General features: G+C 71.1%; 45 protein-coding genes, 1 other RNA gene and 1 pseudogene. 37 read left to right on the forward strand and 10 right to left on the reverse strand.

What is annotated here, in order from left to right; genetic code table 11:
- Positions 1 to 553: 553 nt before the first annotated feature.
- From MKK60_RS22070 to MKK60_RS22080, 3 genes and pseudogenes are all read left to right on the forward strand, one after another.
- Positions 554 to 2,776 carry an AAA family ATPase gene (locus tag MKK60_RS22070; protein WP_243988588.1) on the forward strand — a complete coding sequence of 741 codons (2,223 nt, stop codon included), beginning with the start codon at positions 554 to 556 and terminating at the stop codon, positions 2,774 to 2,776.
- A 2-nt stretch (positions 2,777 to 2,778) separates the two neighbouring features.
- Positions 2,779 to 3,873: a 5-methylcytosine-specific restriction endonuclease system specificity protein McrC gene (mcrC, locus tag MKK60_RS22075; protein ID WP_313901145.1), complete on the forward strand. Its 1,095-nt coding sequence runs from the start codon at positions 2,779 to 2,781 to the stop codon at positions 3,871 to 3,873.
- 149 nt (positions 3,874 to 4,022) lie between these two features.
- Positions 4,023 to 5,510 (forward strand): annotated as a pseudogene (locus MKK60_RS22080) (ComEC/Rec2 family competence protein); the annotation flags it as partial.
- Here the strand turns inward: MKK60_RS22080 and lexA are convergent.
- Positions 5,504 to 6,244, reverse strand: a complete 741-nt coding sequence (lexA, locus tag MKK60_RS22085; protein ID WP_243933128.1) for a transcriptional repressor LexA — start codon at positions 6,242 to 6,244, stop codon at positions 5,504 to 5,506. The pseudogene MKK60_RS22080 and the gene lexA overlap by 7 nt on opposite strands.
- 170 nt (positions 6,245 to 6,414) lie before the next feature.
- On the reverse strand, positions 6,415 to 7,353 hold the full coding sequence (locus MKK60_RS22090; RefSeq protein ID WP_243988590.1) for an NAD(P)-dependent oxidoreductase: 939 nt from the start codon (positions 7,351 to 7,353) through the stop codon (positions 6,415 to 6,417).
- A 297-nt stretch (positions 7,354 to 7,650) separates the two neighbouring features.
- On the opposite strand from MKK60_RS22090, the gene MKK60_RS22095 reads away from it, so the two are divergent.
- The 3 genes from MKK60_RS22095 (at position 7,651) to MKK60_RS22105 (ending at position 9,449) form a co-directional block, all read left to right on the forward strand.
- On the forward strand, positions 7,651 to 8,034 hold the full coding sequence (locus MKK60_RS22095; RefSeq protein ID WP_147729619.1) for a response regulator: 384 nt from the start codon (positions 7,651 to 7,653) through the stop codon (positions 8,032 to 8,034).
- Positions 8,035 to 8,072: 38 nt separating this feature from the next.
- Positions 8,073 to 8,597 carry a protein phosphatase CheZ gene (locus MKK60_RS22100; protein WP_243933132.1) on the forward strand — a complete coding sequence of 175 codons (525 nt, stop codon included), beginning with the start codon at positions 8,073 to 8,075 and terminating at the stop codon, positions 8,595 to 8,597.
- Between the two features lie 66 nt (positions 8,598 to 8,663).
- A complete protein-coding gene (locus MKK60_RS22105) occupies positions 8,664 to 9,449 on the forward strand; it encodes a creatininase family protein (RefSeq protein WP_243933133.1) in 786 nt (261 codons plus the stop codon).
- 53 nt (positions 9,450 to 9,502) lie between these two features.
- On the opposite strand, the gene MKK60_RS22110 is transcribed toward MKK60_RS22105, so the two are convergent.
- From MKK60_RS22110 to MKK60_RS22140, 6 genes are all read right to left on the reverse strand, one after another.
- Positions 9,503 to 11,875, reverse strand: coding sequence for a PAS domain-containing sensor histidine kinase (locus MKK60_RS22110; RefSeq protein WP_243988591.1), 2,373 nt, complete (start codon positions 11,873 to 11,875; stop codon positions 9,503 to 9,505).
- Between the two features lie 172 nt (positions 11,876 to 12,047).
- Positions 12,048 to 14,663 carry an aminopeptidase N gene (gene pepN, locus MKK60_RS22115; RefSeq protein ID WP_243988592.1) on the reverse strand — a complete coding sequence of 872 codons (2,616 nt, stop codon included), beginning with the start codon at positions 14,661 to 14,663 and terminating at the stop codon, positions 12,048 to 12,050.
- A gap of 160 nt (positions 14,664 to 14,823) precedes the next feature.
- A complete protein-coding gene (locus MKK60_RS22120; RefSeq protein WP_243988593.1) occupies positions 14,824 to 16,914 on the reverse strand; it encodes a family 2A encapsulin nanocompartment cargo protein cysteine desulfurase in 2,091 nt (696 codons plus the stop codon).
- On the reverse strand, positions 16,901 to 18,292 hold the full coding sequence (locus MKK60_RS28530; RefSeq protein ID WP_279604214.1) for a family 2B encapsulin nanocompartment shell protein: 1,392 nt from the start codon (positions 18,290 to 18,292) through the stop codon (positions 16,901 to 16,903). Before MKK60_RS28530 ends, MKK60_RS22120 begins: the two co-directional genes overlap by 14 nt.
- 463 nt (positions 18,293 to 18,755) lie before the next feature.
- Positions 18,756 to 19,616, reverse strand: a complete 861-nt coding sequence (gene cysE, locus MKK60_RS22135; protein WP_243988594.1) for a serine O-acetyltransferase — start codon at positions 19,614 to 19,616, stop codon at positions 18,756 to 18,758.
- A gap of 28 nt (positions 19,617 to 19,644) precedes the next feature.
- On the reverse strand, positions 19,645 to 19,842 hold the full coding sequence (locus MKK60_RS22140) for a hypothetical protein (RefSeq protein ID WP_147727347.1): 198 nt from the start codon (positions 19,840 to 19,842) through the stop codon (positions 19,645 to 19,647).
- 257 nt (positions 19,843 to 20,099) lie between these two features.
- Between MKK60_RS22140 and MKK60_RS22145 the strand changes: the two genes are divergently transcribed.
- The 11 genes from MKK60_RS22145 (at position 20,100) to murD (ending at position 32,025) form a co-directional block, all read left to right on the forward strand.
- Positions 20,100 to 20,525 (forward strand): YeeE/YedE family protein, encoded by a 426-nt coding sequence (locus MKK60_RS22145; RefSeq protein WP_243988595.1) that lies wholly within the window; start codon positions 20,100 to 20,102, stop codon positions 20,523 to 20,525.
- A complete protein-coding gene (locus MKK60_RS22150) occupies positions 20,522 to 20,974 on the forward strand; it encodes a DUF6691 family protein (protein ID WP_409567441.1) in 453 nt (150 codons plus the stop codon). The genes MKK60_RS22145 and MKK60_RS22150 overlap by 4 nt, the downstream gene beginning before the upstream one ends.
- Before the next feature lie 362 nt (positions 20,975 to 21,336).
- Entirely contained in the window at positions 21,337 to 21,777 is a 441-nt protein-coding gene (locus MKK60_RS22155; RefSeq protein WP_243988596.1) for a VOC family protein, read from the forward strand.
- A 44-nt stretch (positions 21,778 to 21,821) separates the two neighbouring features.
- An RNA gene (gene rnpB / locus MKK60_RS22160) (RNase P RNA component class A) lies at positions 21,822 to 22,230 on the forward strand.
- Positions 22,231 to 22,752: 522 nt separating this feature from the next.
- Positions 22,753 to 23,799 (forward strand): 16S rRNA (cytosine(1402)-N(4))-methyltransferase RsmH, encoded by a 1,047-nt coding sequence (gene rsmH / locus MKK60_RS22165; RefSeq protein ID WP_243988597.1) that lies wholly within the window; start codon positions 22,753 to 22,755, stop codon positions 23,797 to 23,799.
- A complete protein-coding gene (locus tag MKK60_RS22170; RefSeq protein WP_147727345.1) occupies positions 23,796 to 24,212 on the forward strand; it encodes a hypothetical protein in 417 nt (138 codons plus the stop codon). Before rsmH ends, MKK60_RS22170 begins: the two co-directional genes overlap by 4 nt.
- 5 nt (positions 24,213 to 24,217) lie before the next feature.
- Positions 24,218 to 26,134, forward strand: a complete 1,917-nt coding sequence (locus MKK60_RS22175) for a peptidoglycan D,D-transpeptidase FtsI family protein (protein ID WP_409567291.1) — start codon at positions 24,218 to 24,220, stop codon at positions 26,132 to 26,134.
- Positions 26,131 to 27,594: a UDP-N-acetylmuramoyl-L-alanyl-D-glutamate--2,6-diaminopimelate ligase gene (locus MKK60_RS22180; protein WP_243988598.1), complete on the forward strand. Its 1,464-nt coding sequence runs from the start codon at positions 26,131 to 26,133 to the stop codon at positions 27,592 to 27,594. Before MKK60_RS22175 ends, MKK60_RS22180 begins: the two co-directional genes overlap by 4 nt.
- A gap of 208 nt (positions 27,595 to 27,802) precedes the next feature.
- The gene (locus MKK60_RS22185; RefSeq protein ID WP_243988599.1) at positions 27,803 to 29,269 is read left to right on the forward strand and encodes a UDP-N-acetylmuramoylalanyl-D-glutamyl-2,6-diaminopimelate--D-alanyl-D-alanine ligase; all 1,467 of its coding nucleotides are present in this window, start codon (positions 27,803 to 27,805) and stop codon (positions 29,267 to 29,269) included.
- A gap of 89 nt (positions 29,270 to 29,358) precedes the next feature.
- The gene (gene mraY, locus MKK60_RS22190; RefSeq protein WP_147729392.1) at positions 29,359 to 30,444 is read left to right on the forward strand and encodes a phospho-N-acetylmuramoyl-pentapeptide-transferase; all 1,086 of its coding nucleotides are present in this window, start codon (positions 29,359 to 29,361) and stop codon (positions 30,442 to 30,444) included.
- 204 nt (positions 30,445 to 30,648) lie between these two features.
- Complete coding sequence (gene murD, locus MKK60_RS22195; protein ID WP_243988600.1) at positions 30,649 to 32,025, forward strand: UDP-N-acetylmuramoyl-L-alanine--D-glutamate ligase; 1,377 nt, start codon at positions 30,649 to 30,651, stop codon at positions 32,023 to 32,025.
- Between the two features lie 48 nt (positions 32,026 to 32,073).
- Here the strand turns inward: murD and MKK60_RS22200 are convergent, their stop codons facing one another.
- Positions 32,074 to 33,549 (reverse strand): PAS domain S-box protein, encoded by a 1,476-nt coding sequence (locus tag MKK60_RS22200; RefSeq protein ID WP_243988601.1) that lies wholly within the window; start codon positions 33,547 to 33,549, stop codon positions 32,074 to 32,076.
- A 254-nt stretch (positions 33,550 to 33,803) separates the two neighbouring features.
- Between MKK60_RS22200 and MKK60_RS22205 the strand changes: the two genes are divergently transcribed.
- The 15 genes from MKK60_RS22205 (at position 33,804) to MKK60_RS22275 (ending at position 49,441) form a co-directional block, all read left to right on the forward strand.
- Positions 33,804 to 34,970: an FtsW/RodA/SpoVE family cell cycle protein gene (locus MKK60_RS22205; RefSeq protein WP_147727664.1), complete on the forward strand. Its 1,167-nt coding sequence runs from the start codon at positions 33,804 to 33,806 to the stop codon at positions 34,968 to 34,970.
- The gene (gene murG / locus MKK60_RS22210) at positions 34,967 to 36,076 is read left to right on the forward strand and encodes an undecaprenyldiphospho-muramoylpentapeptide beta-N-acetylglucosaminyltransferase (RefSeq protein ID WP_243988602.1); all 1,110 of its coding nucleotides are present in this window, start codon (positions 34,967 to 34,969) and stop codon (positions 36,074 to 36,076) included. The genes MKK60_RS22205 and murG overlap by 4 nt, the downstream gene beginning before the upstream one ends.
- A gap of 52 nt (positions 36,077 to 36,128) precedes the next feature.
- Complete coding sequence (gene murC, locus MKK60_RS22215) at positions 36,129 to 37,535, forward strand: UDP-N-acetylmuramate--L-alanine ligase (RefSeq protein ID WP_147727666.1); 1,407 nt, start codon at positions 36,129 to 36,131, stop codon at positions 37,533 to 37,535.
- 6 nt (positions 37,536 to 37,541) lie between these two features.
- On the forward strand, positions 37,542 to 38,081 hold the full coding sequence (locus tag MKK60_RS22220) for an endonuclease domain-containing protein (protein ID WP_243988603.1): 540 nt from the start codon (positions 37,542 to 37,544) through the stop codon (positions 38,079 to 38,081).
- Entirely contained in the window at positions 38,078 to 39,016 is a 939-nt protein-coding gene (gene murB / locus MKK60_RS22225; RefSeq protein ID WP_243988604.1) for a UDP-N-acetylmuramate dehydrogenase, read from the forward strand. Before MKK60_RS22220 ends, murB begins: the two co-directional genes overlap by 4 nt.
- Positions 39,017 to 39,044: 28 nt before the next feature.
- On the forward strand, positions 39,045 to 39,269 hold the full coding sequence (locus tag MKK60_RS22230) for an AbrB/MazE/SpoVT family DNA-binding domain-containing protein (protein ID WP_243988605.1): 225 nt from the start codon (positions 39,045 to 39,047) through the stop codon (positions 39,267 to 39,269).
- A complete protein-coding gene (locus MKK60_RS22235; RefSeq protein ID WP_243988606.1) occupies positions 39,256 to 39,621 on the forward strand; it encodes a type II toxin-antitoxin system PemK/MazF family toxin in 366 nt (121 codons plus the stop codon). The genes MKK60_RS22230 and MKK60_RS22235 overlap by 14 nt, the downstream gene beginning before the upstream one ends.
- Before the next feature lie 20 nt (positions 39,622 to 39,641).
- On the forward strand, positions 39,642 to 40,565 hold the full coding sequence (locus tag MKK60_RS22240) for a D-alanine--D-alanine ligase (RefSeq protein WP_147843728.1): 924 nt from the start codon (positions 39,642 to 39,644) through the stop codon (positions 40,563 to 40,565).
- Positions 40,532 to 41,488, forward strand: a complete 957-nt coding sequence (locus tag MKK60_RS22245) for a cell division protein FtsQ/DivIB (RefSeq protein ID WP_243988607.1) — start codon at positions 40,532 to 40,534, stop codon at positions 41,486 to 41,488. Before MKK60_RS22240 ends, MKK60_RS22245 begins: the two co-directional genes overlap by 34 nt.
- 58 nt (positions 41,489 to 41,546) lie before the next feature.
- Positions 41,547 to 42,869, forward strand: coding sequence for a cell division protein FtsA (gene ftsA / locus MKK60_RS22250; RefSeq protein WP_147729212.1), 1,323 nt, complete (start codon positions 41,547 to 41,549; stop codon positions 42,867 to 42,869).
- 103 nt (positions 42,870 to 42,972) lie between these two features.
- Positions 42,973 to 44,691, forward strand: a complete 1,719-nt coding sequence (gene ftsZ, locus MKK60_RS22255) for a cell division protein FtsZ (protein WP_243988608.1) — start codon at positions 42,973 to 42,975, stop codon at positions 44,689 to 44,691.
- 489 nt (positions 44,692 to 45,180) lie between these two features.
- Positions 45,181 to 46,128, forward strand: coding sequence for a UDP-3-O-acyl-N-acetylglucosamine deacetylase (gene lpxC, locus MKK60_RS22260; protein WP_147728110.1), 948 nt, complete (start codon positions 45,181 to 45,183; stop codon positions 46,126 to 46,128).
- A 256-nt stretch (positions 46,129 to 46,384) separates the two neighbouring features.
- Positions 46,385 to 47,263, forward strand: coding sequence for an outer membrane protein assembly factor BamD (locus MKK60_RS22265; protein WP_147728111.1), 879 nt, complete (start codon positions 46,385 to 46,387; stop codon positions 47,261 to 47,263).
- Between the two features lie 176 nt (positions 47,264 to 47,439).
- Positions 47,440 to 49,113 (forward strand): DNA repair protein RecN, encoded by a 1,674-nt coding sequence (gene recN, locus MKK60_RS22270; protein ID WP_147843379.1) that lies wholly within the window; start codon positions 47,440 to 47,442, stop codon positions 49,111 to 49,113.
- Positions 49,114 to 49,246: 133 nt separating this feature from the next.
- Positions 49,247 to 49,441 carry a hypothetical protein gene (locus MKK60_RS22275; RefSeq protein WP_147728113.1) on the forward strand — a complete coding sequence of 65 codons (195 nt, stop codon included), beginning with the start codon at positions 49,247 to 49,249 and terminating at the stop codon, positions 49,439 to 49,441.
- A gap of 112 nt (positions 49,442 to 49,553) precedes the next feature.
- On the opposite strand, the gene MKK60_RS22280 is transcribed toward MKK60_RS22275, so the two are convergent.
- Positions 49,554 to 49,811, reverse strand: a complete 258-nt coding sequence (locus tag MKK60_RS22280) for a hypothetical protein (RefSeq protein ID WP_147728114.1) — start codon at positions 49,809 to 49,811, stop codon at positions 49,554 to 49,556.
- Positions 49,812 to 50,102: 291 nt separating this feature from the next.
- On the opposite strand from MKK60_RS22280, the gene pstS reads away from it, so the two are divergent.
- The 5 genes from pstS (at position 50,103) to phoU (ending at position 54,812) form a co-directional block, all read left to right on the forward strand.
- The gene (gene pstS / locus MKK60_RS22285; protein WP_147728115.1) at positions 50,103 to 51,143 is read left to right on the forward strand and encodes a phosphate ABC transporter substrate-binding protein PstS; all 1,041 of its coding nucleotides are present in this window, start codon (positions 50,103 to 50,105) and stop codon (positions 51,141 to 51,143) included.
- A 191-nt stretch (positions 51,144 to 51,334) separates the two neighbouring features.
- Complete coding sequence (pstC, locus tag MKK60_RS22290) at positions 51,335 to 52,315, forward strand: phosphate ABC transporter permease subunit PstC (protein WP_147728564.1); 981 nt, start codon at positions 51,335 to 51,337, stop codon at positions 52,313 to 52,315.
- 10 nt (positions 52,316 to 52,325) lie between these two features.
- On the forward strand, positions 52,326 to 53,216 hold the full coding sequence (pstA, locus tag MKK60_RS22295; RefSeq protein ID WP_147843377.1) for a phosphate ABC transporter permease PstA: 891 nt from the start codon (positions 52,326 to 52,328) through the stop codon (positions 53,214 to 53,216).
- 31 nt (positions 53,217 to 53,247) lie between these two features.
- Entirely contained in the window at positions 53,248 to 54,066 is an 819-nt protein-coding gene (gene pstB / locus MKK60_RS22300; RefSeq protein WP_147728562.1) for a phosphate ABC transporter ATP-binding protein PstB, read from the forward strand.
- A gap of 32 nt (positions 54,067 to 54,098) precedes the next feature.
- Complete coding sequence (phoU, locus tag MKK60_RS22305) at positions 54,099 to 54,812, forward strand: phosphate signaling complex protein PhoU (protein WP_147728561.1); 714 nt, start codon at positions 54,099 to 54,101, stop codon at positions 54,810 to 54,812.
- Positions 54,813 to 55,013: the final 201 nt, after the last annotated feature.

Genomic DNA, 55,013 nt, shown 5'->3' on the forward strand with positions numbered 1-55,013 from the left:
CCCGCCCGCGGATGGGCCGCCCGGGGACAGGTCAGAACCCCGCCAATGACATGCTGGTGGTCGGACCGCACCTGCGTACGGGCTAGACATCCCGCTGCCTGGCCCTGGGGGAGGCGGAGACGCACGCCTTGGCAAACGACAAAGGGGACGGGGCCGACATTGATAAGAGGGCCCGCCAGGCTCGTTCCTGGGCGGGCCAGACGGTCCTCCCCCCCCCCCCCCCCCGCGGCGAACCGACCGTTGCGTCGAAGTGCTCGGCTATATCTCTGCTACGCCGACCTTCGAGTACCCCCTCTTGATCCGAAAACCCCTGAGCCAGAAGGGTCCAGCCTACCGACAGCAGCCGGAGGCGACCGCTACGATGCCGATCAACCCTACACATAAGGGTCCAATATTATCACTCGGCAGCGACATCGCCCGTCTCTTGCGGTTGACGGCGGGTGCACCTCGGTCATGCGCCCGCATATGCCCGGTCGATGGACTGCGGGCCGCCATATCCTGAACCTTGGCCGTCGCAACTGCCTGCGGTAGGGATGTGGAAAAGGGAGCCGAAATGCATAGCCTCGGTGCAGACGAACTTCGTGGCCTCTTCGAAGACGAGTTCGCCGCGTACAGGGACGAGGACTGGGCCAGGGACTGGCGCCGCAACTACGCGGATCAGGTCCGCAAGGTGCGCGATGCCGATCGTGCGGCGTGGCAGGCGCCGGAGTTCCAGAAGATGCTCTGGGACGCCTCTGACGTCTCCGGCATCGGGCCGGGCCAAGCCGTCACGGTCGTCGGCGCCTACCCGGACACGCAGCTGGCGGACCTCTTATTCGACGCGCGCGGCTCGCTGGAGGGTCTTGGGGTTGAGGATCGCGGAAAGCGCCTGCAGGCGCTCTTCGATGATGTGCTGACCTGGGTCCGTCCCCGCTACGCCAAGCGTAGGCCCAAGGCCCGGTTGGTGCGGCTGCTCGCCGCCATGTTCCCTTACGACATGACCTGCTTGATGGACGCGGGACGTGTATTCGGGGTCCAACGTGCGCTGGGGGCCCTGCGCCTGCCGGGGGGCTACGTCGCCCAACATGCGGGCCTGCGGGAGCGGGTGCGCGAGGCGGTCGGCACGGCCAAGACAATCGAGGAGACCGTGGACCAGTCGATCTTCTGCTGGTTCCTGTGGCAGACCAAGGTGGAGCGTGCGGACGATGGTGCCGTGACGCTACCGTCGCCACTGCGGGAGGCCAACGACCTCCCGGCCCTCTCCCTCCTCCCGGCCAACGCGCAACGCAGGGCGCTGGCGGCGGTGAAGGACAACGTCAGCCTGCTCGTCGCGATGGTGCGCGAGGCCGAGCAGGGCATTGCCCGCGAGGACCTGATCGACGTCATCCTCGCCGAGGCATCCCAACTCAACGCCAGCTCAGCACCCAACATGATCTCCCAAGCCATGGGCGGCCTCGGCCTGATCCGGCTTGAGGGTGGCAGCTATCGTCCGACCGAGCGCGGCCAGGAGCTTCTCATCGCGAGCGACCCCGTCCAAGTGCTACAGGCACCCCTGGTGGGACGGGTCTTCGGGATGGGGCACCTTCTGCTCATGGTCGGCCGCGAGCCAGGCGCGCTGCGGCACAGCGAGGCCGCCAAGCGCCTGCAGGACCTCGTCCCGACGTGGAAGACCACGCTCCCCGGCTCGCATATCGTCTCCTGGGCGAGGTTGGTCGGCCTAGTCCAGCTCGATAATTCGACGGGGGGCGGCCGACTGATCCTGACGGACGACGGCGAGGACTACGCCGCAGCGCTGCCGCCGGACTTCGAGCGGCTGTGGCAGCTCGCCCCCGAGCAGGACGTCGAGGTCGACGCGGTTACCAGCGAGGGGGCGGTCGCCATCCCGGAAGGGCCGGCGACGCTTGCACCGCCCTACGACGCACAGTCCATCGTCGACGAGGGCTGCTTCCTCGGGAAGGACCGCGTCGAGGCCGCCGTGGAGCTCCTGCGACGCAAGAAGAACCTCATCCTCCAGGGACCGCCAGGAACGGGCAAGACCTGGCTCGCGAAGCGGCTGGGTTACGCGCTGATCGGCGCCAAGGACACTGAGCGGCTACTCGCCCTACAGTTCCAGCCGTCGCTGTCGTACGAGGATTTCGTGCGCGGATGGCGCCCGGACGGGCGAGGCGGCTTGCGGCTCGCCGACGGTGCCTTCCTGGAGGCGGTGCAGGCGGCGGCTGCCGAGCCGGGACGGCCCTTCGTCCTCGTGATCGAGGAGGTCAATCGCGGGAACCCAGCGCAGATCCTCGGGGAGCTGTTGACCCTGGTCGAAGCTACGAAGCGCGGCCCCGAGGAGGCGCTCCGCCTCGCCTACCCTAGGTCTCTCGACGAGCGCGTGTACGTGCCCGAGAACCTGTACATTGTCGGGACCATGAATCTGGCCGACCGCTCGCTGGCCTTGGTCGACCTCGCTTTGCGCCGACGCTTCGCCTTCCTCACGCTGATGCCGGAGCTCGGTCCGCCATGGCGGGCGTGGTGCGTCGACCATGGGGTCCCGCCGGCGTTGGTCTCCGAGATCGGGACGCGCATGGATGCGCTCAACGCCGTCATCGCCGAGGACCGGGCGCTCGGCCCCCAGTTCCAGGTCGGCCACAGTTTCGTGACCCCGGTCGGCGACGACGCCATGTCGGAGGAAGGATGGCGGCGATGGTACTCCGAGACCATCGACACCGAGGTCGCGCCGCTGCTCGCGGAATACTGGTTTGACGATGCGACGAAGGCGCGCGAGCGGACCGCCGCGCTCCGACTGCAGGTTTGAGGGTGGGCGTCGCCCCGACTGTTGACGGAGGCACGACGTGGCGCAGCCACGGCGGCATTCCCGTCCGTAACCTCTGGATGCTGCTGGTCTATGCCGCAGACCTTGCCGGCTTCCTGGACCGAGCGGAGGGGGACGTCGACGAGGAGACCGAGTTGCCCGAGCTTCTGGCGATCCTGCTCGCGACCGTGGTCGAGCGGCGCCTGCGACGCAGCCTCTCGCGCGGCTACCGGATGACCGGAGCAGAGCTACCGAGGGTGCGCGGCCGGATCGATTGGTTGAAGACGGAGAGCGGCTCGTTGCTCCGACGCGGGCTCGTCGCCTGCCGCTTCGAGGAACTGACGAACAACACGCCGCGCAATAGGTTGGTGCGGGCCGCCCTCGAACGCATGGCGACCGTCGTCGCGAAGCCGGACCTGTCCCGGCGCTGCGGGGGTCTCGCGCGCACTCTTGCTGTGCAGGGCGTGAGTGGCATGCGCCCAACCCGCGCGGAGACCTCCACCGACCAAGTCGCGCGGCACGAGACCGAGGACCACTTGATGGTAGCGGTCTCGACGATGGCGCTCGACCTTTTGATCCCCGCGGAGACGGCGGGCGACGTCCACCTGACGCGCCTTGATCGCGACGAGCGGTTGCTCCGCAGGATCTTCGAGAAGGCCGTCGCGGGCTTCTATCGGCACGAGCTCGGCGGCTCGCAGCGCGTGCGTGTGCAACTGGGTCTCGGCTGGGACACGGCCACGCCGACACCCGGGTTGACCGCGCTTTTGCCCGGCATGCAAGCCGACGTCGTGCTGGACCACAAGGAGCGCCGGACGGTGATCGACACCAAGTTCACGGGTATCCTTACGGCCCGTCCCTACGGGGGCGAGTCTTTCAAAAGTGCGCACCTGTACCAGATGTACGCCTACCTCCGGTCCCAGGCTGGGAGGGGCGATGCGCGGGCAGACGTCGCCGGGGGGGTGCTGCTCCACCCGTCCCTAGACCGCCACATCGACGAGGGCGTGACCATACAAGGGCATCACGTCCGATTCGCGACGGTGGATCTCGCTCGCCCAGGCGCAGACGTTCGCTCCAGGCTGCTCGAAATTGCGGGTGCATAACCATGCAGCGGTGGGGTGGGATACGCCGCATATCGAACGAGAGCCATGGCTTTCCAAGCCGGGCGTACGGCTGAGCTTCATACCGTACTGCCGTTTTAGCCCCGCTGGCGCTCGTACCCGAGTCACCCACTGATCCAGCGAGATTGCAGGCCAACCTTCCCAACAGGGTCTCGATCTCAGGGCTCCACATGGTGCTGGCCGCCGGGGTCGTGTTCTGGCTCGTCCGCGCCGGCCTCGCCCTGGTGCCGTTCCTGGCGCTGGCCTGGCCGATCAAGAAGATCGCCGCGGCGCTGGCGATGGTCGGGGTCACCGCCTACTGCGTCTTCTCCGGCTGGGACATCGCGGCCGAGCGTTCCCTCGTGATGACCCTGATCATGCTCGGGGCGATCCTGGTCGATCGCCCGGCGCTCAGCATGCGCAACCTCGCTCTCGCCGCGCTCATCGCGCTCTCGCACGAGCCGGAAGGCTTGCTCGGCCCGAGCTTCCAGATGTCGTTCGGGGCGGTGGCCGGCCTCATCGCCTGCGCCCGCCTGATCGATGGAGGGATGTTCCGCCGCGACGGGGCCGGGCGGATCGGCCGGCTGATCGCGCTGTCGCTGACGACGGTGGTCGGCACCCTCGGCACGACGCTCGTGGCGCAGGTCGCGACCGCGCCCTTCGCCACCTACCACTTCCAGACCGTCCAACCCTTCGGGCTGATCGGCAACGCGCTCACCCTACCGCTGGTCTCGCTCGCGGTGATGCCGGCGGCGGTGCTGGGCATCGTCGCCTACCCGTTCGCCCTCGACCAGCCGGTCTGGTGGCTGATGGGACTGGCGGTGCGCGGCATGCTGACCATCTCCGGCTGGATCCAGGGGCTCGGGCGCGCCAACGTCGTGGTCCCGGCCTTCGGCACCGCCGCGCTCGGGTGCCTCGCCGCGGGGCTGCTGCTCGCGACGCTCCCGGTCTCGCGCCTGCGCTGGCTCGCCCTGCCGCCGGCGCTGCTCGGGCTCGGCCTGGCGACGATGCCGGCCCGCTACGACATCTACGTCGACCGCCAGGGCAGCGGAGCGGCGGTGCGCCGCGCCGACGGCAGCCTCGTCGCCCTCGGGCGGCCGTCGAACTTCGTGCTGGAGCAGTGGCTGAAGGCCGACGGCGACGGCAGGCCGGGCGCGCAGGCGACGGGCGGTTCCGTTTGCGACCGGATCGGATGCACGCTTCGGTTGGCCGACGGGCGCGCGGTGGCGCTTCTGAAGGATCGCCGCGGCTTCGCGCAGGATTGCGCCAAGGCCTCGGTGCTGATCACGGCGCTCGCCGCACCGCCCGGCTGCGCCGCCGCCCTCGTCATCGATCGCGCCTACCTCGCCAGCCACGGCGCCGTGGCGATCCGCGTCGAGCCGAATGGCTTCATTCTGGCCGACACGCATGAGCCGGGACGGACGCTGCCGTGGCGCCCCGCGATGGTCCGTCCCCCGCCCCAGGGAACGGATGACGCGGCAGCGGGCGGATCGTCGCCCGCGGCCGAGCCCAAGCCGAAGGACGTCCCGTTCCAGGGCATGGCCGTACCGCCCCCCCGGGCGGAGGACGCCGACCCGGCACCCGACGATCCGGCCGCGGACGGCCCGAACCCGGAGATGCCGGGCGAGACCCTTCAGTAACGGCGCACGAGGCTGACCAGGCGGCCCTGGATCTGCACCCGATCCGGCCCGAGCACGCGGGTCTCGTAGGCCGGGTTCGCGGCTTCGAGCGCGATCGAGGAGCCGCGACGGCGCAGCCGCTTCAGCGTCGCCTCCTCGTCGTCGATCAGCGCCACGATGATGTCGCCGGTGTTGGCGGTGTCCTGCTTGCGGATGACCACGAGGTCGCCGTCGAGGATGCCCGCCTCGACCATCGAGTCGCCGCGGACCTCCAGGGCGTAGTGCTCGCCGCCGGCCAGGAAGTCCGGCGACATGGTGATCGCGTGGCTCTGGTTCTGGATCGCCGAGATCGGCGTGCCGGCCGCGATCCGGCCCATCACCGGGATCGACACCGCGCGCCCGCTGTCGTCGACCATCTGCGTCGTGGAAGGACGCGGCGGCACGGCCTTCGAGCGCCCGCCCTCGACCACGCTCGGGGTGAACCGGCGCGGCGCGGCGGGAGCTGCCGGCACCGGGGCGGGCGCGCTGGAGCGGCCGGCGCCGTCGGGCATGCGCAGCACCTCGATCGCCCGAGCCCGATTCGGAAGCCGGCGCAGGAAGCCGCGCTCCTCTAGGGCGGTGATCAGCCGGTGGATGCCGGATTTCGACTTGAGATCGAGGGCGTCCTTCATCTCGTCGAACGACGGCGGAACCCCGTCCTCGCGCATCCGCTCGTCGATGAATCGCAGGAGATCCAGCTGTTTACGGGTCAGCATCGGCGCGGCTCGCAGGAATGCGCGGCCACACGAAGGTGGAGCCGCAGAAACAAAACACGAACACGTTAAACGTTCGTCAAGTGTTCCGCAAGGGTTCTCATCGGCCGATCCGACCGTTGCATCGAATTTCGTCGCGCGCCGAGCCCTTTTCGATCGCTGTGCTGCGGGGCTCAGCCCTCGAGGCTGCGGCGCACGGCGCGGGCGGTGACCGCCGAGACGCGCACGTTCGATTCCCGCGTCACGCCGGCGATGTGCGGGGTCAGGATGAGGTTCGGCACGTCGATCAGCGCCGCGCCGCCCGCGGCGTCCACGGGCTCCTGGGCGAACACGTCGAGCGCCGCCCCGCCGAGGTGCCCGGACCGAAGCGCCGCGGCGACGGCGGCCTCGTCCACGACGCCCCCGCGGGCGGCGTTGATCAGGATCGCGCCCGGCCGCATCCGGGCGATCGCCGCCGGCCCGATCATGTCGCGCGTCGCCTCGGTCAGCGGCACGTGCAGCGAGAGCACGTCGCTCGTTGCGACCAGCGCGTCAAGGGTCAGGCTCGCCACCGCGCCGTGCGCCGGGCGCCACGCGGCGTCGTCGGGCGCAAGGTGCGGGTCGAAGGCGGCGACGGTCATGTCGAGGGCCGCCGCACGGCGGGCGGTCTGGCGGGCGATCGCGCCGAAGCCGACGAGGCCGAGGCGCTTGCCGGCGATCTCGCGTCCCATCAGCGCGTTGCGCGGCCACGCGCCCGCGGCGACCTGCGCGCTCGCGCCGTAGGCGCCGCGCAGCAGCAGCAACGCGGTGCCGATCACGTACTCGGCCACCGCGCCGTCGTTGGCGCCGGTCGCGGGATGGACCGCGATCCCGCGGGCGGCGCAGGCGGCCAGATCGATGTTGTCGAGCCCGACGCCGAGGCGGCCCACCACCCTGAGGTCGGATGCCGCCGCGAGCAGGCCCGCGCGCACCTGCGTGCGGTTGCGGACGATCAGCCCGGACGCGCCCGCGAGCGCCGCGCGCAGGGCGTCCGGCCGGTCGACCAGGGTCGGATCGTAGAGCGTCTCGAACCCCGCGAGCTCCGCCGCGATCGCGGCCTCGTCCATGAACTCGCTGATGACGACCTTGCGCATGGGGCGGCGATCCTTCTCCGCGGCCGGGCCGGTGCCGGCGGGCTGCCCGCTCTGCCGCGGCGTCCGGGCGACGTCGCAGCTGGGGGCATCGTCATCACGCAGCCGAGCGCGTCGGTAAAGGCGGCCGCGCCGCCTATCCGAGTGGGTGCGCCGATCGCAGCGCGATTAACCGCTTCGCAATGCCGCCCGGCGTAAGGTCCCGGGCATGAGGTGCGACCAGCGACAGCGCCTCCCGACATTGCGTGACCGACGCCGACGGCCGAGCCGGCGATTCGGAGACACCGGAGCAGTTTGACCATGGCCCTCGATCTCAGCATGCCGATCCTGGTCGTCGACGACTACCAGACGATGGTTCGCATCATCCGCAACCTGCTCAAGCAGCTCGGCTTCGAGGAGGTCGACGACGCCTCCGACGGCACGGCCGCGCTGGCGCGCCTCAAGGGCCGCAAGTACGGCCTCGTGATCTCCGACTGGAACATGGAGCCGATGACCGGCTACGAGCTGCTTCGCCACGTCCGCGCCGACGAGGGCCTGCGCACCACGCCGTTCATCATGGTCACCGCCGAGTCGAAGACCGAGAACGTCATCGCCGCCAAGAAGGCCGGCGTGAACAACTACATCGTCAAGCCGTTCAACGCCGCGACCCTGAAGAGCAAGATCGAGGCGGTCTGCGGCGCCTGACCGACCTTTCGGGGCCGACACGCGGAGGAATGCTGACGATGGGTTTGCAAAGACCGCTCGGCGCGACGATCAACCCGGCGACCATGGTGTCCGAGTTAATCGAGATCGCGGACTACATCGCCCACGTGCGCGACGAGATCGCGGCCCTGCGCGCCAACGAGCTGACGCACGACCGCATCCCGATGGCGCACGAGGAGCTCGGCAACGTCCTCGCCGCGACCGCCGGCGCCACCAACACCATCATGGAGGCGGCCGAGTCGATGCTGGCGCTCCCGGACGGGCCGGAATACCGCGCCGCGGTCGAGAGCGGCATCGGCACGATCTTCGAGGCCTGCGCCTTCCAGGACATCACCGGCCAGCGCATCGGCAAGGTGGTCGCCGCCCTGCAGCAGTTCGAGCTGCGGCTCGCGCGCTTCGCCAGCGCGGTGCGGGCGCGGGACGCCGCCGGACAGGACCCGGCCGAGGCCGAGCGCAACGAGCGCGCCCAGCGCCTGCTCCTCAACGGCCCGCAGCCGAACGGCCCGGCGACGGCACAGGACGACATCGACGCCCTGTTCGCCTGAACCTCGACGGGAAGGGGCCGGCTCCGCTAGAGCGTTGCGCCTGACGTCGGGGCATCGGGGGACAGCATGGCGGCACGGCTCTGGTCCGACCTGACCACGCGCGAGGTCTCCGGGCGCGGCATGGGCCGCACGGTCGCGGTGCTGCCGGTGGCCGCGATCGAGCAGCACGGCCCGCACCTGCCGCTCTGCACCGACGTGGCGATCATGGAGGGCTACCTCGCGCGCGCCCGCGCCCTGGTGCCAGCCGATCTCGACGTGCTGGTGCTGCCGGTGCAGTCGGTCGGCAAGTCCGACGAGCACGACGCCTTTCCCGGTACCCTCTCGCTCACCACCGCGACCGCGCTCGCCGCCTGGACCGAGATCGGTGCCGGCGTGCACCGGGCCGGCTGCAACCGGCTGGTGATCGTCACCTCGCACGGCGGCAACAGCGCGCTGATCGACCTCGTGGCCGGCGATCTGCGCGCCCGCTTCGGCATGGTCGCGGTGACGACCGCTTGGGCGCGGTTCGGCTATCCGAAGGGATGCTTTCCCGACGACGAGATCGTCCACGGCATCCATGCCGGCGGGATCGAGACGGCGCTGATGCTGGCGCTTCGGCCCGACCTGGTTCGGCGCGAGGCGATCGCCGACTTTCCCTCGCGCACCCGTGCGATGGCGGGCGCCTTCACGCACCTGCGCGCCGGGCGTCCCGCCGCCTTCGCCTGGAAGGCCGGCGACCTCCATCCGTCGGGCGCGATCGGCGATGCCCGGCTCGGCACCGCCGAGGCGGGCGAGGCCGCCCTCGACCACGGCGCGCGGGCGTTCGTGGCGCTCCTGCACGACGTGGCGCGCTTCGACCTTTCGGGCGGGTAGCCTCGACGTCGCATCGATTCGGGAGCGGAGCCGGGCTTCGCCCCGGCTCCCTGTCAGGCGCCGGCCGGCTGCGGCTGCCGCGCGCTCGCCCCGGACGCCTCGCGGAGCGCCGCGACGGTCTGCTGCCCGGCATCCTCCGCGGCCACCGTCGCGAGGTGCTCGGTGGTCGGGCGGGGCAGGCGCACCAGGACGATGGTGCCGACGGTCTCCTCCGAGCGGATGCGCAGGGAGCCGCCGTGCAGCTCGGCCATGGAGCGGGCGATGGCGAGGCCGAGGCCGGAGCCCTTGTGGCTGCGGGTGAGGTTGGTCTCGACCTGCGAGAACGGCGCGCCGAGCCTGGCGAGCGCCGCCTTCGGGATACCGATCCCGGTATCCTCAATGAACAGGTGGGCGTGGTCGCCGGCTGGGCGGGCGCGCACCGCGATCCGGCCGTTGGCGGGCGTGAACTTCACGGCGTTCTGCAGCAGGTTGACCAGGATCTGCTGCAGGGCGCGCTCGTCGGCGAGCAGCGCGAGGCCGGGATACAGGTCGACGGCGACGTGGAGGTTCTTCTGCCGGGCCGGCTCAGACACGAGCTTGAGCGCGTTGGAGACCGCCGCCGCGACGGCGATCTCGCGGCGCGCGAGCCGGACGCGGTGCGACTCGATCCGCGACATGTGGAGGATGTCGTCGATCATCGAGAGCAGGTAGTCGCCGCTGGCGCGGATGTCGGCGCAATACTCGCCGTAGCGCGCCGAGCCGAGGGGGCCGTAGAGCTCGCTCGCCATCAGCTCGGCGAAGCCGATGATCGCGTTGAGCGGCGTGCGCAGCTCGTGGCTCATGTTGGCCAGGAACTCGGATTTCGCCTGGTTGGCCGATTCCGCCGCCGCCTTCTGGTCGAGGTAGCGCTCGGCGAGGTCGGCGAGCTGCTGCGTCTGCAATTCCAGCGTGCGGCGCGACCGCTTGAGATCCTTGACCGTCTCGATCAGCTCGCGTTCCGAGGCGACGAGCTGCTCCTGGTGCCGCTTCAGGTTGGTGATGTCGGTGCCGACCGAGACGTAGCCGCCGTCCTTGGTCCGCCGCTCGCTGATCTGCAGCCAGCGGCCGTCGGTGAGCTCCGCCTCGAAGGTGCGGGCGGTCGCGCTCGCGGTGTCGGTCTCGGGCATCTCGCGCCGGATCTGCGGAAGCACGCCGCGGCCCATCACCTCGTCGTAGCGGCGGCCGACCTGCGCGTCCTCGGGGCTCAGCGCGTGGAGGTGGCGGAACTTGGAATTGCACAGGACGAGGCGGTTGCTCGTGTCCCAGATCACGAACGCCTCGGAGATCGCCTCGACGGCGTCGCGCAGGCGCATGTCGTTGGTGGCGCTGGCCTCGGCGAGGTGCTGCTGCTCGGTGACGTCGACGGCGATGCCGACGAGGTGGCGGCCGCCGTCGGTCACGTCCGGCACCACCTCGGCACGGGTGCGCAGCCAGATGTAGGCGCCGTTCGCGCCGCGCATGCGGAACGCGTGGTCCACCGCGGTCTGGCTCGCGGCGAGCCCGCGGGCGAGGCTGTAGAGGTCGCCGTCATCCGGGTGGACCAGGGCGTTGACGTCGCCGAACGACAGGAACTCGCGCTCGCGGCGGTAGCCGAGCAGCGCGTACATCGAATCCGACCAGTAGATCTGCCCGCGCGGGATGTCCCAGTCCCACAGGCCGCAGGCGCCGCGGCCGAGGGCGGTGTCGAGGCGCTGGCGGATCTGCTCGCAGACCTTGTCGATCGCCTTCGCCCGGCGGCTCTGGAGCCCGTAGGCGAGGCCGACCCCGACGATGACGAGGGCGGCCGCCGCGACGAGGATGGCCTGGTGCCGGGCGCGGCCCGTCCAGGTCGCGGTCAGCGCCTCGACCGACTGCATCACCGCGATCCGGTCCTGGCCGTCGGGCAGGCGCCGCATCGCCGCGAACACCGTGTCGCCGCCGGCCAGCGCCAGGCGCATCACGCCGGCGCGCTCGCCCAGCGTCGAGAGCGCCTCCGCCTCGCCGAGCACGGTCTGGAGCGTCTCGGCGCCCGCGGGCAGCGGCGGGCGGGCCGCGACGATGCGCTCGCCGCGCGCCACGATCAGCACCCGGCGCCCGGCCGGGAGCGCGCCGGCGGGGAACAGGTCGGCGAGGCTCGCCTGGGCCGCCTCGTCGCTGCCGACGCGGCCGGCCAGCGCCCCCGCCGAGAGGCGGGTGAAGGTCTCGAGGTCGGCGCTCGCGGCGGCGAGCAGCTCGTCGCGCTGGTTCTGGAGGTGGAGCGCGGTCAGCCCCGCCAGGCAGGCGAGGAAGGTCGCCAGCAGGGCCGGCACCGCGTAGCGCAGCCACGCCTCGGCCTGGACGAAACGCGCGGCCGGAGCCCGCGTCGGCCAGTGGATGCCGAGAATCGTATCCGCACGCGCGGAGAAGGAAGCGGAATCCGCCTCCGGCATGGTCGACCTCGTGACATGAAAGCGTCCGGGCCGTGCTGCGCCGGCCTCGAATCTGAATTCAGTTCATCACTTTCCCGGGTGATTTGTCCACGGCTTTTTTCCGGCCGAGCTTGACTCCCGGCAGCATCTACCGACTCGGATTCGGCGGAGAATCGTCAATGTTAAGCGATGGTTAACCGGCTTCGAGGGTGCGGGCGGCGATGTCGGCCACGTCCCGCGAAAGCGCGGGGATCGCCTTGATCCGGTTGAGGATTTCGGCGGCCTTTTCCCGCCGCGAAATTTCCCATCGGCGCCACGGGGAAAAGGCGGTGAGGAGGCGCGCGGCGAGCTGCGGATTGATCCGGTCGAGCGCTTCGATGCGCTCGGCCACCAGGGCGAACCCGGTTCCGTCGGCCCGCGCGAACTGGGTCGGGTTTCCGAGCGCGAAGCTGGCGATCAGCGCCCGTACCCGATTCGGGTTGGTCATGGCGAAGGCCGGGTGCTCGGCGAGCCCGGCGATCCGCGCCCGCGTGCCGTCCTCGGGGATCATCGCCTGGATCGCGAACCACTTGTCGAGGACGAGCGGCTCGTCGGCATAGGTGCTGCCGAAGGCGGCGAGCGCCGCCTCGCGGGCGTCCCCCGGGATCGCCGCGATCACGCCGAGGGCGGCGAGGCGGTCGGTCATGTTGCGGGCCTCGCGCAGCTGGGCGAGGGCGCCCTCGGTCCCCGCCGCGGGATCGGCCGCCGCGATCAGGTCGAGGCAGGCGTTGGCGAGAGACCGGCGGCCGGCCGAGGCCGCATCCGGGCTGTAGGCGGTCTCGTGCGACGGCCGCAGCGCCGACATCAGCCCGTCGAGGCGCGTGCGCAGCCGCGTTCCGAGGACCGCCCGAAGGGCGGTGCGGGCGGCGTGGATCGCATCCGGGTCGATGTCGGCGGCCATCTCGCTGGCGGCCTCGCCCTCGCCGGGAAGCGCCAGGACCAGGGCGGCGAAGGCCGGGTCGGCCAGGGCCTCGCCGTCGAGGAAGGCCCCGAGCGCGTCGGCGAAGGCCTCGGCCGCCCCCGGCGCCGCCGGTCCGAGGATCAGGCGCATCGCGATGCCCTGCGCCGCCTGCCAGCGGTTGAACGGGTCGGTGTCGTGGCGGAGCAGGGTGAGTCGCTCGGCGTCGGTCAGGTCGAGGTCGAGCCGCACCGGGGCCGAGAAGCCGCGCAGCAGCGAGGGGACGGGCGGCTCGGCGACGTTCTCGAACGCCACCGTCGCGGTCTCGGCGTCGAGGACGAAGACGCCGCCGGCGACCGCGGCCGACGTCGCCCCGGCGAGCGGGCCGGCCGTGCCGACGAGGCCGAGCGCCACCGGGATCACCAGCGGCGGCCCGGCCGCCTCCAGGCTCTGGCGGAGACCGAGCGTGCAGCGCCGGGACGCCGCGTCGTAGGCGCGGGTCACGGCGAGCGTCGGCGTGCCGGGGCGCTCGTACCAGCGCGCGAAGGCCGTGAGGTCGCGTCCCGTCACCGCGGCGAAGGCCGCCAGGAAGTCCTCGACGGTGGCCGCCGTGCCGTCGTTGTCGGCGAAGTACCGGTCCATGCCGGCCCGGAAGGCGTCGGCCCCGATCAGCGTGCGCAGCATCCGCACGATCTCGGCGCCCTTGTCGTAGACGGTCGCCGTGTAGAAGTTGTTGATCTCGGCGTAGGCCCCCGGCCGGACCGGGTGCCGGAGCGGGCCGGCATCCTCGGGGAACTGCCGCGCGCGCAGATTGCGGACCTCGCCGATGCGGTGGACGGCGCGCGAGCGCATGTCCGCGCAGAATTCCTGGTCGCGGAAGACCGTCAGGCCCTCCTTCAGGCAGAGCTGGAACCAATCGCGGCAGGTGACGCGGTTGCCCGACCAGTTGTGGAAGTACTCGTGCGCGATGATGCGCTCGATCGCGGCGTAGTCGCCGTCGGTCGCGGTCTCGGGCGAGGCCAGGACGTACTTGTCGTTGAACAGGTTGAGGCCCTTGTTCTCCATCGCGCCCATGTTGAAGTCCGACACGGCGACGACGTTGAACACGTCGAGGTCGTAGGCGCGCCCAAAGGTCGCCTCGTCCCAGGCCATCGAGCGGATCACCGCGTCGAGGGCGTAGGCGGCGCGCGGCGCCTTGCCGGGCTCGACGTAGACCGCGACCGCGACGGCCCGGCCCTCCATCGTGGTGAAGTCCTGCGCGACCCGGTCGAGGGCGCCCCCGACGAGGGCGAACAGGTAGGCGGGCTTCGGGTGCGGGTCGTGCCACACGGAAAAGTGCCGTCCGGTGCCGGGCACGTCGCCGGCCTCCACCGGGTTGCCGTTGCCGAGCAGCACCGGGGCCTCCGCGCGCTCGGCCTCGATCCGGGTGGTGTAGACCGCCATCACGTCGGGCCGGTCGAGGAAGTAGGTGATCCGGCGGAAGCCGTCGGCCTCGCACTGGGTGCAGTAGACGCCGTTCGAGCGGTAGAGCCCCATCAGCTTGGTGTTGGCGGTCGGGTCCACCCGCGTCGCGATCGTCAGCTCGAACGGCCCTTGCGGCGGCGCGTGCAACGTCAGCCCGGCCGGGCTCGCCGCGTAGGCGTCGGCGGCGAGCGGCACGCCGTCGAGCTCCAGCCCCTCCAGGACGAGGTCGTCGCCGTCGAGCACCAGGGGGACGCCGGTGCGGCCGGCCGGGTTCGGGCGCAGCGCGAGCCTCGCCGTGATCCGCGTGTCGTGCGGCGCCAGCCGCACGTCGAGGTCGACGCGGTCGATCAGGAAGTCGCTCGGTCGGTAGTCCTGAAGCCGGATCTGGACGGGCGTATCGGTTCGCATGCGGGGCCTCGCTCGGCTGGCCGGAAGTCGGGACCGTTCTGGTCCCGCCGCCGCCGCGGTGCAACGGCGATGCCCGCCGGCCGATCGACAAACGGGAAGGCCCGATGCCGCGGCGACGGCATCGGGCCTTCGTTCGTGCCGGCGATCCTGCCGAACGCCGCTACCGCGGCAGGCGGTGCAGGGCCTTGAGGAACACGTCCACGTCCGCACGGGTGTTGTAGAAGGCGAGCGAGGCGCGGATCGACTGGTCGACGCCGAAGCGGCGCAGGGCCGGCAGGGCGCAATGGTGCCCGGAGCGCACGGCGACGCCGTGGCGGTCGAGGTGGTGGGCCACCGCCTCGTTCGTCTGTCCCTCGATCACGAAGGACATCACGCTCGCCTTCTCGCGGGCGGTGCCGATCAGGCGCAGGCCCCTGATGTCGGCGAGGCCGGCCTGCGCATAGTCCAGCAGGTCGTGCTCGTAGGCCGCGATCGCCGGCAGGCCGACGCTCTCGAGATAGTCGAGCGCCGCGCCGAGGCCCACGGCGCCGGCGATGTCCGGCGTGCCCGCCTCGAACTTTTCCGGCGCGCCCTTGTAGACGGTCTTCGTGAAGGTGACGTCCTCGATCATGTGGCCGCCGCCCTGCCACGGCGGCATCGCCGCGAGGAGGTGCGTCTTGCCGTAGAGCGCGCCGATGCCGGTCGGCCCGAAGACCTTGTGGCCCGAGAACACCACGAAGTCGGCGTCGAGCGACTGCACGTCGATCGGGATGTGCGGGGTCGACTGGGCCGCATCGACCAGCACCGGCACGCCGTAGGCGTGGGCGAGGGCGATGATCTCGCGGACCGGGTTCACCGTGCCGAGCGCGTTGGCGACATGGGTCACCGAGACGATCTTGGTCCGGCCCGACAGCAGGGCCGCGTACTGCTCGAAGATGATCTCGCCGCGATCGTTGACCGGGATCACCCGCAGGGTCGCGCCGGTGGCCTGGCTGAGCAGCTGCCAGGGCACGATGTTGGCGTGGTGCTCGATCGTCGAGACGATGATCTCGTCGCCCGGGCCGATATTGGCCCGGCCGTACGAGTTCGCGACGAGGTTGATCGCCTCCGTCGTGCCGCGCAGGAAGACGATGTCGTCCTTCGAGGGCGCGTTGAGGAAGCGGCGCACCTTCTCGCGGCCGCCCTCGAACAGGTCGGTGGAGCGCGCGGCCAGCGTGTGCGCGGCCCGGTGGATGTTCGAGTTGTGGCGGGCGTAGAACTCGGAGGTCGCGTCGATGACCGATTGCGGCTTGTGCGTGGTCGCCGCGTTGTCGAGCCAGACCAGGGGGTGCCCGTTCACGCTCTGGTGCAAGGCCGGGAAGTCCTTGCGGATGTGCTCGACGTCGAAGGGCGCGCCCGCCGGGCTCGATCGGGTCGAGGTCGCGCGCGGGGCCGGCCCGTCGTGGCGCGCGGGCTCGACGCGGGGCGTGGCGTGCGGCCTCGACGCGCGCGAGCCCCCGGTCAGGAAGTAGTAGTCGCCCGACGAGAACGGCTCGTCGGGGCCGGGCTCGACCGTGCGCACGGGATCGCCCGAGAGCCGGCCGGTGCGCCGGAAGTTCTCCTGGGCGACGTCGACGCCGCGCTTCGACGGGTCCGCCGGAACGAGGGACGGCGCGATCACGTGGGCGAAGGCGTTGGCCCGCGGATGATCCTTCGCGACGGTCCGGTGCAGGTCGCCGCCGCCGGGGAGGAAGGCGGCGACGTCGGCCACGCTCGGCACGAAGAATTCCGGCAGGCCGTGCCGCGTGGACGGAACGCCGCGCTGCGCCGCGCGCGGGTCGGCGAGTGGGTGGACCGAGGGGATCGTCGTGACGTCGAGGAGGCCGGCGCTCGTCGGCGCGGGCGTCCCGCCGAACGGGTTGGCGGCCGACGGCCCGGTCAGGCCGGGAAGCCCGACGCTCGGGCCGCCGACGTTGCGCGCGCCGAAGGCGGCGGCGTCGGGCTGGACGCCCGACGAGGGGCCCGACGGCACCGAGGGGGTGCCGATCGCGGCACCCGGGAGCGACGGCTGCCCGGGGCCCTGGGGAAGGGTCTCCAGGCCTTGGGGACGCTGCGGCGACGCCGGCACGGCGGGGGCGAGCGGGGCGGAGGCCGCGTTGCCCTGGCCGTAGATCTCGCGGGCGAGGCGCCCGACGAGATCGGCATGGGCGAGGGAGCCGGCGGCATCGCCCGTCGCGCCCGTGGGGATGCCGATGGCGGAGATGCCCAAGACGCCGGCCTCAGGCGTAGTCATGGTAGTTGCCGAGCAGCACGTTATCGAGGCGGGCGATCGCGTCCTCGACCAGCACCGCGGCCGAGAAGTAGCGGGTGACGAGGTGCGAGGCGATCGAGTGGTCGTTGGTGCCCATGTAGCGCACCGACAGGCCCGGCTCGATCTCGCCGGTGACGCCCGACTTCTGCAGGCCGACGACGCCCTGCTCGCCCTCGCCGACGCGCAAGAGCAGGATCGAGGTGGTCTGGGCGCCGGTCGCCGGGTCGGTGTCGATCGGCAGCTTGTCGCTCGGCACCAGCGGCACGCCGCGCCAGGTCAGGAAGGGCGCGCCGAACAGGTGCACCACGACCGGCGGCACGCCGCGGCGGGTGGCCTCGCGGCCGAAGGCGGCGATGGCGCGGGGATGCGCCACGAAGAAGGCGGGCTTCTTCCAGACCAGGGTCAGAAGCTCGTCGAGATCGTCGGGCGTCGGCGGGCCGGAGCGCGTCGGGATGCGCTGGCGGCCGCCGACCTCGTTGAGCAGGCCGAACTCGGAGTTGTTGAGCAGCTCCCACTCCTCGCGCTCCTTCACGGCATCCACCGTCAGGCGGATCTGCTCGCGGAGCTGATCGATCTCGTTCGAGTAGAGATCGGTGACGCGGGTGTGGGTGTTGAGGATCGTCTGGATCGTCGAGAGGTGATACTCGCGCGGATCGATCTCGTAGTCGACGAAGGTCGTCGGCAGGCGCGGGGCGCCGGTGTGGACGGCCAGCAGCTCGATGCCCTGCTCGCCGTGGCTGTTGGTGTGCCCCTTCAGGCGGTCGCGCTCCTCGACGTACTGCGCGATGCGGTTCTTGACCGCGTCGTCGTCGAGGGCCGCGCGGTCGAGGGTGAGCAGGGTCACCGCCGAGAGCGCCTTGACGGCGGGCGCGGGCTGGCTGCCGCCGACCAGGGTCTCGTCGCCGAAGAAGTCGCCGCGGGTGGCGAGACCCGAGCGCAGCCGGTTCTTGTAGGGACCGGACAGCGAGAGCTCGACGGTGCCGTCGGCGACGATCGTCAGGCTGCGGTCGCCCGCGCCGCCCTCCGAGATCGTCTCGCCGGCATTGTGCCGGCTCTCGGTGAACCGGTCCGCCAGCGCGGCCAGCTCGGCATCGCCGAGGCGGCTGAACGGCGGCACCGCGCGCAGCGAGGCGGGGCTGATCGCGCGGCCCTTGCCGTCCGAGGCGAGGTCGATGCGGCCGGGCTTGGCCAGCACCACGGCGCGACGGTTCACGCGGTAGACGCCGCCGTCGACGTCGACGAAGGGCAGCAGCCGCAGGAGCCAGCGCGGGGTGTTGGCGAGGTTCTGGACCGACGTGACGGTCGCGGTCGATAGATTGCGTGCTGCCGATGCGCCCACGCTCTGTTCTTGTCCGCTCATCGTTCGTCGTCCCCGCTTGATTGTCGTTCGAGCCCGGGCACGTTGCTGTGCCGGCATGATGTATCGGCCGCAGCCATCCCGCATGAAGAGATAGCGCGTTCGGACGAAGCATCGAATGCTTGACGTCCACCCACGACGACCTGCGTCGCGTCTTGGAACGTTCGTGGTCTAGCCTCGGCCGCGATGCGCGGTCAATAGAACGATTTTCTCAAGTTGCGATGTCTTGCAGAAATGCCGGCTATCGAACGCTGGTATGATGAATTACGGTGTCGTGCAGTCGTGTTTCTGGAGAATGTACTTCTCCAAAAGCCTCGTCCGGCGCGATGAGGGGCAAGCTCGTCCCACCGTCTGCTCGACCGTTCCGACGCCCGCGCGGGACGAGCGACCGTTCCCGTCGCCGAGACGAGCGAGACGGCGCAGCCGCCGGCGCCTCCGATCGTGGCCGCCTTCGCATCGGCCCGTGTCAGATCCCGTCCCCGAAGAACTGGTCCATGCTCTGGGCCGGCTCCTCGGTGCGCGGCAGCTTCGACACCACGCGCGCCGGCACCCCGGCGACCGTGGTGTGGGCCGGCACGTCGTGCAGCACGACCGCGGCCGCCGCGACGCGGGCGCCTTCGCCGACGCGGATGTTGCCGAGCACCTTGGCGCCGACGCTGAGCAGCACCCCGCGCTCGATCTTGGGGTGGCGGTCGCCGCTCTCCTTGCCGTTGCCGCCGAGCGTCACGGATTGCAGGATCGAGACGTCGTCGGCGATCACCGTGGTCTCGCCGATCACCACCCCGGTGGCGTGATCGATGAACACGCCGGAGCCGATGCGCGCCGCCGGGTGGATGTCGGCGCCGAACACTTCCGAGATCCGGCTCTGCACGTGCAGCGCCAGCGTCGCCCGGCCCTGGTGCCAGAGCCAGTGCGCCACCCGGTAGCCCTCCAGCGCCGCCAGGCCCTTGTAGAACAGGAACGGGTCGAGATAGCGCCGGCAGGTCGGGTCGCGCTCGCGGATGGCGACGAGGTCGCGCACCGCGTGGGCGCCGGCATGCGGGTCGGCCTCGAAGGCGGCGAGGCAGAGGTCGCGCATCGCCAGCCGCGACAGGTCGCCGTCGCCGAGACGGTGCGCGAGCCGGTAGGCGAAGGCCTGCGCGATGCTGCGCTGGTCGAGGACGGTCGCCTGGATGATGCCGGCATAGAGCGGCTCCTCCACCAGCGCCGCCTCGGCCTCGGCGCGGACCTCCGCCCAGACCGCGTCGACGCTCGTGCTGCGGCTCGTCGTCCGCAGCGGCGCCTGCGGCAGGGAGGAGCGCGCCTCGAGGATGGCTCCGAGGCTCATGCGGCGACCCGCGAGCGGATCGGCATCCTCACGCCGTCCGCTTCTCGAAGAGATCCGGCAGGTAGCGATGCAGGGTCTCGTGGCCGTCGAACTTGACGTCGAGGGTGACCCGGGCCGCCTGCGCCTCGTCGTGCGTCTCGACCACGCGGCCGAGGGCGTGGCGCCAGATGCCGAGCGCTTCGGCGACGTCGAGCCGGGCGAACACGACCTGATCGCCCTCGGCGATCGCGGCGGCCGCGCCGGTGCGATGCGCCCCCGCCCGCGGCGAACGAACCGGGGTCGGCGGCGCGAGGACGTCGTTGTCCTCCCAGGCGTCGAATTCGGAGATGCTTTGCGTCGCGGAAGCTCTGTCCAGCAGCATGATTCTTCCGTTAAGTTGTTGACGTGATTGAATAATTGGTGATCCTGCGGGGGATTGCAAGCCTTGTTTCCGACGACTCCGCGCGATACGCCGGCCGCCGCACGCGAAGGAGGACCGCCCGCATGACCAGCATCGATCTGTCCGCGCTCGCCGGCGGAGCGCTGATCGGCCTCTCGGTGGCGCTGCTGCTGCTGCTGAACGGCCGCATCGCCGGCATCAGCGGCCTCGTCGCCGGCCTCGGCACCGACAGGGGCGAGCGCCGGCGGGTGGATGCCGCCTTCGTCGCCGGTTTGCTGATCGGGCCGCCGGCCTTCGCCTGGCTCTCCGGCGCGTGGCCGGAGACGCGGATCGTCGCCTCGCTGCCGGTGCTCGTCGTCGCGGGCCTGCTCGTCGGGTTCGGCACGCGGCTCGGCTCGGGCTGCACCAGCGGCCACGGCGTCGCCGGCCTCGCCCGTCTGTCGCCGCGCTCGCTCGTGGCGGTGCTCACCTTCCTGTCGGCCGGGATGGCGACGGTGGCGGCGGCGCGCGCCTTCGGGGGGGCGTGGTGATCGGCCTCCGGCGCCTGCTGGCGGGGCTCGCGGCGGGCGTGATCTTCGGGGTCGGCCTGTCCGTGTCCGGCATGCTCGACCCGGTGCGGGTCCGCGGCTTCCTCGATGTCACGGGAGCCTGGGACCCGAGCCTGATGTTCGTGCTCGCCGGCGCGGTCGCCGTCTCGGCGCTCGGCTATCGCCTGTCCCGCCGGCTGCCGCGGCCGGTCCTCGCCGACGCCTTCCAGATCCCGACGAACCGCCGGATCGACGCGGCCCTCGTCGGCGGGTCGGCCGTGTTCGGGATCGGCTGGGGGCTCTCCGGCTTCTGCCCCGGGCCGGCGGTCGCGGCCCTCTCGACCGGGAGGCTGCCCGTCGCCGTCTTCGTCGCGGCGATGCTGGTCGGAATGGCCGCCCACCGCTTCGCGACGGCGCCGGGATCGAGAGCCGCCGCGGGTCCGACGCGATAAGATTCCGGCGCCCGCACGCCCGCCGGACGATCGCGCCGCCAAGCCCGGACGCCGCCCGGACGGGATCCTGTGCGAAGCCGCCCCGAGGACGAAGAACGTCGCCGACGGGGCGGAGATCGTCGGGGCTCTTCCTTCGAAGCCCTGCGGCCCGACGGGGATGCCGCCGCCGCGTCGGCCGACGCGATCCAGGCACAGGCCGCGATTCGCGACCGCGCCGACGGGTACGGCCTACCGGCCGCCCGATCGGGCGCTAGCTACTGCGGCGACCCGCCCGGCGCCGCGACCTTCGTCGGCTGCGCCGGGCGTCCCGCAGATCCGGCCGGCGAGGCGGGACGCCGCTCCGGCCCAACAGGATGCCGCCTATGGAATATTTGCACACGATGGTGCGCGTCGCCGACCTCGACACGGCGCTCGCGTTCTACGTCGACACCTTCGGATTGCAGGAGGTGCGCCGCATCGACAACGAGAAGGGCCGCTTCACGCTGGTCTTCCTCGCCGCCCCCGGCGACGCGGCCCGCGCCGAGAGCACCAAGTCGCCCCTGGTGGAGCTGACCTACAACTGGGACCCGGAGACCTATTCCAGCGGGCGCAACTTCGGGCACCTGGCCTATCAGGTCGACGACATCTACGCCTTCTGCGCCCGGCTGAAGGACAAGGGCGTCACCATCAACCGGCCGCCGCGCGACGGCCACATGGCCTTCGTGAAGTCGCCGGACGGCATTTCGATCGAGATCCTGCAGAAGGGCGGCGCGAAGGAGCCGCAGGAGCCGTGGGCCTCGATGGAGAACACCGGCAGCTGGTAGCCCGCTTGACCCGGGCGGCCGATCCGGCCCACATCCGCGCCGGATCAGTCGGCCGGGCGGCCGCTCCGGGCGTCAGCCCGGGGAGGAAAGTCCGGGCTCCATGGAGAGACGGTGCCGGATAACGTCCGGCGGGGGCGACCCCAGGGACAGTGCCACAGAGAGCAGACCGCCCCGGGCCGCGAGGTCGCGGGGTCAGGGTGAAAGGGTGCGGTAAGAGCGCACCGCGGACGCGGCAACGCGGACGGCACGGCAAACCCCACCGGGAGCAAGACCGAATAGGGGCGGCGCGCCTCGCCTCGCGAGAGGCAGAGGCAGGCCCGCTCTCCAGGCCAGTCGCCCGGGTTGGTTGCTCGAGGCGGTCGGCAACGATCGTCCCAGAGGAATGGCCGCCACGTCCGGGTGCCTCGCGGCATCCGGGCCCTACAGAACCCGGCTTACAGGCCGGCTGATCCGCTCGTTCCCGGCCCGGCGCGTCGTTGGGAACCCCGGCTAAGCCGTTGACGGATCGTGCCGATCCTCGGGCGGCTGCGGGATCATGGGGAATATATGCCCGCGCTGGGCGAAGCTGTGCGAAGCTTTCGCCGGCTGACGCTTTCACGTCGTCACTACAGTCGTCGATCGCAGCTCGAACCTCGGCCGACGCGACGAAAAATTGACCGTCGGTTAACCTTGTCGAGGTCAGATCGGACGTCCGCGATGCGGGTCTTCGCTTGCGTTGACGATCGTCAGAGGCCCATGGTACCCGCCAACATCTCGTCAACGGTGACTTCCGGATCGACGGACGCGCCCCGCGCCCAAGCGGGGACCGCCCGTGTGCGGGCCTTTGGCCGCCGCATCACCGGGACCGCCCAAACCGACCGCGCCGCGACGCAGCGGCCGGGTGCAGGCAGCCATGAGCCGAACCGTTCCCCCCGTCCACGGCGGGCTGCCTCGGCCGCGCGCGGCCCGGCGAACCTCCGCAGGCGGGGTGCCCCGATGACGCGCAAGCCCCTGGAGCCGGCCGGCGGACCGCACGTTTCGGTGCTGCTCGACGAGGTGCTGGCCGCCCTCGACCTGTGCGGGGCCGGGCTTGCGGTCGACGGCACCTTCGGCGCCGGCGGCTACACCCGCGCGATGCTTGCGGCCGATCCCGACCTGCGCGTGATCGGCATCGACCGAGACCCGTCGGCGATCGCCGGCGGCGCCGGCCTCGTCGCCGCCGCGAACGGGCGGCTCACCCTGGTTCCCGGACGGTTCGGCGCCCTCGACGCCCACCTCGCTGAGCTCGGCGAGGCGCAGGCCGATCGGATCGTGCTCGATATCGGCGTGTCGTCGATGCAGATCGACCAGCCCGAGCGCGGCTTCTCGTTCCGCAACGACGGCCCGCTCGACATGCGGATGGCCGCCACCGGCCTCAGCGCCGCCGACCTCGTCAACGAGGCCGAGGAGGCGGAGCTCGCCGACATCATCTACCATTACGGCGAGGAGCGGCGCTCGCGCGCGGTGGCCCGCACCATCATTGAGGCGCGCCGGCGCGGCCGGATCGAGACCACGGCGCAGCTCGCCGACCTCGTCGCCGGCGTCGTCCGCACCGAGCCCGGCAGCGGCATCCATCCGGCGACGCGCACGTTCCAGGGCCTGCGCATCGCGGTCAACGACGAGCTCGGCGAGCTGGTCCAGGCGCTGCACGCGGCCGAGCGGATGCTCGGGCCGGGCGGGCGGCTCGCGGTGGTGACCTTCCACTCGCTCGAGGACCGCATCGTCAAGCAGTTCTTCTCCGCCCGCAGCGGCCGCGCGGTCCAGGCCTCGCGCCACATGCCGAGCGCGCTGCCCGGCGGCGAGCCCGCCGCCGCCAAGAGCTTCAAGCCGGTGACCAAGGGACCGGTGCTGCCCTCCGATTCCGAGACCGCGCGCAACCCGCGCGCGCGCTCGGCCAAGCTGCGGGCCGCCGAGCGCACGGATGCACCCGTGCCGGCGCCGCTCGCCGCGATCCAGGCGCTCGCCGCGCTTCCCGAAGCCCCGCGCGGAGGCGCACGCCGGTGATCCGCCTGCTCAACCTGCTCGCCGTCGCCGGCCTCGTCGCCTCGGCGATCTACGCCTACTCGATCAAGTACGACACGCTCTACCAGGGCGGTCAGGTCTCGAAGCTGAAGAGCGGCCTGCATGCCGAGCGGCAGGCCATCGCCGTGCTGCGCGCCGAGTGGCAGCTCCTGACCCGGCCGGACCGGCTGCAGGCGGCGGTGGAGAAGCACCTCGCCCTGGAGCCGATCGGCACCAGCCATCTCGGGCGCCTCGCCGACCTGCCGGCCCGGCCCGAGCGCGGCGACGAGATCGGCCGCCTGCTCGCGGCCACCGCGACGCCGAAGGAGAAGGGGCCGGCCTCCGAGCCCCGCACCACCGGATCGATCACCCGCACCGTCGTCACGACCCGCACGCCGAACGCGGCCTCGAGGTAGTCCCCGTGTCCCAAGACGCTCACGACGCCGCACCCGAAGACGACGCCCGCGATCCGCAGGCCGCCGACCCGCACGCGCTGCCCGACGACGCGGCCGGGCACGATCACGCCGAGCCCGAGCTTGAATCCGCGCCGCGTTCCCACGCCGTCGAGGAGCCGGTGCTCGAGACCGAGCCGCGGGTCCATCCCGGGATGCGCCTGTTCCGGGCGATGTTCCGCCTCGCGATCGAGCGCTCCTACACCCGCGTCGCGCTGGTCGGCCTCGCGTTCCTGGCGGTGTTCGGCGCGATCAGCGTGCGGCTCCTGTCGATCGCGATCTTCGGCGCGCCGCCGAGCCAGGAGCACCGGGTGGCGGCCGCCGCCACCACCGCGATCCGGCCCGACATCATCGACCGCAACGGCGAGATCCTCGCCACCGACATCCGCACCGTCTCGGTCTTCGCCGAGCCCGGCAACATCTACGACAAGGACGAGGCGGTCGAGCTGCTCACCGCCGTCCTGCCCGAGCTGAACGCCACGGAGCTGCGCGCCAAGCTTACCCAGAAGCCGGGCAAGAAGGGCGTCGGCTTCGTCTGGGTGAAGCGCGAGCTGACGCCGAAGCAGCAGGCCGAGGTCCACCGGCTCGGCATCCCCGGCATCGGCTTCCTGCCCGACCACAAGCGCGTCTACCCGAACGGGGTCGCCGCCGCCCACATCATCGGCGCGACGAACCTCGACAACATCGGCATCGCCGGGATGGAGAAGTACATCGACAACCAGGGCAACAAGGCCCTGAACGAGTTCGGCTTCGTCGCCAAGCAGACCGACCTCAAGCCGATCCAGCTCTCGGTCGACCTGCGCGCGCAGTTCGCGGTGCGCGACGAGCTGGCCAAGGGCATCGAGCACTTCAAGGCCAAGGCCGGCGCCTCGATGATCCTCGACGTCCAGACCGGCGAGGTGATCGCGCTGGTCTCGATGCCGGACTTCGACCCGAACAACCCGGTCGACGCCCTGTCCGACGACAAGATCAACCGCATGAACGTCGGCGTCTACGAAATGGGCTCGACCTTCAAGGCGATGACCCTCGCGATGGCGCTCGAATCGGGCAAGTACAACGTCAACTCGACCTTCGACACCCGCGGCGGCGTGCTGAGCTGGGGCCGCCAGAAGATCCACGAGTATCACGGCACCAACCGCGTCATCACCATGCCCGAGGTGTTCACCCACTCGTCCAACATCGGCTCGGCCAAGATGGCGCTCGGCGTCGGCGTGCCCGGCCACAAGGCGTTCCTCAAGAAGATGGGCCTGCTCGACCGGATGCGGACCGAGCTGCCCGAGTCGGCCATGCCGATCATCCCGCCGCGCTGGACCGAGATCAACACCATCACCATCGCCTTCGGCCACGGCCTCGCGGTGGCGCCGATCCAGGCGACGGCGGCGGTGGCCGCGATCGCCAACGGCGGCTTCCTGATGACGCCGACCTTCCTCAAGACCGACGTCAAGGAGGCGATGGCGAAGGCGACGCAGGTGCTGAGCCCGCAGACCAGCGAGGCGATGCGCTTCATCATGCGGCTCAACGCGACCGAAGGCTCGGCCAAGAAGGCGGCGATCCCGTACTACTTCGTCGGCGGCAAGACCGGCACCGCCGAGAAGGTGATCGGCGGGCGCTACAACAAGAACCGCCTGTTCACGACCTTCATGGCGGCCGCCCCGATGGACAAGCCGAAATACCTGTTCGTGACCATCATGGACGAGCCGCAGGGCCTGCCGGAGAGCGGCGGCTACGCCACCGCCGCCTGGAACTCCGGCGTCGTCACCGGCAAGGTGATCGAGCGCGTCGCGCCGATCCTCGGCCTGCCGCCGCAATTCGAGCCGCCGGCCAAGCCCTTCCCGCTGATGGTCAAGCTCAACGCCTACCACGCCAGCATGGTCGGCGGCCCGTGAGCGCGCCGACCCTGGGCACCCTGTTCCCGGATGCGGGAACGGGCGAAGCCGGCCGCCCGGTGGCCGGGCTGACCGCCGACAGCCGCAACGTGGTGCCGGGCGGCGTCTTCGTCGCGGTGCCGGGGACCCGGGCCGACGGGCGGCTGTTCGCGGCCAAGGCCGCGGCGGCCGGCGCCGTCGCCGTGGTCGGGGAGGGCGACCGTCCCGCCGACCTGCCGCGGGATTGCGCCTGGATCGCCGTGGCGGATGCCCGCCGGGCGCTCGCGCTCGCCGCCGCGCGCCTGTCGGGCCGCCAGCCCGAGACCATCGTCACGGTGACCGGCACCGCCGGCAAGAGCTCGGTTGCCGACTTCGTCCGCCAGATCCTGTCGCGGATCGGGCGGGAATCGGCGAGCCTCGGCACCGTCGGCATCGTCACCAACCGCGGCGGCGCCTACGGCTCGCTGACCACGCCCGATCCGGTGACCCTGCACCAGACCCTGGCGCTGCTCGCCGACGACGGCATCACCGACCTCGCGATGGAGGCCTCCTCGCACGGCATCGAGCAGCGCCGCCTCGACGGCGTGCGGCTGGCCGCCGCCGGTTTCACCAATCTCGGGCGCGACCACCTCGACTACCATGCGACGGTCGAGGACTACCTCGCCGCCAAGCTCCGCCTGTTCGCGACCCTGCTGCCGGCGGGCGCGCCCGCCATCGTCAACGCCGACGGCGCCTATGCCGACCGGGTGATCGCCGCCGCGACCGAAGCCGGCCACGCCATCCGCACCACCGGCCGCGCCGGCTCCGACATCCGCCTCCTTGATGCCCGCACCGAGGGCTTCGCGCAGGTGCTCGACCTCGACGGCCGCCACGGCCGACGCCGGATCCGGCTGCCGCTGGTCGGCGGGTTCCAGGTCGAGAACGCGCTCGTCGCCGCCGGCCTCGCGCTCGCCACGCCCGCCGGCGCCGCCGACCCCGACGGCGTGTTCGCGAGCCTGGAGCACCTCACCGGCGTGCCCGGCCGCATGGAGCGCATCGGCGAGGTCAACGGCGCGCTCTGCCTCGTCGACTACGCCCACAAGCCGGAAGCCCTGGAGGGCGTCCTCGTCGCGTTGCGCCCCTTCGCCACCGGGCGCCTGGTCGTGGTCTTCGGCTGCGGCGGCGACCGCGACCGCGGCAAGCGCCCGATCATGGGCGCCATCGCGGCGCGGCTGGCCGATACGGTGATCGTCACCGACGACAATCCCCGCTCCGAGGACCCGGCCGCGATCCGCGCCGCCATCCTCGCCGAGGCGCCGGGCGCCGGCGAGATCGGCGACCGCGCCGAGGCGATCCGCACGGCCGTGCGCGGGCTCGGGCTCGGCGACGTGCTGGTGGTGGCCGGCAAGGGTCACGAAACCGGCCAGATCGTGGGCGACCGGGTGCTGCCGTTCTCGGACCACGCAGTGCTGCGGGCGGCGATCGATGGGGATCTGCGATGAGCGCCGTTCCCGTGAAACACGACGACTGCCGCACGTCTCCCTCCCCCCTCTGCGGGGGAGGGTGGCCCGCGAAGCGGGTCGGGAGAGGGGAGCGACATCTCCGGACAACGCGCTTCCCTCTCCCGACCCTCGCTGACGCGAGGCCCACCCTCCCCCGCGAAGGGGGGAGGGAAGATGCGTTGCACCGTCGCGCTCGACCGGAGGCCGCATGAGCCCGAACGCCAAACCGCTCTGGACGGCGGCCGAACTCGCGGCCGCCACCGGGGGAACGCTCCACGGCGAGCGCGGCGCCGTCACCGGCGCTTCGATCGACACCCGCACGCTGCAGCCGGGCGACCTGTTCTTCGCGATCCGGGGCGAGGCTCGCGACGGGCACGACTTCGTCCGCGCGGCGCTCAACAAGGGCGCGGGCGCGGCGGTGGTCGCCGCCGACCGCGCCGCGTCGTTCGACGGACCCGTCCTGGCCGTGCCGGGGGAGGGCCCCGATCCGGTCCTCGACGCGATGACGCGCCTCGGCCGCGCGGCCCGCGCCCGCACCGCGGCCCAGGTCGTGGCCGTGACCGGCTCGGTCGGCAAGACCGGCACCAAGGAGGCCCTGCGCCACGTGCTGTCGGCGCAAGGGGAGACCCACGCCTCCGTCGCCTCCTACAACAACCACTGGGGCGTGCCGCTGACGCTGGCGCGGATGCCGGCCGAGAGCCGCTTCGGCGTGTTCGAGATCGGCATGAACCACCCGCGGGAGATCGTGCCGCTCGTCGCGCAGGTCCGCCCGGAGGTGGCCCTCGTCACCACCGTCGAGCCGGTCCACATCGAGCACTTCGCCTCGTTGTCGGCGATCGCCGACGCCAAGGGCGAGATCTTCTCGGGCCTCGCGCCCGGCGGCGTCGCGGTGCTCAACCGCGACAACCCGAGCTTCGCCCGCCTCCACGCCCATGCCCTCGCCTCGTCGGCCGGGCGCATCGTCACCTTCGGCGAGCACGAGGAGGCCGACGTGCGGGCGCGCCGGATCGTGCTGCGCCCCGACCTCTCGGTGGTCGACGCGGTGGTGATGGGCCAGCCGGTGACCTACCAGCTCGGCACCCCCGGCCGGCACACCGCGATGAACTCGCTCGGCGTGATGGCGGTGATCCACAGCCTCGGCGCCGACCTCGCGCGCGCCGCCCTGTCGCTCGCGGCCCTGCGGCCGCCGGGCGGGCGCGGCGAGCGCACCGCGCTCCAGCTTCGCGACGGCGAGGCCTTCCTCGTCGACGAAAGCTACAACGCCAACCCGGCCTCCGTGCGCGCCGCGCTGTCGACGCTGGCGGCGATCGAGACCGGTCCGCGCGGGCGCCGCATCGCCGTGCTCGGCGACATGCTGGAGCTCGGGGCGGCCGCGGACGCGCACCACCGCGACCTCGCCGGCGCCGTCGCCGACCACGGCGTCGACCTCGTCTTCACCGCCGGCGCCCTGATGGGCCACCTGTTCGAGGCGCTGCCGGTCGCGCGCCGGGGCATCGCGGCCGCCGCCTCGGCCGACCTCGTCGAGCCGCTGGCCGCGATCCTGCGGCCGGGCGACGCCGTGATGGTCAAGGGCTCGAACAGTATTCGCATGGGTCGGATTGTCGAGGCGCTCAAAGCCCGCTACGCGAACCCCCCGGCGCGCCACGACGCGTCGGCCCTGTCCGCCGGGCCGTGACCGGCACCTGATCGTCCGCCGAGGCCCCGGGACCGTTCGCGTCCCGCCGGCGCCCTTTCTTCGTGTGAGCCAAGCCGCCGAGCCCCCGGATGCTGTATCTCCTGTCGGACCTGAGCGGCACGCTCTCGGCCCTCAACGTCTTCCGCTACATCACCTTCCGGACGGGAGGCGCGCTGTTCACGGCGGGCCTGTTCGTGTTCTGGTTCGGGCCGCTGATCATCTCGCTACTGCGCCTGCGCCAGGGCAAGGGCCAGCCGATCCGCGAGGACGGGCCGCAGACCCACCTGCTGACCAAGCGCGGCACCCCGACCATGGGCGGCCTGATGATCCTGGCCGGCGCCATCGTCGCGATCCTGCTCTGGGCCAACCCGCGCAACCACTACGTCTGGATCACCCTCACGGTGACGCTGGGCTTCGGCGCGATCGGCTTCTACGACGACTACCTCAAGGTGACGAAGCAGTCGCACAAGGGCTTCTCAGGCAAGCTCCGCCTCGGGCTCGAGGCCCTGATCGCGATCACGGCCTGCTACGCGATCTCGTACTTCTCGCCGTCCACGCTGCAGAACCAGCTCGCCTTCCCGGTGTTCAAGGACGCGCTGCTGAATCTCGGCTGGTTCTACGTGCTGTTCGGCGGCTTCGTCATCGTCGGCGCGGGCAACGCGGTGAACATGACCGACGGCCTCGACGGGCTCGCCATCGTCCCCGTGATGATCGCCTGCGGCACCTTCGGCGTCATCGCCTACCTCGTCGGCAACTCCTTCACCGCGAGCTACCTCCAGGTGAACTACGTCCGCGACACCGGCGAGCTCGCGGTGGTGGCCGGCGCGGTGATCGGGGCGGGGCTCGGCTTCCTATGGTTCAACGCGCCGCCGGCGCAGATCTTCATGGGCGACACCGGCTCGCTCGCGCTGGGCGGCCTCCTCGGCGTCGTCGCGGTGGCCACCAAGCACGAGATCGTCCTGGCGATCGTCGGCGGCCTGTTCGTCCTCGAGATCATGTCGGTGATCATCCAGGTCGCGTCGTTCAAGCTCACGGGCAAGCGCGTCTTCCGCATGGCGCCGATCCATCACCACTTCGAGCAGAAGGGCTGGAAGGAGCCGCAGGTCGTGATCCGGTTCTGGATCATCGCCGTCATCCTGGCGCTCGCCGGCCTGGCGACGCTCAAGCTGCGGTGAGCTGTGGTAGACTTTGCGCAACCGACGCTTGTCCCACCCCCGCCCTCATCCTGAGAGGCGCCCGCGAAGCGGGCGCCTCGAAGGAGTCCTCCAGCGACCGCCATGTGTTCTGGAGGTCGCCTTCGAGGCTCGCCGACGCGGGCACCCCAGGATGAGGGGGGAGGGGCGGGACAACCCCGATTGCCGACCTGTTCCGAGTTTCCGATGACCCCAGCCACAACCTACGCCCGCCGCGCTGTCGCCCTGTTCGGGCTCGGCGCCTCCGGCCTCGCCACCGCGCTCGCCCTGAAGGAAGGCGGCGCCCGCGTGATCGCCTGGGACGACAACGCCGAGGGCGTCGCCAGGGCCGCCGCGCAGGGGATCGAGACCGCGGACCTGCGCGCGGCCGACTGGTCGGGCTTCGCGGCGCTGATCCTCTCGCCCGGCGTGCCGCTGACCCATCCGGTGCCGCACTGGACGGTCGCGCTCGCCAAGGCGGCCGGCATCGAGATCGTCGGCGACATCGAGCTGTTCTGCCGGGAGCGGCGTGCGATCGCGCCGGGCGCGCCGTTCGTCGCGATCACCGGCACCAACGGCAAGTCGACCACCACGGCGCTGATCGCGCACATCCTGCGCGCGGCCGGGCGCGACGTGCAGATGGGCGGCAACATCGGCACCGCGATCCTGTCGCTGGCGCCCCCGGCGCCCGATCGCATCCACGTCGTCGAGCTGTCCTCGTTCCAGATCGACCTGACGCCCTCGCTCGATCCGAGCGTCGGCGTGCTCCTCAACATCACCCCCGATCACCTCGACCGCCACGGCACCTTCGCGCAATACGCCGCGATCAAGGAGCGGCTGATCCAGGGCTCGGACCGCGCGGTCGTCGGCGTCGACGACGGGCCGAGCCGCGCCATCGCGGACCGGTTCGCGGAACGGGGCGGCGACCGGCTGACCCGCATCCACGTGCCCCGCGACGCGGCGCTCACCGCCGACGCCGTCACCGTCCGCGACGGGGTGATCGCGGACCGTGATGGTGCGCCGATCGCCGACGTGTCCGCGATCCGGTCTCTGCGCGGCGCGCACAACTGGCAGAACGCGGCCGTGGCGGTCGCGGTCGCCCGCGCGCTCGAGCTCTCGCCCGACGACATCCAGGCCGGGCTCGCGAGCTTTCCCGGCCTGCCGCACCGGATGGAGGAGGTCCGGGTCCACGGCGGCGTGCTGTTCGTCAACGATTCCAAGGCGACCAACGCCGATTCCACCGAGAAGGCGCTCACCGCCTTCCGCGACATCCACTGGATCCTCGGCGGCAAGGCGAAGGACGGCGGCATCTTCCCGCTGGTCCCGTATTTCGAGCGCATCGCGCACGCCTACCTGATCGGCGCCGCCTCCGACGCCTTCGCCGCGACGCTGGAAGGCGCCGTGCCCTACACCCGCTGCGAGACCCTGGACGTCGCCGTCCGGGCGGCGGCAGAGGGCGCGGCGGCCTCGGGCGCGCCCGAGCCGGTGGTGCTGCTCTCGCCGGCCTGCGCCTCCTACGACCAGTTCCGCAGCTTCGAGCAGCGCGGCGACGTGTTTCGCGAGCTGGTGCGCGCGCTGCCCTGAACGGCCGGACGCCGGCGCCGGCGGGCGAGCCCCGCGCCGGACGTCGCCCTACCGGGCGAGCACGCGAGCCGCTTCGCGCGTCGTCGCCACCGCGACGGAGACCTCCGTCACCGAGCCCGAGATCGTGCTGATGTTGGCCGTGATCGCCGCGACGGCCTGGGCCGCGGCCTGCATGCTCTGCGACAGGTCGCGCGTGACGATGCTCTGCTCCTCGACCGCGCTCGCCGTCGCGACGACGTTCTCGCGCATGATGTCGACCGAGCCGCTGATCGAATCGAGGGCGCCGACCACCTCGCTCGACAGGCCCTGCAGGCCGTTGATCTCGGCGCCGATCTGCTCCGTCGCACGGGCGGCCTGGTTGGCGAGGTTCTTGACCTCGCTCGCGACGACCGCGAAGCCGCGTCCGGCTTCTCCGGCACGCGCCGCCTCGATGGTGGCGTTGAGCGCGAGCAGGTTGATCTGCGCGGCGATCGACTGGATCAGCCCGACGATGCCGCTCATCGACCCGGCAGCCTCCGAGAGGCGCTGGGTGAACCCGCCGGCGGCCTGGACCCGCTCGAAGGCGGCGTCGGTCGCGCCGCGCGAATATCCCATGCTCTGGGAGATCTCGGCGACGGAGGCGGCCAGTTCCTCCGCCGCCGCCGCCATCGTCGCCACGTTGCCCGACGTCGTCTCCGCGGCCGCGAATGCCGCGCCCGACCCGTCCGCCGAGCGGGTGATCGCCTGGTCGATCTCGGAGAAGTTGCGCTCGATCAGCCTGCGGAGGTTGGCCAGCAGCATGACCTGATCGGTGATGTCGGTCGCGAGCTTCACGACCTTGTAGGGGCGGTTCGAGGCGTCGAAGATCGGGTTGTAGGTCGCCTGGATCCAGACCTCGCGGCCGCCCTTCGCGATGCGCTTGTACTGCGCCGCCTGGTACTCGCCGCGCTTCAGCGCCGCCCAGAACGCCGCGTAGTCCGCGCTCTGCCCGTAGGCCGGCTCGACGAACATGCTGTGCGGGCGGCCGCGGACCTCGGAGAGGTCGTAGCCCACCACGGCGAGGAAGTTCGCGTTGGCCTCGAGGATGGTGCCGTCGAGATCGAAGGCGATCACCCCTTGCGCCTTGTCGATCGCCGCGATCTGGCCGGCCCGGTCGGCATCCTCGGCCTTCTGCCGCGTGATGTCGGTGGCGAACTTCACCACCTTGTAGGGCTTGCCGTCACGCCCGATCATCGGGTTGTAGGAGGCCTCGATCCAGATGTCGCGGCCGCCCTTCGCCATCCGCCGGAACTGGCCCGCGCTGAACGCGCCGCTGCGGAGACGATCCCAGAACGCCTTGTACTCCGCCGAGTCCCGGTACTGCGGATCGACCAGCATCGCATGCGGCTGCCCTACCAGCTCGGGCAGGCTGTAGCCCACAGCTGCGAGAAAATTCGCGTTGGCGTCGAGGATGCGGCCCGAGAGGTCGAACTCGATCACCCCCTGCACGCGGTCGAGGGCGGCAAGCTTGGCGGCGGCTTCGACAGTCTTGCGTGCAGCGAACATGGGCGGATCGTCCCGGCGCGGCATCTTCGCAATGCGATGCCGAAGTGAACACAATCCAAGATTGCGTTTTTGCTGTTAAGATTTCGTATTCGGTCGACCGTGGCGCGACCGATCGGCGAGGAGGCCCCGGGGGTTGACGGGACGGGCGGCGGCTCCGGCGCGGTTTCGCAAGGATGCGTTTACCATTCGCGGACAGGATCGCTCTCGACCGTCGCGTGCCCCTGCGCGACCGCTCGCAAGGCCGTCGCACGCCCATGATCTCCCGCGCGGAACGCACGCCCCTGACCGACTGGTGGTGGACGGTCGACCGCGGCCTGCTCGCGGCGCTCGCCGCCCTGATGGTCGCCGGCCTCGTCTTCCTCATGGGCGGCGGGCCGCCGGTGGCCGAGCGCATCGGCCTGCCGACCTTCTACTTTCTCAACCGCCAGGCGATGTACCTCGCGCCGACGATCCTGCTGATCTGCGCGGTCTCGTTCCTGAGCTTGCGCGGCATCCGCCGGCTGGCGCTCGGCACCTGGCTCGCGGGCGTCGCGCTGTGCCTTCTCGCCGGCAAGTTCGGGCCGGAGATCAAGGGCGCCCACCGCTGGATCCAGTTCGGCTCGTTCGGCCTGCAGCCCTCGGAGTTCGTCAAGCCCGCCTTCGTCGTGGTCGCCGCCTGGGCGTTCTCGGAGGGCGCGCAGCGCCGCGACATGCCGGGCGGCTTCCTTGCGATCCTGCTCCTGCCGATCACCATCGTCCCGCTGCTGCTGCAGCCCGATTTCGGGCAGACGATGCTGATCACGCTGGTGTGGTGCGCGCTGTTCTTCGTCGCCGGCCTGCACCTGATCTGGGTGGCGGTGCTCGGCGTGCTCGGCCTGACCGGGGTGTTCGCCGCCTACACCTTCTTCCACCACGTCCGCGAGCGCTTCAACCGCTTCCTCGACAAGGATTCGGGCGACAGCTTCCAGACCTTCTGGTCGCAGGAATCGTTCCGCTCCGGCGGCTGGTTCGGCACCGGCCCGGGGGAGGGGATCGCCAAGCGCCACCTGCCCGACGCCCATACCGACTTCATCTTCTCGGTGACCGGCGAGGAGTTCGGCGTGCTGGTCTGCCTCTGCCTCGTCGCTTTGTTCGCCTACATCGTGCTGCGCGGGCTCAAGCTCGCGCGCCGCACCGACGACACCTTCTCGAGGCTCGCCATCACCGGTCTGATCACGCTCTTCGGCCTCCAGGCCTGCATCAACATGGCGGTGAACACCCAGCTCATGCCGGCCAAGGGCATGACGCTGCCGTTCGTCTCCTACGGCGGCTCGTCGCTGATCTCGCTCGCGCTCGGCATGGGCTTCCTCGTGGCGCTCACCCGCAAGCGCCCGCGCACCACGATGCTGAGCCAGAAGCCGCCCGGCACCGCGCCGGCCACCGTCGCCGGAGTCATGCGGTGACGGTGTTCACGCCGACCATCCTGCTCTGCGCCGGCGGCACCGGCGGCCACCTGTTCCCGGCCGAGAGCCTCGCCCATGCGCTGCGGGCGCGGGGCATCCGCGTGGTGCTCGCCACCGACGCGCGGGTCGACTCGATCAGCGGCGGCTTCCCGGCCTCCGAGATCGTCACCATCACCTCGGCGACCCCGTCCGGCCGCTCGATGCTGCGCCGGGCCGGCGCGGTGCTGACGCTGGGCCGCGGCTTCGCGGAGGCGGCCAAGGCGGTCAAGCGCATCAACCCGGCGGCGATCGTCGGCTTCGGCGGCTACCCGACCGTGCCGCCGATGCTCGCCGGCCAGATCCTGCGCGTGCCGACGATCATCCACGAGCAGAATGCGGTGATGGGGCGGGCCAACGCCTTCCTGGCGCGCGGCGCCCGCACCATCGCCACCGGCTTCAAGGAGGTCCGCGGCGTCCCCGACAAGGCGCGTGCCCCGCGCATCCACACCGGCAACCCGTTGCGCCCGGCGGTGATCGAGGCCGCGAAGGTCGCCTACCCGCGGCTCGGGCCGGCGGACGCCCTGCACCTCCTCGTCTTCGGCGGAAGCCAGGGCGCGCGGGTGATGGGCGAGGTCGTGCCGAAAGCCCTGGCGCAGCTTCCGGCCGACCTGCGGGCCCGCCTCCACCTCGTGCAGCAGGTCCGCCCCGAGGACCTGACGGCGGTGCAGAACGACTACCTCGCCATGGGGCTCGCCGGCATCGAGGCGGCGCCGTTCTTCAAGGACCTGCCGGGGCGGATGGCGGCGAGCCACCTCGTGGTCGCCCGCTCGGGCGCCTCGACGGTCTCGGAGCTCGCCGCCATTGGCCGGCCGTCGATCCTGGTGCCGCTGCCCGGGGCGCTCGACCAGGACCAGGCCGCCAACGCCGCGACGCTGGCCAAGATCGGCGCGGCCCTGGCCGTCGCGCAGACCGCGTTCACGCCGGACCGGCTCACCGCGGAGCTGGTCGACGCCTTCGCGAATCCCGAGAAATTGACCGCGGCGGCGCAAGCCGCGAAAAGCGCCGGCATCCACGACGCCGCCGAGCGGCTCGCCGCGGTGGTCGTCGACACGGCCGCCCGCACCTGATTCTTCCGGGACGCATGCCTCCGCGCAGTCTCGTCATCGAACGGTTCCTCCCATGAAGCTGCCCGACAAGCTCGGTCCCATCCACTTCATCGGCATCGGCGGCATCGGCATGTCCGGCATCGCCGAGGTGATGCACAACCTCGGCTACACGGTGCAGGGCTCCGACGCCTCGGACAACGCCAACGTGCGGCGGCTGGCCGACAAGGGCATGAGGACCTTCGTCGGCCATGCCGCCGCCAACGTCGAGAATGCCGGACTCGTGGTCGTCTCGACCGCGATCCAGCGCGACAACCCCGAGTTGATGGCCGCGCGCGAGGCTCGGCTGCCGGTGGTGCGCCGGGCCGAGATGCTGGCCGAGCTGATGCGCTTCAAGTCCTGCGTCGCCATCGCCGGCACCCACGGCAAGACCACGACGACCTCCCTCGTCGCGACGCTGCTCGACGCCGGCAACATGGACCCGACGGTGATCAACGGCGGCATCATCAACGCCTACGGCACCAACGCCCGCATGGGCGAGGGTGAGTGGATGGTGGTGGAGGCCGACGAATCCGACGGCACCTTCCTGAAGCTGCCGGCCGACGTCGCCATCGTCACCAACATCGACCCGGAGCATCTCGACCATTTCGGCTCGTTCGACGCGGTCAAGGACGCCTTCCGGCGCTTCATCGACAACATCCCGTTCTACGGCTTCGCGGTGATGTGCATCGACCATCCCGTCGTCCAGGACCTCGTCGGCCACATCGAGGACCGCCGCATCATCACCTACGGCGAGAACCCGCAGGCCGACGTGCGCCTCATCGACGTGGACCTGCGCGGCGGTCAGAGCCGCTTCCGCGTGATGATCCGCGACCGGCGTCCGGGCTTCCGCATGGAGATGGAGGACCTCGTCCTGCCGATGCCGGGCAAGCACAACGCGCTCAATGCCACCGCGGCGCTGGCCGTCGCGCACGAGCTCGGCGTGCCGGCGGACGCGATCCGCAAGGCGCTGGCCGGGTTCGGCGGCGTCAAGCGCCGCTTCACCCGCACCGGCGAATGGAACGGCGCCCAGATCTTCGACGATTACGGGCACCATCCGGTGGAGATCAAGGCGGTGCTCAAGGCCGCCCGCGCCTCCACCGACGCGAAGGTGATCGCGATCGTGCAGCCGCACCGCTACTCGCGCCTCGCCTCGCTGTTCGACGATTTCTGCACCTGCTTCAACGATGCCGACACGGTCATCGTCGCCCCCGTCTACGCTGCGGGCGAGGCGCCGATCGAGGGCATCGACCGCGACGGCCTCGTCGCCGGCCTGCGCTCCCGCGGCCACCGCGACGCGCAGGCGCTCGAGCGCCCGGAAGACCTCGCCGGGATCGTGGCCGCGCACGCGACCGAGGGCGACTACGTCGTCTGCCTCGGCGCCGGCAACATCACGCAATGGGCCTACGCGCTGCCGGCGGAGCTGGCGGCGTTCAAGGGGTGAGCTCGAATGAGCCCGGCCGACAGCGAGCGCACGGCATTTCGGCGGCGCCTTCGGCAGGGGCAGACCGAGGCCGAACGGACGCTGTGGTATCGCTTGCGCGATCGGCGGCTGGCCGGGTTCAAGTTCGTTCGGCAGGAGAGCATCGGCCGCTACGTAGCCGATTTCTGCTGCCGTGAGGCGAAGCTGATCATCGAGATCGATGGCAGCCAGCACGCCGACAATGCCTACGACCGCGCTCGCGATGCATGGCTGGCCGATCTGGGCTACCGCGTCCTGCGGTTTTGGAACGCGGAGATCATGAGCAGCCCGTCAGTCGTTCTCGATACGATCTTCAGCGCGCTCCCCCCCGCTCCCCGCACGCGGGGAGAGGGCCGCGACGACCTCGTCGTCGGCGTGGCTAGCCCGAAGGGCGATGGTGAGGGGACGTCGCCGGACGCACCCGTCCTGACCCCGCCCCCTCACCCTCGGCTGCCGCCTCGCTTCGTCGACGACGGGGTCGACGAAGCCCTCTCCCCGCGTGCGGGGAGAGGGGGAGCGAACCGATGACCGCCTTCCCCGACATCACGCCGGCGATCCGCGCCGCCGCCCCGGCCCTGCGGGGGCGGCTGCTGGTGAACGCGGCGTTGTCCGACCTGACCTGGTTCCGCGTCGGCGGCCCGGCGCAGGTGCTGTTCACGCCGGCCGACGAGGAGGATCTCGCCCACCTCCTGGCCGGTCTCGATCCCGAGATCCCGGTGACGGTGATCGGGCTCGGCTCGAACCTGATCGTGCGCGACGGCGGCATTCCCGGCGTGACGATCCGGCTCGGCGGCAAGGCGTTCGGAGCGGTGGAGGTCGACGGCGACCGCCTGCAGGCCGGAACCGCCGTGCCCGACATGCGCCTGGCGAAGGCGGCGGCCGAAGCGTCGCTCGACGGGCTCGCCTTCTTCCGCGGCATCCCGGGCTCGGTCGGCGGCGCCCTGCGCATGAACGCCGGCGCCCATGGCGGCGAGACCACCGACGTGCTCCTCGAGGCGCGCGGGGTCGACCGGCGCGGCGCGCTCCGCCGCTTCGGCCATGCCGAGATGGGCTTCACCTACCGCCATGCGGCGGCGCCCGACGACGTGATCTTCACGAGCGCCCTGTTCCGCGGCCGCCCCGGCGAGCGCGCGGCGATCGAGGCGGAGATGGCGCGGGTGACCGCGGCGCGGGAAGCCGCGCAGCCGATCCGCGAGCGCACCGGCGGCTCGACCTTCAAGAACCCGCCGAGCGGCAAGGCGTGGCAGCTCGTCGACGCCGCCGGCTGCCGCGGCCTGACGCGGGGCGGCGCTCAGGTCTCCGAGATGCACTGCAACTTCCTGATCAATCGCGACGGCGCCACGGCCGCCGACATCGAGGGGCTTGGCGAGGAGGTGCGCCGGCGGGTGCGCGAGACCAGCGGGGTCGAGCTGCACTGGGAGATCAAGCGGATCGGAATCGACACGATCGGTGTAAGACGGTAAGATGTAAGTCTGGTCAGGAGGTGGTTCGATGCCCGCACGCGTCGCCTATTCGAAGGTGTCGGTGAAGAGCCAGACCGTTCTCCCCGCTGAGGTTCGCGAGCGGCTTGCGATCTCCCCTGGGGACCGCCTCCGCTACCTGATCACCCCGGACGGGATTCGGATCGAGAAGGCGCCCACGGAGGGCGAGGATCCGTTCGTGGCCTTCACCGAATGGGGCGGTACGGCCGACGAGGAAGACTATGCCGATCTCTGAGGCGGACGCATTGGCGCCTGGCGCGGTCGTGGTCGTTCCGTTTCCCTATTCCGATCGTCTGCACGAGAAGCGTCGACCGGCGCTGGTCATATCGGGACCGGATGTCGAAGCTGCCGGCTTCGTCTGGATCGCGATGATCACCAGCGGCCGCAATCCGTCGAAGCCGCGCGATCTTCCGATCGACGACCTCGATCGGGCGGGCTTGACGCATGCGTCCGTCGTTCGGCCCATCAAGATCGCCTGCATTGATCCGGCCCGCGTTCTCAAGCGGATCGGTGCGTTGCCCCCTGCTGCGGCCGAGCAGGTCTTCGCCACGATCCGCAGCATGGTCGGGCCAACCTGCGTTCCCTGATTTCCGCCCCGGAGCCCTCCATGTCCAAGCACGTCGCCGTCCTGATGGGCGGCACCTCCTCCGAGCGCGAGGTCTCGCTGAATTCGGGCACCGCCTGCGCCGACGCGCTGGAGGGAGAGGGCTATCGCGTCACCCGCGTCGACGTCGGGGCCGACATCGCATCGGTGCTGACCGAGCTTCGGCCCGATGCGGCCTTCAACGCGCTGCACGGGCCGGCGGGCGAGGACGGCACGATCCAGGGCCTGCTCGAGATCCTGCGCATTCCCTACACGCATTCGGGCGTGCTCGCTTCCGCGCTCGCCATGCACAAGGAGCGGGCCAAGGTGGTGATGCGGGCGGCCGGCGTCAGCGTCCCGGAAGGGCTGGTCGTTAACCGGCATGATGCCGCGAAGTCACACCCGATCGCCCCGCCCTACGTCGTCAAGCCGGTCTCCGAAGGCTCCTCGATGGGCGTGATCATCGTCCGCGACGGGCGCTCGCATCCGCCGCAGATCCTGGCCTCGGACGAATGGGCGTTCGGGGAGGAAGTCCTTGTGGAGACTTACGTTGCGGGCCGCGAGCTCACCTGCGCGGTGATGGGCGACCGGGCCCTCGGCGTGATCGAGATCAAGGCCGCCTCGGGGGGGTGGTACGACTACGACGCGAAGTACGCGCCGGGAGGCTCGATCCACGTCCTGCCGGCCGAACTTAAACCAAATGTTTACCAGCGTGTCCAAGAGTTGTCGTTAACGGCGCATCAAGCACTGGGCTGCCGGGGCGTCAGCCGTGCCGACCTTCGCTACGACGACACACCGGGTGGAACCGGTGCCCTCGTCGTCCTGGAGGTCAACACGCAACCCGGCATGACCCAGACCAGCCTTGTGCCGGACATGGCCGCCCATGCTGGGTATCGTTTCGGTGAGTTCGTGCGATGGATGGTGGAGGACGCGTCTCTGGGCCGCTGAGCCCCGCTGGGTTTCCCGGCGCGACCGGTCCAGCCGCGCGCCTCGTCGGCGGCGTCCTCGCCCGGCTTCCGCGCTTCCTGCGCCGGTCCGACTCGATGCGCCGCGGCCGGCCCGGGCCGTCGATGGCCGAGCGCGTGCCGCGCGGCATCGGCGCCCTCGGCCTCAGCACGGCCTTCGGGGCGCTGGCGCTCGCCGGCTTCGTCGCCAGCGGCCGCTACGACGCCTTCGTCATCGAGAACGGCCGCCCCCTCGACATCCTCGCCCGCGTCGCCGGCTTCGGCGTCGAGCGCGTCACCATCTCGGGCATCTCGCGGATGTACGAGCGCGAGGTGCTCGCCGCCGCCGGCATCGACTGGCGCTCGTCCGTGCCCTTCCTCGACGTCGCCGAGGTGCGTGCCCGCCTGCTCCGGGTGCCGCTGATCGCCTCCGTCTCGGTGCGCAAGATCTATCCCCGCGAGATCGTCATCAACCAGGTCGAGCGCGAGCCCGCCGCCCTGTGGCAGATGAACGGCGAGATCAGCGTCATCGCCGCCGACGGCACGATCATCGATACGATGCGCGACGACCGCTACGCGAGCCTGCCGCTGGTCGTCGGCGACGACGCCAACACCAAGCTCGGCGAGTACCTCGCCCTGGTCGCCGCGGCCGGCCCGCTCGCCGACCGCATCCGCGCCGGCACCTACGTCTCCGGCCGGCGCTGGACCCTGAAGCTCGACGGCGTCGACATCCGCCTGCCGGAAATCGAGCCCGGAGCCGCGCTGGCCCGGTTGGTCGAGCTCGAGCGCGCCAACCGCCTCCTGGAGAAGGACATCATCGCGGTCGATCTGCGGATGCCCGACCGGGTCGTGGTTCGCCTCACCGAGGAGGCCGCGGCCGCCCGGGCCGAGGCGCAGAGGAAGACGAAGAAGGGGACCGCGACGTGAGCGCAGTCCGGTCCACCCGCCGCCCCGCCCGTTCCCCGTCCTTCGTCGGTAAGCGCTGATGCATTCCCAACACGGCCTGACGCCCCGCCTGAAGCCGCTCTCGGCGCGCCGCAGCACCACGCTGTCGGTGCTCGACATCGGCACCAGCAAGGTCGTCTGCCTCATCGCCGAGCTGCAGCCGGCCGAAGCCCTCACCACGCTGAAGGGCCGGACGCACCTCGCCCGCATCATCGGCATCGGCCACCAGCGCTCGCACGGGCTGAAGGGCGGCGCGATCGTCGACCTCGAGGCCGCCGAGGGCGCGATCCGCCAGGCGGTGCACGCCGCCGAGCGGATGGCCAAGGTCGAGGTCCAGTCGGTCATCGTCAACATGAGCGGCGGGCGCCTCGCCTCGCAGCACTTCCAGGCGCGGGTCAACGTCCGCACCGGCACCGTCACCGGCGCCGACGTGGAGCGCGTGCTGGAGACCGCGAGCGCCCACGGCGTCAGCCCCGGCCGCGCCGTGCTGCACGCGCTGCCGACCGGCTACGCCCTCGACGGCCAGGGCGCGGTGATCGACCCCTCGGGGATGATCGGCGAGGCGCTCGGGGTCGACCTCCACGTCGTCACGGCGGAAGCCGCGGCCGCCCGCAACGTCATGCTCGCGATCGAGCACTGCCATCTCGGCGTCGAGGCGGTGATCGCCACCCCCTACGCCGCCGGCCTCTCGGCGCTGGTCGACGACGAGGCCGAGATGGGCGTCTGCGTCGTCGACATGGGCGGCGGCACCACGAGCTTCGGCGTGTTCTCCGGGGGGCACCTCGTCCACACCGACGCGATCGCGGTCGGCGGCCACCACGTCACCATGGACATCGCCCGCGGGCTCTCGACCCGGGTCGCGGCGGCCGAGCGGCTGAAGACGCTCTACGGCTCGGCCATCGCCACCCCGTCGGACGAGCGCGACATGATCGCCGTCCACGGCGTCGGCGAGGACGAGGGCGAGACCCCGAACCACGTTCCGCGCTCGCAGCTGGTGCGGATCATCAAGCCGCGGGTCGAGGAGGTGGTCGAGCTCGTCCGCGACCGCCTGCGCGCGGCCGGCTTCGCCGCCCAGGCGGGGCGTCGGGTCGTGCTCACGGGCGGCGCGAGCCAGCTCGTCGGCCTGCCCGAGGTCACCCGCCGGGTGATGCAGGGCCAGGTCCGGATCGGGCGCCCGCTCGGCATCCGCGGCCTGCCCGAGGCGGCCAAGGGTCCGGCCTTCTCGGCCGCGGTTGGCCTGCTGGTCTACCCGCAGGTGGCGCATGCCGAGCACTTCGAGCCGCGGGGGCAGCGCGCCTTCGCCGGCACCGGCACCGACGGTTACATCGGCCGCGTCTACGAGTGGCTGAAGCAGGGTTTCTAGGCGTTTTCCCGGGCGCCCTCTCGCGCCCGGCCTCGACGAATCGGCGCTTCCTCCACGGAGGCGCTCCGGACAACGCGTTAAAGGTCACGAAGGGCTCGACACCATGGCCATCTCTCTCCAGGCGCCTGACATCCGCGAACTCAAGCCCCGCATCACCGTGTTCGGTGTCGGCGGCGCCGGCGGCAACGCCGTCAACAACATGATCGAGTCGGGCCTGCTCGGCTGCGAGTTCGTCGTGGCCAACACCGACGCCCAGGCGCTGACCTCGTCGAAGGCCGAGCGCGTGATCCAGATGGGGCTGGGCGTGACGCAGGGCCTCGGCGCCGGCTCCCACCCCGAGGTCGGCTCGGCCGCCGCCGACGAGGTGATCGACGAGATCCGCGACCAGCTCTCGGGCGCGCACATGTGCTTCATCACCGCCGGCATGGGCGGCGGCACCGGTACCGGCGCGGCCCCCGTCATCGCCCGCGCCGCCCGCGACATGGGCATCCTCACCGTCGGCGTCGTGACGAAGCCGTTCCAGTTCGAGGGCCTGCGCCGCATGCGCACGGCGGAAGCCGGCATCCAGGAGCTGCAGGCGGCCGTCGACACGCTGATCGTGATCCCGAACCAGAACCTGTTCCGGGTCGCCAACGAGAAGACCACCTTCGCCGACGCCTTCGCGATGGCCGACCAGGTGCTCTACTCGGGCGTCGCCTGCATCACCGACCTGATGGTCAAGGAAGGCCTGATCAACCTCGACTTCGCCGACGTGCGCGCGATCATGCGCGGCATGGGCAAGGCGATGATGGGCACCGGCGAGGCGTCCGGCGAGAAGCGCGCCAGCCGCGCGGCCGAGGCCGCGATCGCCAACCCGCTCCTCGACGACGTCTCGATGAAGGGCGCCCGCGGCCTGCTGATCTCGATCACCGGCGGCGCCGACCTGACCCTGTACGAGCTCGACGAGGCCGCCACCCGCATCCGCGAGGAGGTCGACCAGGAAGCCAACATCATCCTCGGCGCGACCTTCGACGAGAGCCTCGACGGCATCATCCGCGTCTCGGTCGTCGCCACCGGGATCGAGCCGGCGCTGATCTCGGCCAACTCGCCGAACAACAAGGAGATCGCCGAGACCGAGCAGCGCATCGCCGAGGTGGCCGAGCGCCTGCGCTCCGAGGCCCGCTCGCGCGCCGCCCAGAACGCCCCGAGCTTTCGCGCCGCGGCCGAGCCGGCCGTGACGCAGGCTCAGCCGGCCCCCGTCCAGCCCGCGCGCCCGGCCCCCGAGCCGGTGCAGCACGCCGAGCCCCGCATCGAGGCGGCTCCGGTGATGCGCGACGACATCATGCTGACCCAGTCCCAGCCCCGCGCCGCCGCCCCGTTCGTGCCGGCCCCGGCGCCGGCCCCCGAGCCGGTCGCCCAGCACCATGCCGGCCCGTTCATGCCGCCGCGCCCGGCAGCTCCCGTCGCCGCCCCGCTCGCCCGCGCCCCGCGGATGCCGCAGATCCACGAGCTGCCGCCGATCGCCCAGACCCAGATCGCCGCCAGCCGCGGCGAGCCGGTCGACAACCAGGGCGACACCAAGCGCACCAGCCTGCTCCGCCGCCTCGCGACCGTCGGCTTCGGCGGCCGCCGCGAGGAAGCCGAGCCGGCGCCGGCGCCCCGCGCCCAGCCGCAGGTCCAGGCCCCGATGCCGCCGGCCCCTCGGGTCCAGGCTCCGGTCGCCCCGACCTACCGCCCGGCGCAGGGCAACCTCGACGCGCAGGGCCGCATGGCGACCCAGCCGCGGATGATGGACGACGACCAGCTCGAGATCCCGGCCTTCCTCCGCCGGCAGGCCAACTGATCCGACGCTCACCGAGACCCCGCGGGCGAAGGTCCGCGGGACTTATCCGCGCGATTCGCCGCCTGGCCGGGATGCCGCCCTGGCGCCTGTCGCACCGCAGCATGGATCCGCCGCTCCGCGAGGGCCGGCGGGTTCTTTCGTCGTTCCGGGCGCCGTTTCCGGTCCCGTCGCGCGGCCTCGGCCCCGGTCATGGTGCCTCGAAGACACAGCGCGCCGCGGTTGTAGAGGGCTTGTTAACCATTCGTTAACATGTTGCACTGGAACGATATTCCCGAGATCGCGGCGCAAGCGTGTCTGTAACACAGCGTAAGAAAGCGTGATTTGGCCGTGCTGTGCGCCGCAGCTATAAAAATCTCGGACCAACGAATAGCGGCGCGGTTTTTGGACCGACGCCGCACGCAGGGGCTTCAAGCAGCGGACGGATCGGAAGGCGACGTCACCACGCGAAATGCGGGTTGGCGTGGCCGGATCGCGGCCGAGGGCTAAGGAATGCGGACGAACCAACAAACAACCCTCAAGGGCGCGACCGTGCTGAGCGGCATCGGCGTCCATTCCGGAAACCCGGTTGCGATCACGCTGCGCCCGGCTTCCGCGAACCACGGCATCGCTTTCCTCCGCACCGGAATGGCCTCCGGCAACGACCGTCTGATCAAGGCCCACCACGCCTGTGTTTCCGCGACCGAGCTCTGCACCGTGATCGGCGACGTCGAATCCGGTGCGGTCGCCACGATCGAGCACCTGATGTCCGCCTTCTACGGCCTGGGCGTCGACAACGCGCTGGTCGAGATCGACGGACCGGAAATGCCGATCCTCGACGGAAGTGCGCTCCCCTTCGTCAAGGCGATCGACGCGGTCGGCATCGCGCAGACCGGCACCGCCCGCCGCTGGATCAAGGTGCTGCGCCACGTCCGCATCGAGGCGGGCACCGCCTTCGCCGAGCTGCGCCCGATCGACCGGGGCTTCCGCCTCGACGTCGAGATCGATTTCGAAAGCCCGGTGATCGGCCGCTCGCGCAAGGCGATGGACCTCACCGCCGCCGCCTACCGCCGCGAGATCGCCCCCGCCCGCACCTTCGGCATGATGAAGGACGTGGAGCGCTACTGGAAGGCGGGCTTCGCCCTCGGCGCCTCCCTCGAGAACACCGTCGCCGTCGGCGAGACCGACGTGGTCAACCCGGAGGGCCTGCGCTTCGCCGACGAGTTCGTCCGGCACAAGTTCCTCGACGCGGTCGGCGACCTCGCGCTCGCCGGGCTGCCGCTCCAGGGCGCCTACCGCTCCTATTGCGGCGGGCACCGCATGAATGTCGGCATCCTCGAAGCCCTGTTCGCCGACCGTGCGAACTACGCGATCGTCGAGGCCCAGGGCACCCGCCGCGAGACCGCGCTCGCCGAGTTCGGCGCCGGCCTCGGCATCGCCGCCTTCGCCGGCGACCTCTGAGATCTCTCCGGCAAACCGCCTGCCGCCCGCGGGCGATGTGGCCTGCAAGACACAGCCGCCCGCCGATCTGCGGGGGCGTGGAACCGCCGCTTTCATGCCCGAATCTGGCGCCACGGTGAATCGTCCGTGAAGAGCGCGGCAGTCCGGGATGCGGTGGCACCTCGGACCCGGTAGAGTGCCGGCGCCGACACGACGTCATGATGGCTCAACGGCGCGCTGCGACGCAGGACGCGCCCGTTCGGGGGAAGAACCGCCAATGCCTGTCACCCTTCGGACCCGCGGAGCGGCGGCGGCCGTGCTCATCACCGCCTTCGGCCTCGGTCTCGGCGGCTGCGACGCGCTCGACCCGACCAACCTGTTCGCCGACAAGTACAAGCCCGAGGTCGTGCAGGACACGCCGGCCGACAAGCTCTACAGCGAAGGCTTGGCGAAGATGGAAGACAGCGACTACGAGGGCGCCGTCAAGAAGTTCGATTCGCTCGACAAGCAGTACGCCTATTCCGACTGGTCGCGTCGCGCGCTGCTGATGACGGCCTACGCGAACTACGAGGGCCAGAAGTACGACGACGCGATCACCGCCTCGAAGCGCTACCTGCAGCGGCACCCGGCGAGCAAGGACGCAGCCTACGCCCAGTACCTGATGGCGATGTCGCAGTACAAGCAGATCCCCGACGTCACCCGTGACCAGGACCGGTCCGAGAAGGCGCTCGTCGCCCTGCAGGAGCTCGTCCAGAAGTATCCGACCTCGGAATACTCGACCGACGCGAAGGCCAAGATCCAGATCACCCGCGACCAGCTCGCCGGCAAGGAGATGGAGGTCGGGCGCTACTACCTCGAGCGCCGCAACTTCCCTGCCGCGATCAATCGCTTCCGCGACGTGGTGAGCAAGTATCAGACGACGCGTCACGCCGAGGAGGCGCTGGAGCGGCTGACCGAGGCCTACATGGCGCTCGGCATCACCGCCGAGGCACAGAACTCGGCCGCCGTGCTCGGGCACAACTTCCCCGACAGTCCCTGGTACAAGGACGCGCACGCCCTCCTGCAGAACGGCGGCCTCGAGCCGCGCGAGGAGAAGAGCTCGTTCCTCAGCAAGATCTACTCCTCGGTGATGGGCCGCACGGCCGCCGCCCAGTAGGCCGCCCGCGCATCACGACCGGACGCGACTCGCGGGCGGGGCTTCGGCTCCGCCCGTTTCGCATTTCGGGGGTGCGGTCGGCCCGGCATCGGCCTACATGACGGCTTCGTATTTCCCTTAAGTTTGGGTTGCCCGGCCGGACGACGGCCGGCGCCCCGGAGGCTCGAAGGCGCGGCATGCTGGTGCAGCTCGCGATCCGCGACATCGTCCTGATCGACCGGCTCGACCTGAACTTCTCCGGCGGGCTCAGCGTGCTCACCGGCGAGACCGGCGCGGGCAAGTCGATCCTGCTCGACGCGTTCAGCCTGGCGCTGGGCGGGCGCGGCGACGGCTCCCTCGTGCGCCACGGCGAGGCGCAGGGCGGCATCACCGCGGTGTTCGACGTCGGCCTCGACCATCCCGCCCGGCGGATCGCCGCGGAATCGGAGATCGACACCGAGGGCGACCTGATCCTGCGGCGCACGCAGATGGCCGACGGGCGCACCCGCGCCTTCGTCAACGACCAGCCCGTCGGCGTGCAGGTGCTGCGCGCGATCGGCGCGGCCCTGGTCGAGATCCATGGCCAGCACGACGACCGCGCGCTCGCCGACGTCACCACGCACCGCGCCATCCTCGACGCCTTCGGCGGCCTGAGCGGCCCGCTCGACGCGGTCGCGAAGGCGGCCAAGACCGTCCGGGTCGCCCGCACGACGTTGGCCGAGCATCGCGCCCGCGTGGAGACCGCGCGCCGGGAGGCCGACTTCCTGCGCCACGCGGTCGAGGAGCTGGCGGCCCTCGATCCGAAGCCCGGCGAGGAGGCGACCCTGGCCGAGCGCCGCACCGTGATGCAGCAGAGCGAGAAGGTCGCGCGCGAGCTGAACGACGCGCTCGCCGCCGTCGGCGGCTCGCATTCGAGCGTGCCGCAGCTCTCCTCGGCGATCCGCAAGCTCGAGCGCCGGGCGGCGCAGCTGCCGGCTTTGGTCGAGCCCTGCGTCGCGGCGCTCGACGCCGCCCTCGTCGCCCTCGACGAGGCCCGCGCCGTCCTCGACGCGGCGGTGGCCGAGGCCGAGTTCGACCCGCGCGAGCTGGAGCGGGTCGAGGAGCGGCTGTTCGCCCTGCGCGCGGCCTCGCGCAAGTACGACGTCGCCGCCGACGACCTCGCCGCCCTGCGCGAGCGCTACGAGGCGGACGTCGCCGCGATCGATGCCGGCGAGGAGGCGCTCGCCGGCCTTGAGGCGACGCTGCAAACGGCCGAATCGGCCTACGCCAAAGCCTCCGAGAAGCTCAGCGCGGGGCGTCGGCGCGCGGCCAAGGCGCTCGACGCCGCCGTGCAGGCCGAGCTGCCCCCGTTGAAGCTCGAGCGCGCCCGGTTCATCACCGAGATCGTCACCGATCCCGAATCGCGCGACGCCGCCGGCATCGACCGGGTCGCGTTCTGGGCGCAGACCAATCCCGGCACCAAGGCCGGCCCGATGATGAAGGTGGCGTCCGGCGGCGAGCTGTCCCGCTTCATGCTCGCCCTCAAGGTGGTGCTCGCCGACAAGGGCTCGGCGCCGACGCTGATCTTCGACGAGATCGACACCGGCGTCGGCGGCGCGGTCGCCGACGCGATCGGCGCGCGGCTGGCGCGGCTGTCGCAGGACGTGCAGGTGGTGGCGGTGACGCACGCGCCCCAGGTCGCGGCGCGCGCCGGCACGCATTTCCTGATCGCCAAGGACGCGGTGAAGGGGGCTGGCCGCGTCGCCACCCGCGTCGCCTCGCTCCCCGTCGCGGCCCGCCGCGAGGAGATTGCCCGCATGCTCGCTGGCGCCACCGTCACCGACGAGGCCCGCGCCGCCGCCGCCCGCCTGCTCGAAGGCGCGGCGGTCTAGGATCGGATACCGATGAGCGCGCAGAACGGTCGGTTAAGGTTAATCCCTCCTTAACCATCCGGACCGACACTGTTGGGATCCGGTGGCGAAACCGATTCGCGGATGCCGGCGCTTCCATGTTCCGGGGGGGACCATGCATCAGGCCGCAGCCAAGTTCGAAGTCCTCGCGTCGCATCGCAACGGCGCCAGCGTCGACACTCATCATCTCGGCCAGACCCTGCGCACCGTCTACGAGGGCAGCGTCGACAAGCAGCCGATCCCCGATTCCCAGGTCGACCTCCTGCTGCGCATGCGCCAGAAGGAGCGCGACCGCCGCCGCAGCGCCTGAGGCTGGGAGGCGGCCCGCACGCGGCTCGCCGCGGGGGACGACCCGTCGATCGTGGGGCGGAGTGGCGAGGTTCGCCCGATCGCCGCGAGACGCGGGACCCAGCCGAGACAGGCTACCAGCGGCGGGCGCCCGGGCGACGCTGGTATTCGGCTGCGCGGATGCGCGTCAGCACCCGGTCGAGGCTCATCAGCATCGACGCCTCGTCGGCGCGGGCCCGCTCGGCCTCGCCCGGCTCCGTGCTAAAGTTCTGCCGTGCCTTCGCCAGCGCCAGGTCGCGCTCCAGGGCCTCGCGCTCGGCGTGGAGCGCCTGGTAGGCGTGGTCGTCGGGGAGCGGCGCACGCGTCGGCGCCGCAGGCGAATCGTGGGACACGGGATCGACCTTCCGATCCGGCGAGCCGCGGCGGGATGCTCGCGACAGGGCCCGGATCGCAATGAGAACGCGCCAACACCGTAAAGCGTGCCATCGCCACAGCATTCGCCGGCCGCGTTCGCGCTCGCCTCAAGCCCTGGTTGCGCCGTGTCATGCGGCTGTCATCTGCGTGCCCTAACGGCGGCGGTGTCGAGCGATGCGGCCGCGGCCGCCGGGTCGCCGGGTGGCCCGCGCGAATGCGAACGCGCGGATCGCGCTGCCCGGCACGCTCGACGGATGACGGAGATCGATGTGAAACCCTTCACCTACGCGCTCGCCCTCGGCCTCGCGACGGCGCAGCTCGCCTTTCCGGCGCTCGCCGCCGACATCACCGGCGCCGGTGCGACCTTCCCGTTCCCGGTCTATTCCAAGTGGGCGGAAGCCTACCGCAAGGACAGCGGCACCGGCTTGAACTACCAGTCGATCGGCTCTGGCGGCGGCATCAAGCAGATCCAGGCCAAGACGGTCGATTTCGGCGCCACTGACGCGCCGCTGAAGGGCCCCGCCCTGGAGAAGGACGGCCTCGTCCAGTTCCCGACCGTAATGGGCGGCGTCGTCGCCGTCGTGAACATCCCCGGCGTCGAGCCGGGCAAGCTCAAGCTCACCGGCGACGTGATCGCCGACATCTACGCCAACAAGATCACCAAGTGGTCGGACCCGAAGATCGCCGCGCTCAACGAGGGGCTGAAGCTCCCCGACGCGAACATCACCCCGGTCTACCGCTCGGACGCCTCGGGCACGACGAACATCTTCACCACCTATCTCAGCCAGGTCTCCGAGGGCTGGAAGAAGGAGTTCGGCGCCGCCACCACCGTGAGCTGGCCCGCCGGCCAGGGCGGAAAGGGCAACGAGGGCGTCACCGCCACCGTCAAGCAGGTTCCGAACGCCATCGGCTACGTTGAGTCGGCCTATGCCAAGCAGAACAAGCTCAGCTATGCGCTGATCCGCAACAAGGCCGGCAAGTTCCCGCAGCCGGACGACAAGGCGTTCCAGGCGGCCGCCGCCAGCGCCGACTGGAAGAGCGCGCCCGGCTTCGGCATCACGCTCACCGACCAGGCCGGCGACGACGCCTGGCCGATCACGGCGGCGACCTTCATCCTCGTCCACAAGGAGGCCGCCGATCCGGCCAAGTCCGCCGACGTGCTGAAGTTCTTCGACTGGGCCTACAAGAACGGCGACAAGCTCGCCTCCGACCTCGACTACGTGCCGCTGCCGGACGCCGTCGTCGGCCTGATCCACGAGGAGTGGAAGCAGGTAAAGGGCAAGGACGGAAAGCCCGTCCTCGGCATGTGAGGCCGAACTCGCGGGGCCGCACGCGGCCCCGCGGCCGATCGCGACGAGCGGACGGCCCGCGCGAAGCGCGAGCGCTGCCCGTTCCCCGAGCGGGCGCATCGTCCTCGCCGGATCTCGCCCGCGCGTCCGGCCCCGCCCTCGCGCCCGGCCGTTCGGCGCGCTACCACGCCAGCCGGTGAAAAGAACCGCGGATGACCGCCTTGACTGAACAGATCGCCGTGACGCGCGCCGCCTCGGGCGCACGCCTGCGCAAGGGGCCGAGCAAGGGCCTCGACGCTCTGTTCCGCGCCGCCGCCTACGGTTCGGCCCTGCTGGTGCTGCTGGTGCTCGCCGGCATCCTCGGCTCGATCCTCTACGGCGGCTGGCCCGCCTTCCGCGAGTTCGGCTTCGGCTTCCTCACCTCGAGCGCCTGGAACATCGGCACCGAGCAGTACGGCGCCCTGGTCGCCGTCACCGGAACGCTCGCCTCCGCGGTGCTCGCCCTGGTGATCGGCGTGCCGATCTCGCTCGGCATCGCGATCTACCTGACGCAGCTCTGCCCCGGCTGGGCGCGCAAGCCCGTCGGCATGACGATCGAGCTGCTCGCCGCCGTGCCCAGCATCATCTACGGCATGTGGGGCCTGTTCATCTTCGCGCCGCTCTTCGCCCGATTCGTGCAGATGCCGGTGTCGAACCTGGTCGAGGGCATGCCGATCGTCGGCACGCTGTTCTACGCCCGCGTGCCCTCGGGCGTCGGCGTGCTCACCGCCGGCATCATCCTGGCGATCATGATCGTGCCGTTCGTGGCCTCGATCGCCCGCGACATGCTCGACCAGATCCCGACGATCCTGCGCGAGAGCGCCTACGGCATCGGCTGCACCACCTGGGAGGTGGTCCGCCACGTGCTGCTGCCGCAGGCCTCGGTCTCGATCATCGGCGCGATCATGCTCGGCCTCGGGCGCGCCCTCGGCGAGACCATGGCGGTGACCTTCGTGGTCGGCAACGCCAACCGCCTCTCGGCCTCGGTGTTCGATCCCGGCTCGACCATCGCCTCGCGCATCGCCAACGAGTTCAACGAGGCCGACGGCCTGCAGCTGAACTCGCTGATGGCGCTCGGCTGCATCCTGTTCGCGATCACCTTCGTCGTCCTGATCATCGCCCGCTTCCTGACGCGCCGCGTCAAGGTCGCCTGAGGGATTCGCCATGGACGCTCCCAACACGATCCGTCCGGCGCCGGCCCTGAAGCCGGCCCGCATCCGCGGCAGCCGCCGGGTCGCCGACCGCACGCTGCGGATCGCCTGCCTGGCGGCTACCGTGCTCGGCGCCTTCGTCCTCGGCTCGATCCTGCTGATGCTCATCGTCGAGGGGGCGCGCGGGTTCTCGCCGCTGCTGTTCACCCAGCCGACCCCCGGCCCCGGCTCGGAAGGCGGCGGCATCGCCAACGCCATCCTCGGCAGCCTCGTGCTCACCGGCATCGGCATCCTCATCGCCACGCCGATCGGGCTGATGGCCGGCACCTACCTCGCCGAGTACGGCCGCGGCTCGAAGCTCGCCGAGGTGATCCGCTTCCTCAACGACATCCTGCTCTCGGCCCCCTCGATCCTGATCGGCCTGTTCGTCTACACCCTGATGGTGCGGCCGATGGGGACCTATTCCGGCTGGGCCGGCGGCGTCGCGCTGGCGATCATCGCGACCCCTGTGATCGTGCGCACCACCGAGGACATGCTGCGCCTCGTCCCCGGCACGCTGCGCGAGGCCGGCGTGGCGCTCGGCGCCCCGATGTCGACGGTGATCCGCAGCGTGACCTGGCGGGCGGCCTCGGCCGGCATCGTCACCGGCATCATCCTCGCGCTGGCCCGCATCGCCGGCGAGACCGCACCGCTCCTGTTCACGGCGCTCAACAACAACTCGTGGTTCAGCCCGGACCTGATGGGCGGCGTCGCGAACCTGCCGGTGATGATCTACCAGTTCGCCCTCTCGCCCTACCCGAACTGGCAGCAGCTCGCCTGGGCCGGCGCGCTCCTGATCACCATGACGATCCTGCTGCTCTCGGTCGTCGCCCGCTTCGTCATCAAGCCGCAGCGCGCCCGCTGATCCGCCGCCGGCATCCACGAGGAACACGACGATGAACGCCGCTCCCGCGATCAACGCCACCCGGTTCGACGGCCGCAACCCGGCCGACGAGCACGCGCCGATCCGCATCAGCGCCCAGGCCCTGAACTTCTACTACGGCCAGTTCCACAGCCTGAAGAACATCAACCTCGACTTCCACGACCGGCAGGTGACCGCGCTGATCGGCCCCTCGGGCTGCGGGAAGTCGACCCTGCTGCGCACCTTCAACCGGATCTACAGCCTGTACCCGGAGCAGCGCGCCGAGGGGCAGGTGCTGCTCGACGGCCAGAACATCCTCGATTCCGGCGTGGACCTGAACGAGCTGCGCTCGCGCATCGGCATGGTGTTCCAGAAGCCGACGCCGTTCCCGATGTCGATCTACGACAACGTCGCCTTCGGCCTGCGGCTCTACGAGAAGCTGCCGAAGTCCGAGCTCGACGGCCGCGTCGAATCGGCCCTGCGCAAGTCCGCGCTGTGGGACGAGGTGAAGGACAAGCTCAAGCAGTCCGGCATGGGCCTCTCCGGCGGCCAGCAGCAGCGCCTGTGCATCGCCCGCACGGTGGCCCAGAGCCCGGAGGTGATCCTGTTCGACGAGCCGACCTCGGCCCTCGACCCGATCTCGACCGGCCGCATCGAGGAGCTGATCGAGCAGCTGCGCAGCGAGTTCACGATCGTCATCGTGACGCACAACATGCAGCAGGCGGCCCGCATCTCGCAGTTCACCGCCTTCATGTATCTCGGCGAGGTCATCGAGGTCGGCCCGACCAACCGCATCTTCATGAACCCGACGGTGCGCCAGACCCAGGACTACATCACCGGCCGCTTCGGCTGAGCCGCACCCGGATCGTTCGAGGACCCACGCCCATGCCCGGCCACATCGTCACGTCCTACGACACCGACCTCGAAGACCTGCGCCGCTCGATCTCCGAGATGGGCGGCGTCGCCGAGAAGATGATGACCGAGGCGACCGACGCGCTCGTCCGCCGCGACACCCAGCTCGCCCAGGCGGTGATCGTCGCCGACAAGCGCCTCGACACGCTGCAGCGCGAGATCGAGGAGCGCGCGGTGCTGCTCATCGCCCGGCGCCAGCCGATGGCGATCGACCTGCGCGAGACGATCTCGGCGATCCGCGTCTCGGGCGACCTCGAGCGCATCGGCGACCTCGCCAAGAACATCGCCAAGCGCGTCGTCGCGATCAGCGATCAGGCCCAGGCCCAAAAGATCGTGCTCGGCGTGCAGCACATGAGCGACCTCGTCCAGGAGCAGCTCAAGGACGTGCTCGACGCCTATGCCAGCCGCGACGTCAACGCGGCCCACAACGTGTGGGAGCGGGACGGCGAGATCGACGCGCTGTACAACTCGCTGTTCCGCGAGCTGCTGACCTACATGATGGAAGACCCGCGCAACATCTCGTTCTGCACGCATCTGCTGTTCTGCGCCAAGAACGTCGAGCGTATCGGCGACCACACCACCAACATCGCCGAGACGATCCACTACCTGTCCACCGGCGAGAACCTCGCGGGCGACCGCCCGAAGAACGACGCCTCGAACTACGCGACGGTGGCACCGGGCGCCTGAGGGCTGCCGTCTCCGCCCCTCCTCCTCTGCGGGGGAGGGTGGGCCTCGCGTGAGCGGGGGCCGGTTTTCTTCAGTCACTTAGGTTGTCCTATGAATACCCCTCCCGCGTGAGATCTACCGATCCGTGATTTAAATCAACCCATGATCCACACAGGTTCGGACGTGCATGCCGTCCCTACATGCACGTCCGAAGAAGCTGCT

The sequence above is a fragment of the Methylobacterium sp. J-092 genome (assembly GCF_022829325.1).
Lineage (GTDB): Bacteria > Pseudomonadota > Alphaproteobacteria > Rhizobiales > Beijerinckiaceae > Methylobacterium.

Coding starts and splice junctions, on each gene's coding strand:
- MKK60_RS22070 (WP_243988588.1), top strand. CDS start 554: ATGCATAGCCTCGGTGCAGACGAACTTCGTGGCCTCTTCGAAGACGAG.
- lexA (WP_243933128.1), bottom strand. CDS start 6,244: ATGCTGACCCGTAAACAGCTGGATCTCCTGCGATTCATCGACGAGCGG.
- MKK60_RS22090 (WP_243988590.1), bottom strand. CDS start 7,353: ATGCGCAAGGTCGTCATCAGCGAGTTCATGGACGAGGCCGCGATCGCG.
- MKK60_RS22095 (WP_147729619.1), top strand. CDS start 7,651: ATGGCCCTCGATCTCAGCATGCCGATCCTGGTCGTCGACGACTACCAG.
- MKK60_RS22100 (WP_243933132.1), top strand. CDS start 8,073: ATGGGTTTGCAAAGACCGCTCGGCGCGACGATCAACCCGGCGACCATG.
- MKK60_RS22105 (WP_243933133.1), top strand. CDS start 8,664: ATGGCGGCACGGCTCTGGTCCGACCTGACCACGCGCGAGGTCTCCGGG.
- MKK60_RS22110 (WP_243988591.1), bottom strand. CDS start 11,875: ATGCCGGAGGCGGATTCCGCTTCCTTCTCCGCGCGTGCGGATACGATT.
- pepN (WP_243988592.1), bottom strand. CDS start 14,663: ATGCGAACCGATACGCCCGTCCAGATCCGGCTTCAGGACTACCGACCG.
- MKK60_RS22120 (WP_243988593.1), bottom strand. CDS start 16,914: ATGACTACGCCTGAGGCCGGCGTCTTGGGCATCTCCGCCATCGGCATC.
- MKK60_RS28530 (WP_279604214.1), bottom strand. CDS start 18,292: ATGAGCGGACAAGAACAGAGCGTGGGCGCATCGGCAGCACGCAATCTA.
- cysE (WP_243988594.1), bottom strand. CDS start 19,616: ATGAGCCTCGGAGCCATCCTCGAGGCGCGCTCCTCCCTGCCGCAGGCG.
- MKK60_RS22145 (WP_243988595.1), top strand. CDS start 20,100: ATGACCAGCATCGATCTGTCCGCGCTCGCCGGCGGAGCGCTGATCGGC.
- MKK60_RS22155 (WP_243988596.1), top strand. CDS start 21,337: ATGGAATATTTGCACACGATGGTGCGCGTCGCCGACCTCGACACGGCG.
- rsmH (WP_243988597.1), top strand. CDS start 22,753: ATGACGCGCAAGCCCCTGGAGCCGGCCGGCGGACCGCACGTTTCGGTG.
- MKK60_RS22185 (WP_243988599.1), top strand. CDS start 27,803: ATGAGCCCGAACGCCAAACCGCTCTGGACGGCGGCCGAACTCGCGGCC.
- mraY (WP_147729392.1), top strand. CDS start 29,359: ATGCTGTATCTCCTGTCGGACCTGAGCGGCACGCTCTCGGCCCTCAAC.
- murD (WP_243988600.1), top strand. CDS start 30,649: ATGACCCCAGCCACAACCTACGCCCGCCGCGCTGTCGCCCTGTTCGGG.
- MKK60_RS22200 (WP_243988601.1), bottom strand. CDS start 33,549: ATGTTCGCTGCACGCAAGACTGTCGAAGCCGCCGCCAAGCTTGCCGCC.
- MKK60_RS22205 (WP_147727664.1), top strand. CDS start 33,804: ATGATCTCCCGCGCGGAACGCACGCCCCTGACCGACTGGTGGTGGACG.
- murC (WP_147727666.1), top strand. CDS start 36,129: ATGAAGCTGCCCGACAAGCTCGGTCCCATCCACTTCATCGGCATCGGC.
- MKK60_RS22220 (WP_243988603.1), top strand. CDS start 37,542: ATGAGCCCGGCCGACAGCGAGCGCACGGCATTTCGGCGGCGCCTTCGG.
- murB (WP_243988604.1), top strand. CDS start 38,078: ATGACCGCCTTCCCCGACATCACGCCGGCGATCCGCGCCGCCGCCCCG.
- MKK60_RS22230 (WP_243988605.1), top strand. CDS start 39,045: ATGCCCGCACGCGTCGCCTATTCGAAGGTGTCGGTGAAGAGCCAGACC.
- MKK60_RS22235 (WP_243988606.1), top strand. CDS start 39,256: ATGCCGATCTCTGAGGCGGACGCATTGGCGCCTGGCGCGGTCGTGGTC.
- MKK60_RS22240 (WP_147843728.1), top strand. CDS start 39,642: ATGTCCAAGCACGTCGCCGTCCTGATGGGCGGCACCTCCTCCGAGCGC.
- MKK60_RS22245 (WP_243988607.1), top strand. CDS start 40,532: ATGGATGGTGGAGGACGCGTCTCTGGGCCGCTGAGCCCCGCTGGGTTT.
- ftsA (WP_147729212.1), top strand. CDS start 41,547: ATGCATTCCCAACACGGCCTGACGCCCCGCCTGAAGCCGCTCTCGGCG.
- ftsZ (WP_243988608.1), top strand. CDS start 42,973: ATGGCCATCTCTCTCCAGGCGCCTGACATCCGCGAACTCAAGCCCCGC.
- lpxC (WP_147728110.1), top strand. CDS start 45,181: ATGCGGACGAACCAACAAACAACCCTCAAGGGCGCGACCGTGCTGAGC.
- MKK60_RS22265 (WP_147728111.1), top strand. CDS start 46,385: ATGCCTGTCACCCTTCGGACCCGCGGAGCGGCGGCGGCCGTGCTCATC.
- recN (WP_147843379.1), top strand. CDS start 47,440: ATGCTGGTGCAGCTCGCGATCCGCGACATCGTCCTGATCGACCGGCTC.
- MKK60_RS22275 (WP_147728113.1), top strand. CDS start 49,247: ATGCATCAGGCCGCAGCCAAGTTCGAAGTCCTCGCGTCGCATCGCAAC.
- pstC (WP_147728564.1), top strand. CDS start 51,335: ATGACCGCCTTGACTGAACAGATCGCCGTGACGCGCGCCGCCTCGGGC.
- pstA (WP_147843377.1), top strand. CDS start 52,326: ATGGACGCTCCCAACACGATCCGTCCGGCGCCGGCCCTGAAGCCGGCC.
- pstB (WP_147728562.1), top strand. CDS start 53,248: ATGAACGCCGCTCCCGCGATCAACGCCACCCGGTTCGACGGCCGCAAC.
- phoU (WP_147728561.1), top strand. CDS start 54,099: ATGCCCGGCCACATCGTCACGTCCTACGACACCGACCTCGAAGACCTG.